Raw genomic sequence first — 57,369 nt, forward strand, 5'->3', positions numbered from 1 at the left:
CATGCCGACTACCCTCTGATCGACGTCGGCGTGCTGGAGCTGAACCGCAATCCGGACAACTATTTCGCCGAGGTCGAGCAGGTGGCGATGAACCCGTCCAACATCGTGCCCGGCATCGGCTTCTCGCCGGACCGGATGCTGCAGGGCAGGCTGTTCTCGTACGGGGACACGCAGCGCTACCGGCTCGGCGTCAATCACCACCAGATTCCGGTCAACGCGCCGAAATGCCCGTTCCACAACAGCTTCCACCGCGACGGCGCGATGCGCGTGGACGGCAACCAGGGCAGCAAGCTGAACTACGAGCCGAACCGGCAGGGCGCCTTCGCGGCCGGCGAGCGCGCGGTCGAGCCGCCGCTGGCGGTCGGCGCGGTGGCGGACCGCTTCGACCATCGGGCGGACGACGACGATTACTACAGCCAGCCGCGCGCGCTGTTCCAGCTGTTCGACGAGGGCCAGCGCCAGCGCCTGTTCGGCAATATCGCGGCGGCGATGCAGGGCGTGCCGGCCGACATCGTGCAGGTCCAGCTCGCGCACTTCCGCAGGATCGACCCGGCCTATGCGGAAGGGGTGGAGCGGGCGCTGAACGTCCGCTGACGTACGCTGAACGCGCCGGCGCAGCGCGCCCGAACGGCCCGCGCGGGTTTGTCCGCGCCGCCGTTCGGATGCCATAATGCGATGCCGGGGCCGCTGGCGCAGAGCTGGCGGCCCCTGTCGCATTTTTTCCGCAGTTAGTCGTGGCCACATCAGAACGGAGCGTATCGATCATGGCGAAGAAGAACGAGATGAGCGTGAACATCGGGATTTCGGACAAGGACCGCAAGAAGATCGCCGAGGGCCTGTCCAAGCTGCTGGCGGACACCTACACGCTTTATCTGAAGACGCACAACTTCCACTGGAACGTCACCGGCCCGATGTTCAACACGCTGCATCTGATGTTCGAGACGCAGTACACCGAACTGGCGCTGGCGGTCGACTCGATCGCGGAACGCATCCGGGCGCTGGGCTATCCGGCACCGGGCACCTACAAGGAATACGCGCGGCTGTCGTCGATCCAGGAGGAAGAGGGCGTGCCCGAGGCCACCGAGATGATCCGCAAGCTGGTCGAGGGCCAGGAGGCCGTGGTGCGCACCGCGCGCTCGATCTTCCCGCTGGTCGAGGCCGCCGCCGACGAGCCGTCCGCCGACCTGCTGACCCAGCGCATGCAGACGCACGAGAAGACCGCGTGGATGCTGCGCTCGATGCTGGCCTGAGCGGGCTCGTGTCCTGACGATACCCCGCCGCCACTCCGGCGGCGTATCGTTCCAGGTGGCGGCAGGGGCCTCGCCAGGGGCGATCGATCTGCCCGCGACCGCCGGGCCACGATGCCGATCCTGATCCGATCCTCGTCCGCTCCAACCCGGTCCCTCGCCGGTCCTTCCGATCCCTCGCCGCTCCCGATCCCTCCGCCAATCCCGTGCCGCTGTCCCCGTCCCACCACCCGACCCCGATGTTCGAACGTCTCGCCCTGTACGCGCGCCTGGTGCGCATCGACAAGCCGATCGGCACGCTGCTGCTGCTGTGGCCGACCTTGTGGGCGCTGTGGATGGCCGCCGGCGGGCCGCCGCCCTGGCCGATCTTCTGGATCTTCGTGGTCGGTACGTTCCTGATGCGTTCGGCCGGCTGCGCGATGAACGACTGGGCCGACCGCGACTTCGACAAGCACGTGAAGCGCACCCGCGAGCGGCCGTTGACGGCCGGGCGCATCCAGCCCTGGGAGGCGCTGGCGGTGGCCGGCACGCTGGCCGTGCTGGCCTTCCTGCTGATCCTGCCGCTCAATGCGCTGACCAAGTGGCTGTCGGTGGTGGCGGTGATCGTCGCGGCGACCTATCCCTTCTTCAAGCGCTTCTTCGCGATTCCGCAGGCGTACCTGGGCATCGCCTTCGGCTTCGGCATCCCGATGGCCTTCGCCGCGGTGCAGGAGCAGGTGCCGCCAGTGGCCTGGCTGATGCTGCTGGCCAATGTGTTCTGGTCGGTCGCCTACGACACCGCGTATGCGATGGTCGATCGCGACGACGATCTGCTGATCGGCATGAAGACTTCGGCCATCACGTTCGGCCGCTTCGATGTCGCGGCGATCATGATCTGCTACGCCGGCTTCCTGGCGCTGATGGCGCTGGCCGGTGGCATGCTCGGACTGGGTTGGCCGTACTGGCTCGGCCTGGCGGCGGCCGCGGCGACCGCCGTGTACCACTACACGCTGATCCGCGGGCGCGACCGCATGCAGTGCTTTGCGGCGTTCCGCCACAACAACTGGCTCGGCGCCTGGGTGTTTGCCGGCACCGCGCTGGCGTACGCGCTGCGGTAGTCCTGTCGTTGTCGCATAGGGGGACCAGCGACCTCGGGAACGAGCGGTGCCGGAAAGTCACGGTCTCCCCGCCTGCGCGGGGACGACCGTCCTGCAATCCCGCCTCAACCCTCCCGGCCGAATTCCTCGCCCATTTCCGCGCCGCGCGCCGCCGCGGCGTGCACGGCCTTGACGAAGGCCTCGCCCACGCCCGACTGCTCCAGTACCGTCAGCGCGGCGTAGGTGGTGCCGCCCTTGGACGTCACCCGCTCGCGCAGCGTCGCGACCGGCTCGCTCGATTGCGCCGCCAGCGCGGCCGCGCCGCGGAAGGTCTCGATCGCCAGCTGGCGGCCCTGTGCCGCGCTCAGGCCCAGCTCGGTGGCGGCGCGCTCCATCGCCTCGATCACGTAGAACACATAGGCCGGGCCGCTGCCCGAGACCGCGGTGACCGCGTCCATCTGCGCATCGTTGTCCAGCCACACGCATTGGCCGACCGCCTCGGCCAGCGCGGTGGCGACGGCGCGGTCCTCGGCCGACAGGGCGGCCGGCGCGCTCAGCCCCGTCATGCCCTTGCCGGCCAGCGCCGGCGTATTCGGCATCGAGCGCACCACGCGCGCATGGCCGCCGAGCCAGCGCTGGATGTCCTGCAGGCGAATGCCGGCGGCCACGCTGATCACCAGGCCGCGGCTGCCGGCGGTGCGCAGATGCGGCAGCAGCTGCTCGGCCGCCTCCCGGAACTGCTGCGGCTTGGTCGCCATCACGATCACGTCGCTGCCGGCCAGTTCGACGTCGGGCGTCTCGACGGTATGCACGCGCTGCTCGCGCGCCAGCCGTTCGCGCGCGGGCGCGTAGGGGTCGGCGACGCGGATCGACGAAGGCGGCACGCCGCGGGCGATCAGGCCGCCGATCAGGGCGGTGGCGAGGTTGCCGCCGCCGACGAAGCCGAAGGTCAGAGTGGTGAGCATGGGTGGTCTCGCTGTGAGTCGGGGAATCGGGGAATCGGAGAATCGGAACGTGGGCAGCCGGTCCCGGGACGGTCCGGGCCAGTCCGGGCAGAGTCAGGGCCGCGTCAGGGCGCGCCGGCCGGGTTCATGCCGCTTCCGGCCGGCCGCGCGCGGGCGCCGAAGATCGCGGTGCCGACCCGCACGATGGTTGCGCCTTCGGCCACCGCCGCTTCGAGGTCGCCGGACATGCCCATCGACAGCGTGTCGACCGCCAGGCCGTCCTCGCGCAGCGTGGCCAGCAACGCGCGCAGCGCGGCGAAGGGGCGGCGCTGCGCCGCGATATCGTCCGCCGGCTCGGGAATGGCCATCAGCCCGCGCAGATGCAGATTGGGCAGCGGGGCGATGGCGCGCGCGAGGGGCAGCACGTCGGCCGGTACGACGCCGCTCTTGCTGGCCTCGCCGCTGATATTGACCTGGATGCAGACCTGCAGCGGTCCCATCGAGGCCGGGCGCTGCGCCGACAGCCGCTCGGCGATGCGCAGCCGGTCGACCGAATGGACCCAGTCGAAGTGCTCGGCCACCGCGCGGGTCTTGTTGCTTTGCAGGGGGCCGATGAAGTGCCACGACAGCTGCTCGCGCAGCGATGCGAGCGCGGCGATCTTGTCCAGGCCTTCCTGCACGTAGTTCTCGCCGAAGGCCCGCTGGCCGGCCTCGAAGGCCTCGCGCACCGCGCCGGGCGGGAAGGTCTTGGACACCGCCAGCAGCAAGACGTCGCCGGCCGCTCGGCCCGCCTCGAGTTCGGCGGCGGCAAGGCGCCGCCGCACGGTTTGGAGATTCGCGGCTATGACCGACATGGTTCGGCAAACATCGAAAGAAACGGTTGGCAACAAGGGGTAGGCCATTATAGTGTTTGCTCCCAACCCATTCGCCGACAGGAACACGCCATGGACAACGTCTACCAGTTCAGCGCCGAATCGCTGGCCGGCCAGCCGGTCTCGCTATCGCAGTTCGAGGGCAAGGTGCTGCTGATCGTCAATACCGCCAGCGAATGCGGCTTCACGCCGCAGTACGCCGGCCTGCAGCGGCTGCACGAGCGCCATGCGGCGCGCGGTTTCGCGGTACTCGGCTTTCCGTGCAACCAGTTCGGCAAGCAGGAACCCGGCGACGCGCAGCAGATCGGCCAGTTCTGCGAAGCGCGCTTCCAGGTCAGCTTTCCGATGTTCGCCAAGATCGACGTCAACGGCGCCAATGCGCATCCGCTGTACCGCTGGCTGACCGGGCAGAAGCCCGGCCTGCTCGGCATCGAGGCGATCAAGTGGAACTTCACCAAGTTCCTGCTGCGCCGCGACGGCACGGTGTACAAGCGCTATGCGCCGACCACCAAGCCCGAGGACATCGAGGCCGACATCGAGACGCTGCTGGCCGAGCCGGCGCGCTGAGGCCAAAGGCAAAGCCGAAGCCGAGGCAGCAGCGCCAGAACCGCGCCGAAACCGCGCCCTAAACGCGCCCCAAACCGCGCCCCAAACCGCGCCCCAACCGCGCCCCAACCGCGCCCCCAACCGCGCCCCAGCCGCGCCCCAACCGCGCCCCAACCGCGCCCCAACCGCGCCCCAGCCGCGCCCCAACCGCGCCCCAACCGCGCCCCAACCGCGCCGGCCGCCGGGCGGCGCTCAGTCCTGCGGCGGCCCGGCCGGCGGCTGCGTTTCGCGGTCGCGCAGCAGCCGCTCCAGCAGCCGGTCGCGCGCGCGGTGCCGCCGCTCCAGCCGGGTCGACTCCTCGTCGAGCGCGCGGAACAGGCTGACGCACATCGCCGCCATCACCATCGCGAAGGGCAGCGCCGCCAGGATCGACATCGACTGCAGGCCCTTCAGCCCGCCGGACACCAGCAGCACGCCGGCGATCAGCGCGATCAGCACGCCCCAGATCAGCTTGAGCCGCGCCGGCGGACGCGGATTGCCGTGGTCGGACATCATGCCGAGCACGAAGGTGGCCGAGTCGGCCGAGGTCACGAAGAACACCGCGACCAGCACGATCGCCAGGATCGAGGTCAGCGTCGCCGCCGGATAGGCCTCCAGCAGCGCGAACAGCGCCAGCGAGGGGTCCTGCTGCACCGCCTGCACCACCGGCACGTTGTCGAACATCGAGGCGTACAGGCCCGCGCCGCCGAACACGCCGAACCACAGGAAGCTGATCAGCGTCGGCGCCAGCAGCACGCCGACGACGAACTCGCGGATGGTGCGGCCCTTCGAGATGCGCGCGATGAAGGTGCCGACGAAGGGCGCCCACGCGATCCACCAGGCCCAGTAGAACAGCGTCCAGTCGGCCACCCAGGTGCCCTTGCTGAACGGCGTCATGCGCATGCTCATGCCGACCAGGTTGTCGAGGTAGGCGCCGACCGTGGTGGTCAGCGCGTCCAGGATGAACGAGGTCGGTCCCAGCACGAACACCGTCAACAGCAGCAGCACGGCCAGCACCATGTTCAGGTTGCTGAGCCACTGGATGCCGCGCGTCAGGCCGCTCAGCGACGACAGGATGTACAGCGCGCCGGCCACCGCGATGATGATCAGCTCGACCGCGATATCGTTGGGCACGCCGAACACCCGGTACAGGCCCGCGTTGATCTGCAGCGCGCCCAGCCCGAGCGAGGTGGCCACGCCGAAGGCCGTGGCGATCAGCGCCAGCACGTCGATCCACTTGCCGAGCGGCCCGTTGGCGCGCGCGCCGATCAGCGGCTCGAAGGTGGTGCTGATCAGCATCGGCCGGTCGCGGTTGAACTGGAAGAAGGCCAGCGCCAGCGCGACGATCGAGTAGGCCGCCCAGGGATGCAGCCCCCAATGGAAGAAGGCGTAGCGCAGCCCGGTGCCGGCCGCCTGCGGGGTCAGCGGTTCGAGGCCGAGCGGGGGCGTGCTCAGGTGGGAGACCGGCTCGGCCACGCCCCAGAAGACGAGGCCGATGCCCATGCCGGCGGCGAACAGCATCGAGAACCAGCTGAGCCGGTGGAACTGCGGTTCGGCGTCCTCGCCGCCGAGCCGGATGTTGCCGAAGCGGCTGAACGCCAGGTACAGCGCGAACACCAGGAAGCCGAACATCGACAGCAGGTAGAACCAGCCGAAGCGCGCGATCACGCCCGTCAGCAGCCATTGCATGGTCGCGCCGAGCTGGTCGGGCGCCAGCGCGCCCCACAGCACGAACAGCGAGACGAGCGCCAGAGCGAGCTTCAGTACCATCGCGTTCTCCCTTCGGTTGTCGTTCGGTCCTGCGGCGCCGGGCGCGAGCGTGTTTGGATGCGTTCGGCTGCGTTCGGGGAAGCTCAGCCAGGCTCAGGCGTGCCCGGGCCCGCGCCCAGGCCCGCGCCCGGGCACGCCCAGGCGCATGCCTGCGTGTAGCAGCCGCGAAAACCGGTTCAGCGCGGCATCCACGTCGCCAGCAAGGGCACCAGCACCGCGGTCAGCACGCCGTTCAGGCCCATGCCGAGCGCGGCGAAGGCGCCGGCCTCCTGATTGACCTGGAAGGCCCGTGCGGTACCGATGCCGTGCGCCGCCAGCCCGGTGGCGAAGCCGCGCACGCTGTAGTCGCGCATGCCGAGCAGGTTCAGGATCTTGGTCGCGCTGATCGCGCCGATGATGCCGGTGCCCATCACCAGCACCGCGGTCAGCGACGGCAGGCCGCCGATCTTCTCGGCCACGCCCATCGCGATCGGAATGGTCACCGACTTGGGCGCCAGCGAGCGCACCACCTCGGGCGAGGCGCCCAGCAGCCACGCGATGCCGACCGCCGACACCACCGCGACCAGCGAGCCGGCCAGCAGTCCGCCCAGCAGCGGCAGCACGTGCGCGCGCAGCTTCGGCAGCTGCTGGTAGAGCGGCACCGCCAGCGCCACCGTCGCCGGGCCGAGCAGGAAGTGCACAAACTGCGCGCCGTCGAAGTAGGTCTGGTACGGCGTGCCGGTCACCGTCAGCACCGCGACCAGCAGCGCGACCGAGATCATCACCGGATTGGCCAGCGGCGAGAAACGCGCGCGTTCGTAGATGCGGAAGGCGAACACATAGGCCAGCAGCGTCGCGGTCAGCCCGAGCAGCGGGCTGGCCGCCAGATAGACCCAGATCTCGTTCAGGCGTGGGGTCATTGGCGCTCTCCCGCATCGGTGGCGGCATCGTCCGCGGAGGACGCCGGGGAGGCCGGAGAGGCCGGAGGTTTGCGCATCAGCGCGCGCGTGACCAGCGCCGTGGTGGCGATCGCCAGCCAGGTGGACAACACCAGCGCGACGATGATCGGCATCCATTCGCCGCCGATGCGGCTGCCGTGCACCATGATGCCGACGCCGGCCGGCACGAACAGCAGCGACAGATGCTTGAGCAGCTCGGCGGTGGTGCCCTGGATGATCGCCAGCAGGCGATCGTCGATCGCGAGCCAACAGAACAGCAGGATCATGCCGATCACGGGACCGGGCACGGGCAGGCGCAGCGCGTAGCTGAACACCTCGCCCACGGATTGGAATACCAGCAGGATGGCAAGCGTCTGGAGCATGCGAGGGGCAGGTTGGTCGGCCAGGCGGAATCACCGCGATTCCACCGGCGGCAGCCTCCCGCGCACCGTCAACCGAGCATGCGATCCACCAGTTCGATCCAGTGCAGCACCGGCGTCTGCGTGCCGCTTTGCAGATGGGTGATGCAGCCGATATTGGCGGACACGATGGTGTCCGGCTGCGTGGCCTGCAGTTTGGCGAGCTTGTCGTCGCGCAGGCGATAGGCCAGGTCCGGCTGCAACACCGAGTAGGTACCCGCCGATCCGCAGCACAGGTGGCTGTCAGCGCAGAGTTTGACCTCCACGCCGAGTGCGGTCAAGAGCGCCTCCACCTTGCCGCGAATCTGCTGGCCGTGCTGCAGCGTGCAGGGCGGGTGCCATGCGACACGCTGCGCGGGCGGCGGCGCGGCCTCGGCCAGGCGTTGCAGCGGCTCGGCAAACGCGGGCAGCAGTTCGGACACGTCGCGCGTCAGCGCCGAGATGCGCGCCGCGCGTTCGGCGTACTTCGGGTCATGGCGCAGCAGATGGCCGTACTCCTTGACCATCACGCCGCAGCCCGAGGCGTTCATCACGATGGCTTCGGCGCCGGCCTCGACGTGCGGCCACCATGCATCGATATTGCGGCGCATATTGTCGAGCCCGCCCGGATGGTCGCCATTGTGGTAACGGATTGCCCCGCAACAACCTGCCTCGGGCGCGACCACCATCTGCACGCCGAGACGATCGAACACGCGCGCGGTCGCGGCATTGATGTCGGGCGACATCGACGGCTGCACGCAGCCGGCCAGCAGCAGCATCTTGCGGGCGTGCTCGCGTTGCGGCCACGCGCCGGCCGGCGCGGCCACCGGTACCTTGTTGCGCAGCACCTCGGGCAGCAGCGGACGCACCAGCTGTCCCATGCGCATCGCCGCGCCGAACAGGCGCGGGCGCGTCAGGCCTTCGCGCAGCACCCAGCGCGCGATGCGCTGGCGGGCCGGACGATGCAGGCCCTGCTCGGCCAGCCGCTCGTCGACGACCTGGCGGCCGATGTCGACCAGCCGGCCGTAGGTCACGCCCGATGGGCAGGTCGATTCGCAGTTGCGGCAGGTCAGGCAGCGGTCCAGATGCAGGCGCGTGCTTTCGGTGACGGGGTTGCCCTCGAGCACCTGCTTCATCAGGTAGATGCGCCCGCGCGGGCCGTCGAGCTCGTCACCGAGCAGCTGGTAGGTCGGGCAGGTCGCGGTACAGAAGCCGCAGTGCACGCACTTGCCGACGATGGACTTGGCTTCTTCGCCATCGGGCGTGTCGCGGAGGAAATCGGCCAGGGTCGTTTGCATGATAGGGACCAGAGTGGTTGTCGCGCCGGCTTGTCGATTGGCTTGTCGTCTGGCTTGTCGCCTGTGTTTGTCGTGGGGACTTGCCGGGGCGTTTGTCTAGCGGATCGGGGCCGGGCGCGGAATGGAGCGCGGAATCGATCGGGGGATTCAAATGTCCGGGTACAGCCGCCCCGGATTGAAGATGCCGGCTGGATCGAAGGTCGCCTTCAGCCGCGCGTGGATCGCCATCAGCGGCGCGGACTGCGGCGTGAACACGCCCTCCGACTTGTCGCCGTGGCGGAACAGCGTCGCGTGCCCGCCCGCGGCCTGCGCGATGGCGCGCACCTGCGCGGCCGGTACCGGCTGCGCGGGAATCCACCAGCGCTGGCCGCCGCCCCATTCGATCAGCTGCGTGCCGCCCGCCGACGGCAGGGACAGCGGCGCGGCCGTGGTCGGCAGCGCCAGGCGCCACAGCGGCGCACCGGCATGGGACGGCGCGAAGAACGGATGAGTCTGCTCGCGCAGCGCCCGCCACAGCGCCTGCGCCTCGCCTAGCTCGATCGCCTCGCCGCCGAGACGCTCGCGCGCGGCGCGCAACGCCGCCGCCGCGCCGGACAGCCGCACGTGCAGCACGCCGTCGTGCCAGACCGAGGCCGCGATCGGCAGCGGCTGGCCGCCCCACTGGTTCAGGCGTTGCAGCGCGTCGGCCTCGCCCAGTTCGAAGCGCAGCGTGGCGTCGTCGAACGGCACAGGCAGCACCTTCAGCGAGACTTCGAGAATCAGGCCCAGCGTGCCGAGCGAGCCGGCGATCAGCCGCGACACATCGTAGCCCGCGACGTTCTTCATCACCTGGCCGCCGAACTGCAGCGTGTCGCCGCGGCCGTCCATCATCTGCACGCCGAGCACGAAGTCGCGCAGCGCGCCGACCGACTGCCGGCGCGGACCCGAGAGGCCGGCCGCGACCGCGCCGCCCAGCGTCGCGCGGCTGACGCCGTCGGCGCCGGCGAAGTGCGGCGGCTCGAAGGCCAGCATCTGGCGCCGTTCGGCCAGCGTCGCCTCGATCTCGGCCAGCGGCGTGCCGCAGCGCGCGGTGATCACCAGCTCGGCCGGGTCGTAGTCGACGATGCCGGCATGGCCGCGCGTGTCCAGCAGCTCGCCCTGGGGCGGCTGGCCGTAGAAATCCTTGCTGCCGCCGCCGGTGAAGCGCAGCGGCGTGCGGCTGGCGGCGGCGTGCCGGATGGCATCGCGGAAGGCGTCGAGCTTGTCTTGCATGGCGTGGGCAGGGGATGGCTAGGGTTCTGGTTGTCTTCGGTTCAGGCGCTTGGGGGCGGCACATGGCCGCGCCCGGCGGGCGCTTCTGTTCTGTCGTTCTGTCGTTCTGTTGTCCTGGCGTTCCGTCGTTCGTCGCCGCGGGACGTCAGGTCTGGTCGCCGACCTCGACCTGATAGGGCGGCAGCTTCTTGCCGCAGTGCTTGCAATAGGAGGCGTCGGGGTCGTGCCCCTCGGTCAGGCAATGCACGCAGGTGCGCGTCGTCAGCGGGCGCCGGATGATGCTGGCGGCCAGTTCCGCGCCGACGATGCCGGTCGGGAAGGCGATGATGCCGTAGCCGAGCAGGATGGTCAGCGAGGTGATGAACTGCCCCACGGCGGTCTTCGGCACCATGTCGCCGTAGCCGGTGGTGGTCAGCGTCACGACCGCCCAGTACATGCTGCGCGGGATGCTGACGAAGCCGTTCTCGGGCCCCTCGACCACGTACATCACGGTGCCGAGGATCACGGTGATGATGAACACCGTGCCGAGAAACACGGCGATCTTGCGGCGGCTGTTGGCCAGCGCGCGATAGAGGATCTGCGCCTCCTCGAAGTAGACCGTCAGCTTCAGGATCCGGAACACGCGCAGCAGCCGCAGCAGGCGCACGTCGATCAGGAAGGCCAGCTCCGGCATGAAGAAGGCCAGCCAGGTCGGCATGATCGAGATGAAGTCGATGATGCCGAAGAAGCTGAACACATAGCGCAGCCGCCGCCGCACCACCAGGATGCGCATCACGTATTCGGCGGTGAACAGCAGCGTGAACATCCACTCGAGCACCGTGAAGCCCACGCCCAGCCGCGCGTGGATCGCCGGCACGCTGTCGAGCATCACCACCATCACGCTGGCGACGATGGCCAGCAGCAACGCGACGTCGAACTGCCGGCCCTCGCGGGTATCCGCCTCGAAGATGATCGTGTACCAGCGCTGGCGCCAGCCGGTCTCCGGCTTGCCCAGGTACTGGCGCACGAACGCTTCCTGGCGCCGGCGCGGATCGTCGCGCTGGGGCTGGCGTGGCGCCTGGCGAGGGGCCTTGCCGGAATCCTGGTGGGAGGCTTGGCGGTAGTCGGCCATCGGCGTCGGGCCTCGCTCAGAAGCGCGGCAGGTCCGGATGTGGCAGCAGGCCGCGGCGCACGTGCATCTTGCCGTATTCGGCGCAGCGCGCCAGCGTCGGAATGGCCTTGTCCGGATTGAGCAGCCGCGCCGGATCGAAGGCCGCCTTCACGCGCAGGAAGGCCTCGCGCTCCTCGGGCGCGAATTGCACGCACATCGAATTGAGCTTCTCGACGCCGACGCCGTGCTCGCCGGTGACGGTGCCGCCGAGTTCGACGCAGGTCTCCAGGATGTCGGCGCCGAACAGCTCGGCGCGCTGCCACTCGTCATGGTCCGCGCCATCGAACAGGATCAGCGGGTGCATGTTGCCGTCGCCGGCATGGAAGACGTTGATGCAGCGCAGGCCGTACTTGTGCTCCATCTGCTCGATGCGCTTGAGCAGCGTGCCGATGTGCTTGCGCGGGATGGTGCCGTCCATGCAGTAGTAGTCGGGCGAGATCCGGCCCGCGGCGGGGGAAGGCGTTCTTGCGGCCGCTCCAGAAGCGCAGCCGCTCGGGCTCGCTTTGCGACACCGCGATGCGGGTCGCGCCGGACGCGCGCAGCACCTCGCTCATGCGCTCGATTTCCTCGGCCACTTCCTCCGGCGTGCCATCGGACTCGCACAGCAGGATCGCGGCGGCATCGAGGTCGTAGCCGGCATGGACGAATTCCTCGACCGCGGCGGTGGCCGGCTTGTCCATCATCTCCAGCCCGGCCGGGATGATGCCGGCGGCGATCACGTCGGCGACCGCGTTGCCGCCTTTCTCGACGTCGTCGAAGCTGGCCATGATGACCTGCGCCAGCTGGGGCCGCGGCACCAGCTTGACGGTGACCTCGGTGGTGACCGCCAGCATGCCCTCCGAGCCGATCAGGACCGCCAGCAGGTCCAGGCCCGGCGCGTCGGGCGCGGCGCTGCCGAACTCGACCACGTCGCCTTCCATCGTGATCGCGCGCACGCGCAGCACGTTATGGACGGTCAGGCCGTACTTCAGGCAATGCACGCCGCCGGAATTCTCGGCGACGTTGCCGCCGATGGTGCAGGCGATCTGCGACGACGGATCGGGCGCGTAGTACAGGCCGTACGGCGCGGCGGCTTCGGAGATCGCCAGATTGCGCACGCCGGGCTGGACGATCGCGGTGCGCGACAGCGGATCGATCGACACGATGCGCTTGAACTTGGCGAGCGACAGCACCACGCCGCTGGCGATCGGCATCGCGCCGCCGGACAGGCTGGTGCCGGCGCCGCGCGGCACCACGGGCACGCGCAGCCGGTGGCACAGCCGCAGGATCGCGATCACCTGTTCCTCGGTATCGGGCAGCACCACCGCGAGCGGCACCTGGCGATAGGCCGCCAGGCCGTCGCATTCATAGGGCACGGTGTCTTCGGGGCGCGTCAGCAGCGCGGGCTCGGGGAGGATGCGCGCGAGTTCGCGCAGCAGCTCGGCGCTCTGCTCGGGCGAGAGCGCGGCGGCCAGCGCGGCGGAGGAGGCCGCGGGGGAGGGCAGCGTCTTGCGGGGCGTTCATGGCGACTCCTGTATGGCCTCGCGGCCCTGGCGGCGCGGGCGAGGCGGGGGACGGCAGACTATAGCGTAGGCGACGGCCGCGCAGCCGCCGCCGCACGTGAATTCGGCGCGCCGCGCCGATCAAAATCGCTCATGCCGCGGCGGCATGGCGGTCCTGCCGGCCGTGCGGCGCCGCCGGTTGGCCCCGCACCGAGGCCGGGCCGGACCGGGCGGCGGCCGGTCGCGCGCCAGGGGGCCGCCGGGCCGCAGCCGGGCCTTACCACTCCAGGCTGAGCAGCCAGTCGACGAAGTAGCGGGCCTCGGGTTTGAGCGGCGCCTGTTCGCGCTCGACGATGTAGTAGCCATGCGGCGACTCCGATTCGATATCGAGCAGCCGCACCATCTGGCCCAGCGACAGCCAGTGCCGCGCCATGCGCTGGCGCACCAGCGCCACGCCCTGGTTCGAGGCGACCGCCTCCAGCATGAAGCCGATGTCGTTGAACTGCGGGCCGCTCTGCGGCTCGGGCCAGTCCAGCCCGGCGGTCTCGAACCACGGCTTCCACGGCTCCAGCGGACTGCGCAGCAGCACCAGATTGGCCAGGTGCTCGGGCCGCGTGATCGCGCGTCCGTCGATCCGTTCATAGTACTCGCGCCCGCAGGCCGGAAACACCGGCTCCACCAGCAGCCGCGTGGTCTTCAGGTCCGGGTAGCGGCCGGTGCCATAGCGGATCTCGACGTCGGTGTCCTCGGCCTTCACGTCGAGGAAGGGGATCGCCAGCTGCAGTTCCAGGTCGATATGCGGATAGAGCGCCCCGAACTCGGGCAGCCGCGGCACCAGGTGCTGGCGGCCGAAGGTCGGCGGCGTGGCGACCCGCAGCCGCGTGCGCATCTTGTTGTACTCGGGCCGGGCCAGCTCGTTCAGCGACTTGAGGGCGTCCTGCACATTGCGCAGATAGCGCGTGCCCGCCGCGGTCAGCCGCAGCGCGGTGTTGGCGCGCACGAACAGGTCCTCGCCCCAGAGCTCCTCGAGATTCTTGATCCGGTGCGACACCGCGCTGGGCGTCACCGACAGCTCCTCGGCCGCGCGGGCGAAGCTGCCCAGCCGTGACGCCGCCTCGAAGGCGATCAGCAGATGGAGCGGCGGGATGCGGTTGAACAGCGCGGCCATGGGCGGTTTCGGGTGGGCTTGAGGGGGGCAGCTCAGCGGTTCAGTGATTTAGCGCTTCAGCGGCTCGGACGGAAGATCTTGCCCGGGTTCAGGATGCCGTTCGGGTCCAGCGCTCGCTTGATCGCGCGCATCACGTCGAGCGCGTCCTCGCCATGCTCGCTGACCAGGAAGTCCATCTTGTGCAGGCCGACGCCGTGCTCGCCGGTGCAGGTGCCGCCCATCGCCAGCGCGCGCGAGACGATCGCCGCGTTCAGCGCCTCGGCCTGTTCCAGCTCCTCGGGCTTGTCCGGGTCGGTCAGGATCGCCACGTGGAAATTGCCGTCGCCGACGTGGCCGACGATCGGGCAGGGCAGGCCGGACGCGATCAGGTCGCGCTCGGTTTCGACCACGCAGTCGGCCAGCCGCGAGATCGGCACGCAGACGTCGGTCGTCACCGCGCGGCAGCCCGGCTTGAGCTGCAGCATCGCGAAGTAGGCGGTATGGCGGGCGTTCCACAGCCGGCTGCGGTCTTCCGGCCGCGTCGCCCATTCGAAGCCCTGGCCGCCATGCTCGGCGGTGATCTGCTGCACGGTCTCGGCCTGCTCGCGCACGCCGGCCTCGGTGCCGTGGAATTCGAAGAACAGGTGCGGGCTTTCCGGCAGCGTCAGGCGGTCGTGGCGGTTGATCGCGCGGATCGCCAGCGCGTCGACGAACTCGACGCGCGCCACCGGCACGCCCAGCTGGATGGTGTCGATCACGGCCCGCACCGCGCTGCCCATGTCGGGGGAAGGCGCAGACCGCGGCCGAGATCGCCTCGGGCTGCGGATACAGCCGCACCGTGATCTCGGTGATGATGCCCAGCGTGCCTTCGCTGCCGACGAACAGCCGGGTCAGGTCGTAGCCGGCGGAGGACTTGCGGGCGTGGGTGCCGGTCCGGATCACGCGGCCGTCGGCGGTCACCACGGTCAGCGCCAGCACGTTCTCGCGCATGGTGCCGTAGCGCACGGCGTTGGTGCCCGACGCCCGCGTCGCGCACATGCCGCCCAGCGAGGCGTCGGCGCCCGGGTCGATCGGGAAGAACAGGCCGGTGTCCTTGATTTCCTGGTTCAGCTGCTTGCGGGTGACGCCGGGCTGCACCGTGACGGTCAGGTCCTCGGGCTGGACCGCCAGCACCTGGTTCATCTGCGACAGGTCCAGGCTGATGCCGCCGGCCACGGCCAGCAGATGGCCTTCCAGCGATGAACCGGCGCCGTAGGGAATCAGCGGCACGCCATGGGCGTTGCACAGCCGGGCGACCTCGGCCACCTCCCCTCGGTGCTGTGGGCGAACACCACGGCATCGGGCGGGGCCGGCGGAAACGGCGATTCGTCGCGGCCATGGTGCTCGCGCACGCCCGCCGAGGTGGTGAAACGCTCGCCGAAGCGCGCCTGCAGGGCGTCGGCCACCTCCGGCGGCAACGGACGGCGAGTCAGATCGGCGTGGGGCGTGGGATGGTTCATGCTGGTCTCCGGCGGGGCTGGGCGGGCCAGGCAGGCTGCTTGGCCTTGTCTGGCTGCGGTCGGCATGGACGGTCGTCGTTCATTGCGACCGGGCGAGCCGCCGCCCGTGTCAGGATGCGGCCGCACGGGGCGGCCCGGTGTTGCGGATCCCGTTATTCTACGCCGCGTGCATGGCGCGCCATAATGCGGCATCGAGACGGAGGACTTCCATGGGCAATCGATTGAGCCGGATCGCCACCCGCACCGGCGATGCGGGCACCACCGGGCTGGGCGACGGCAGCCGTACCGGCAAGGACAGCCTGCGCATCGCCGCCATCGGCGAGGTGGACGAACTGAACGCGCAGCTCGGCGTGCTGCTGACCGAGGCGCTGCCCGACGACATCCGCGCGGCGCTGCTGCATATCCAGCACGACCTGTTCGACCTGGGCGGGGAGCTGTCGATCCCCGGCTACACCCTGGTCAAGCCGGAGCAGGTCGCTCAGCTCGACGACTGGCTCGCGCACTACAACGCCGACCTGCCGCGGCTGGCCGAATTCATCCTGCCCGGCGGCACCCGCGCGGCGGCGCTGGCCCATGTCTGCCGCACCGTCTGCCGGCGCGCGGAACGGGCGCTGGTCGCCCTCGGCGCGGTCGAAGCGGTCAACGAGGCGCCTCGCCAGTATCTGAACCGGCTGTCGGACCTGCTGTTCGTGCTGGCGCGCGTCGCCAACCGGGCCGGCGGGCAGACCGACGTGCAATGGCAACGCGGCCGCAAGAATTGATTTGACATAAGTGACGATTCGGGCGGATTCTCGCCCCCGGCGGCGCCGGCGCCCGGCGCCCTAAAAACCAACAAAATTACTCGGATTTGCCGGTTCCGCCCTTGAAAAGGTGCCGGCCGGCCACACTTCGGCCTCAGGTTGAGTTGAGGCCGCGCGGATAGCGATGGCTCAAGAGGAGAGAATAAATGGGTAAGATCATCGGTATCGACCTCGGTACCACCAACAGCTGCGTCGCGATCATGGAGGGCAACACGCCCAAGGTGATCGAGAACTCGGAAGGGGCGCGTACCACCCCCTCGGTCATCGCCTACATGGAAGACGGCGAGATCCTGGTCGGCGCCCCCGCCAAGCGCCAGGCAGTGACCAATCCCCGCAACACCCTGTACGCCGTCAAACGGCTGATCGGCCGCAAGTTCGAAGAGAAGGAAGTCCAGAAGGACATCGGCCTGATGCCGTACTCGATCGTCAAGGCCGACAACGGCGACGCCTGGGTGTCGGTGCGCGACCAGAAGCTGGCCCCGCCGCAAGTCTCGGCCGAAGTGCTGCGCAAGATGAAGAAGACCGCCGAGGACTACCTCGGCGAGCCGGTGACCGAAGCGGTCATCACCGTGCCGGCGTACTTCAACGACGCCCAGCGCCAGGCCACCAAGGACGCGGGCCGCATCGCCGGCCTGGAGGTCAAGCGCATCATCAACGAGCCGACCGCGGCCGCGCTGGCCTTCGGCATGGACAAGAACGAGAAGGGCGACCGCAAGATCGCGGTGTACGACCTCGGCGGCGGTACCTTCGACATCTCGATCATCGAGATCGCGGACGTCGACGGCGAGAAGCAGTTCGAAGTGCTGTCGACCAATGGCGACACCTTCCTCGGTGGCGAGGACTTCGACCAGCGCCTGATCGACTACATCATTGGCGAGTTCAAGAAGGAGCAGGGCGTCGACCTGTCCAAGGACGTGCTCGCGCTGCAGCGCCTGAAGGAAGCCGCCGAGAAGGCCAAGATCGAACTGTCGAGCTCGCAGCAGACCGAAATCAATCTGCCGTACATCACGGCCGATGCCTCGGGTCCGAAGCACTTGAACCTGAAGATCACGCGCGCCAAGTTCGAAGCGCTGGTCGAGGAACTGATCACGCGCACCATCGAACCGTGCCGCATCGCGATCAAGGACGCCGGCGTCAAGGTCAGCGACATCGACGACGTGATCCTGGTCGGCGGCATGACGCGCATGCCGAAGGTGCAGGAGCAGGTGCGCGAGTTCTTCGGCCGCGACGCCCGCAAGGACGTGAACCCGGATGAAGCCGTTGCCGTCGGCGCGGCGATCCAGGGCTCGGTGCTGTCCGGCGATCGCAAGGACGTGCTGCTGCTGGACGTGACTCCGCTGTCGCTGGGCATCGAGACGCTGGGCGGCGTGATGACCAAGATGATCAGCAAGAACACCACGATCCCGACCAAGCATGCGCAGGTGTTCTCGACGGCCGACGACAACCAGCCGGCGGTGACCATCAAGGTCTACCAGGGCGAGCGCGAGATGGCCAGCGGCAACAAGCTGCTGGGCGAGTTCAACCTGGAAGGCATCGCTCCGGCGCCGCGCGGCATGCCGCAGATCGAGGTGTCGTTCGACATCGACGCCAACGGCATCCTGCACGTCGGTGCCAAGGACAAGGCGACCGGCAAGGAAAACCGGATCACCATCAAGGCGAATTCGGGCCTGTCGGAAGAAGAGATCCAGCGCATGGTCAAGGACGCCGAGGCCAACGCCGAGGAAGACCGCAAGGCCCGCGAACTGGCCGACGCGCGCAACCAGGCCGACGCGCTGGTGCACTCGACCCGCAAGGCGCTGACCGAGTACGGCGACAAGCTGGAATCGGGCGAGAAGGAAAAGATCGAGGCTGCGATCAAGGAACTGGAAGACGCCGCACGCGGCGGCGACAAGACCGAGATCGACGCCAAGGTCGCGGCGCTGTCCGAAGTCAGCCAGAAGCTGGGTGAGAAGGTCTACGCCGACATGCAGGCCAAGGCGGGCGAAACCGGCGCCGCGGGGGCTGGTGCCGGCGCCGGCGCGGCCGGCGGCGCGCACGAAGCGCAGCCGCAGGACGACAACGTCGTGGATGCCGAGTTCAAGGAAGTCAACGACAAGAAGTAATGCGACGGACATGGGATGGCGCGGGCCTTGCGCCGGCGCCATGCCTGTCCCGACGCCGGGCGGCGGATATCGGACCAAGCGCGGACCTGCGGGCCGGCGCCGTCGGATTTCCCCGCTCGGCTTTTTGCTATTCGTCGACCGGCGCGCATGTGCGCACGGGTCGGCCAATCAGGGTTTGAGCCACCATGGCAAAACGTGACTACTACGAAGTGCTCGGGGTGGGCAAGAACGCGAGCGACGACGACATCAAGAAGGCGTATCGCAAGCTCGCGATGAAGTACCACCCGGACCGCAATCCGGACAGCAAGGATGCGGAGGAGAAATTCAAGGAGGCCAAGGAGGCCTACGAGATGCTCTCCGATCCCGAGAAGAAGGCGGCCTACGATCAGTACGGCCACGCGGGCGTGGACCCGAACATGGCGGGCGGCTTCGGCGGTGCCCAGGGCTACGGCGGCTTCGCCGAGGCCTTCGGCGATATCTTCGGCGACATCTTCGGCCAGGCGGCCGGCGGCCGGCAACGCGGCGGTCCGCAGGTCTATCGCGGCGCCGACCTGCGCTACAGCATGGAGATCACGCTCGAGCAGGCCGCGCACGGCCACGAAGCGCAGATCCGCGTGCCGCACTGGGACGACTGCGACCACTGCCACGGCAACGGCGCCGAGCCGGGTTCGCACGTCGAAACCTGCCCCACCTGCAAGGGCATCGGCCAGGTCCGCGTGTCGCAGGGCTTCTTCACGATGCAGCAGACTTGCCCGAAGTGCCACGGCACCGGCAAGTACATCCCCAAGCCGTGTGTCAAATGCCACGGCCAGGGCAAGATCAAGACGCAGAAGACCCTCGAGGTCAAGATCCCGGCCGGCATCGACGAAGGCATGCGGATCCGCTCGACCGGCAACGGCGAACCCGGCATCAACGGCGGGCCGCCGGGCGACCTTTATGTCGAGGTCCATATCAAGCCGCACCCGGTGTTCGAGCGCGACGGCGACGACCTGCATTGCCAGATGCCGATCTCGTACGCCACCGCCGCGCTGGGCGGCGACCTCGAAGTGCCGACGCTGAACGGCAAGGCCAGCTTCCCGGTCCCCGAAGGCACCCAGACCGGCCGCACCTTCCGCCTGCGCGGCAAGGGCATCAAGGGCGTCCGCTCCGGCACGCCGGGCGACCTCTACGTGCACGTCAACGTCGAGACGCCGGTCAAGCTGACCGAGGCCCAGAAGGAACTGCTGCGCCAGTTCGACCGCTCGGTCCACGAAGGCGGCTCGCGGCACAGCCCGCAGGAGCAGTCCTGGCTGGATAAGGTGAAGAGCTTTTTTAGCTGAGCCATGTTCTCCCGCGGTCCGCGGGAAACAACAAAAAGCCGCGCCCTTGGTTGGGCGCGGCTTTTTTTGTTGGTGCGGGGATCGTTGTGTGCCGGCTATGCCGGCTGGACCGTCATACGACGTTGCATAGAAGCTGCGAGCATCTGCGGTCGGGCTTGGAACGTTCAGCGCCCGTTTCCATCGTCTTCGGCTGCTGGGGTACCCAGTCGATCCTCTTCGGCTCCACGAAGCGGAAGGTTTTGACGTCCTGACGCCAGGTGCCATTGGGTTCGTAGTCAGGCGCCACGACGTGGAAGATGTCGGCGAAGGCTCGGTTCATCAATTCCTCGTTGTCGAAGGGGCCGAGGACGTTCAGTGGCACTCCCTTCCTTTCGGCGGCCAGCAGGCGGAGCTTGTAGTGGTTGGTCGAAGTGTAGAAGTCGGGGGCCTTTTTTCCATCCGAGCACAGATTAGCGGGATGTTGTTCTTTAACTCTTCGCGACGGTAACTTGTATCCTTTATCAGCACGTCATAGGGGTAGCAGTAGAAGTGATCGGCCAAGGGCGCGGCCGGCGGCAAAACCGGCACGCCAGGAAAATGGCGTTGCAAGAACCGCCCCTTGGGGCCGGGACCGTATAGCAACTCAAAATCCTCCATGTCGATTACGCCGTTCAAAAGGCCCGCCACTAGCACGATGTCGTGCCGGGAATCATGCAACGGCAATTTTTGAGCATCGGTTGCCGAAATTCCTAAACGCGTGAGGTGATGCGGCTTGATTCCATCGGGATGTTCCGAGTCTCTCCGAACGTGTTGGACAAACAGCTCGAGGGTGTCAAAAAAACACTTTGCGCGTTATCTTGTCCGCGGCATACGCGGAAGCCACCAGCAAGATGGCGGGGGATGCCTAAAAAATATATATGCGCGCCGTGAACAGTCAGGTTGCGCGCCTTTAGCGTCTTCAGCATGTCGCTCTTGCCCACAGGCGCTGGGTTCGCTGACCTACATGCATTCGCCACGCCATCTGCTGAATGATCGCTTGGCGCGATAGCAAATTGTCCCAAGCGCTTCGTATCTGAAGGCGATGACTCGATGCAGGTACGCGCTATGAAGGCCGAGGCCCGACGCGCGTGATCCATGGGGTTTAACGTGTTCAACGGTGACGAGCGGCTAGTGGAGGAGTGGAGCATGGTCTAGTTCCTGGGATGGGATTGGGGAGCCGACTTGCGCCTGGACCTCGGAATGGGACGGGTTACGCAACTCGGGGGGAATATGACGCACGGGCTGGCTTTTCTCGCGGCTCCACAAGCAACGTGGGGATGGTTCCTTCAGGTCCCGATGCGTCTGTCTCCTCCAAAGACTTCGGTGCGCGTGGAGAGATTCGAGCGTTGAACCACAGCAGCTCCGTCGAAACCGATACCGTTCTGGTCTCCGTGAGCGTCAGGCCACCGTGGAGGCCGATCTCTTCTTCGCGAAAGTCGCCCGTGTAGGCGCCGAATCCGCCAAGCTTGTAGTGCTCGTTCTTGGTCAGCAAACTCAAGCAGCGCTGCGTCACCGCGTAGCGATTACACAGATCGCCGAACGGAAAGTTGTCGCCGCTCAGTCCTTCTGCCAATGCCGTCCATGCGTTGAGCTCGGTGAGCTTGTCGTCCACCAGATATCGCCGGACCATGAAGGTCTGCCTGGAGTCGCGAGTGTGCAATCGCAGGTACTGCATGCACTTGCCGAGCTCCAGTTTCATCGCGTCAGGCGTCAGCGATTCGTTGTACGCACTCCATTGTTCGTGCACTTCCGGAATGTTCGAGTGTGCGATCAAGTCATCGACATTGCGAAAAACGATGTCCCACGCGAAAGAAGGCTGGGTGAGGCCATCCCTTGTTTCTCGCCGAATAAAATGTTGAGCGCCTCGCTCCCTGAAAGTTACAGTGGTACCCACCAGCTCGCCTGATGACAGGCCGCTCTTGAGATGGCTTGTGAGTTCACTTGGCAGCACGGTAGCGAGCACGCGCACTGCCGCACTGCAGCGGGAGCCCGCCCCAATGCCGTGAACCGCCACCCGCGTGGATCCTGTCCGATCGACCCGCGTCTGGCGAGTCAACAGATCGGTCTCCTTGCCGAGACGGGCATTGAGAGAGCCCTGAAGAAGCCCTTCTTTTACCTTGAGCCCAACGCCGGCAGAAATGCCAGCATTGACGGATTCCGATGAGGTCTTGTTGTCAAAGACATTCAGGGCGAGTGCCCCCTTCAACAGGGGCTGAAAGCACTGGTAGCACAGCTCTCGAAGCGCGCGGTCACCTTTCGATGCATACGGCGCAGCAGCCAGGTCTTTCTCAATCTTGTTCGCCAATTTCTTGCCGAATACCACGTTGACGGCGTCCTGGCTCGTCTTTACCCAGCCTCTTGAGCCGGGGGTGGCCGGGGGAACGTATGGCGATGCCGATCTCGGTACCATCTCGATCGACGTAGCTTGCGTCCACACCGACGTCCAGGGCGGTCGTCGTGGAGACGCTGATGCCGGCCCCGACCTGGCCGGTATCTCCCGTGGTCTCGCTGACGGTCATCGTTTGCCCACCGACGGAACTACTCAAGATGCCGAAGCTTCCCGTACGGGTGGTGGTACTCGCCTGCGAGAACGAGACGCTTATCGTGGGGGGCAGGGCCGGCGAGGATTGCGGCCGCGCCGGCACCGATGCTGACGCTCGCCCCTGCACCCGCCGTCCTCGAAACGCTGCCCTTGGCACCGTTACCGAGATTGGTGTCGATTCGATGACTTGCGATCTGTCGGAAATCTTCCCTAGTGCGCGGCGTCTGGGGGAAGTACCACCCCGGCATCGGCCTTGTCGCGGCCGGCTCGCAGCATCTCGACGACCTGCCGGTATTCCCGGAAGCGGCGAGATATCTCGGGCACCTCTGTAGACACTTCTGGCCTCGCCGGGGGTCGGCTGCGGGGCCGTTGCACTCAGCATGCCGGCCTCCGCGGCCCATTCGTCAATCACGTCTAGATCGATTCGTGTAATGCCGCTCAATTCCGCTTCAATTTCTGGTCGATGCGGACGGTTGGCTGGAACATCGATCAGGTCGCTGATGACGGCGTTCTTGAATGCATCCGTAACGGTATACGCGTGCAGACGCATGCCGAATTCGGTGGAACAGAGCCATTGTGTTAGAAGACCGCCTCGGACGAGGAAGGCGATCTGCGGTGTGGTCGCATTGTTCTGCGCCACCACGTCGAATGGGCGCTCTGACTGGAGCGCTAAATCGGCTTTCAGATACCAGGCTCGTATGGCAGTCAGATGCTCGCGAAGCTCTGCCAGACATGTCCTGGTATCGCCTTGACTGTGGAAGTGGTGTTGCGACCGTCGAAGATCATTCTCTGAGTAGTGCTGAACTGCACCATCGACCCCAATCGTGCGTATCACGTTGTCGAGTCGATTCAATATCTGCTCGAGTTCCAGCTCCACCTTCCCAGTGGCTTCTACCGATAAACCAAGCTTCCGTACTTCATCCCCGAATCCCAAAACATCCCGCAACAATGCCTCATGCGGAAGCAACGGAGCCCCCCGCCGCCATCTTGAAATGCAACACCAGCAACCGTGTCATGCGGCCCATTGCCGTCTGGTAGTCCTGGCTCTGCTGCGTGACGGTCCTCCGGGTGGCGGCCTGCGTCATGGGATCACCCAGCGCCAAGGCAACGGGTGAATCGTCGGGCATCATCTCTCTCTCGACACCCGTCAGCAGATCGACGCGCCTGCGCGGCAGCCACTCCAACACCAGCTTGTTGAGCAGGTGCTGAAATTGTGCGAGCAGGCCATCATCCAGGTCGTCGCGGAAGCCGTTACGCCACAAGGCGAGCGCCACGACTTCGTCTTTCGACAACGGTGCCGCCAAGGATGGCACCGAACCTGCCCCCTCCATTGCTTGGCGCTGCGCCTTCATCCATGCAGGATCGGCCAACGCGCGGATCTGCATCAGCTTGACGGCGCCGAGCAACGCGCGATACGCCAGCCGGTTTTCCTGTGGGTGGTTTGCATCGGCCAACATGGCCGCGGCATATTCGGCGGCGCCGATTGGATGTCCGGTCCAGGCCCGCATGGCATCAAGGTCGCTCGCGATGTTGCCGTCGGCGTTTGCCGATCCACGGCGCGCGTCCTCGTGGCGGGCGGCATCGCTACGGGCGATCAAGTAGTCGCACGATTGAAGATAGATCCGCAATGCCGCTTGCCACTGCTCCACGACAGGCTCCGGCAAATCCGCGGGCCGGCCGATCAGCTCCAGAAGCATTTGAAGGCCGAACTCGCAACGGGATAGCCGACGAGCAACCTGCCAGCATTGAATCGCTGCCTCGCTGTGGTCGCTCAACTGATGCCACGAAGAGCCCAGCATGCCGAGCACCTCGGCTGCTTCCTGCGGTGACCGTCTCCGTGGCGTTTGTTCGGCAGAGACCTGGGTCGAGATCGCGCATCCAAGCAGCAGCAGCTTTGCGCGCGTCACGAGCGGCACGTTGGCACTGCCAGCATTGGCAACCACGGACCCCTGGACGCCCACCATGGCAAGCATCTCGCCATATAGCCGTGCGAACGCCTGCTGTGCGTCTTCGCCGGCGAGGTCGAAGGCTGCCGTGAGTTCCGTTCGGCAAGCCTCGTCATCCAATTCTGGCGCTTCAACAGGCTGCAATTTCGTTGCTGGCCCAAAGAGCCGGCAGAGCAAACCATTTCGCCACGCGTAATCGCGTTCGCTCAGGGGGCTTGCATGCTGTCGAGATCTTGATCTTGCCGGCCGGCCGCGTACCATGGTTTGCCAAATGCACGGCGGCGTAGTTCGATTGGCCTTCCGTCGTTTTTTTCCCGGGCGTCTGGATACTGACTGTTGGCGCCAGTACGCTCGGCGGCCCCTCCGCCTTCTCCTGTCCATCCGCAAATCCCGTCCAGCTTTCGACTGCCTTGCCGATCCGATAGGACCGGCTGCCTACACCGCGGAGCTGAAAAAATCGGCAACTCGGTGAGTAAAAAACTCCTTGATGGCCTGGAAGAATCGCGTGGCGAGCGGGAGATCTTCGATATCGAGTCGGCAGACCTGAACGCCAAACTGGCCGGTTCTGGTGACCAGGTATTCGTGGCCCTCCACTTGCACGTTCAGATAGCCGATGTCGCCTTCACGAACGCGGAGCAGCGGTTCCTTCTCTGACCTTGGGATGGTGGCCAAATCCTCGAGGCGCGCACACTTGATGGTGGATGTCCTGTCTCCCATCTCTCCCCCGTAGCGGTTTCAGTCCCGTGCGTCATGCACGGGGTGACGGTCCCGTTTTTTTGCGCCATCACTGCGGACGGCATGGCGGCAACGATCCGCGCATTGGGCAGACCTCGCTATAAAAAACGGCGGAGAGTTGTTTTTGCTGGCAACGACGAACACGGTGCGCTTGTGGGAAGGCGAGCGGACGGCGACGTGGGGTGATGCTTGTCGCCCAAGCGAATTGCGAAGGCGTGTTCGTCGCGGGCGATAATGTCGCCTCTCGTTTGTCTGCCGGCCCGATGCCGCGCCCGACGCGTTCCCTCACCCTGTTGCCCGATGTCCACGTTGTCCGCTAGCCCAGGCGCTTCCGCTTTGTCCTTCCTGCCTCGGATCGACCCCGGCGCCCCGTTCGTATTGCTCGACGAGGCCACGGGAGTGGGGGCGACGTGCCGGCTCTATACCGGCTTCATGCGCATGGACGTCGTGCCGGCGGGTGCACTGGATGGCTTGGAGCCGAGCTTGAGAGAGGGATGGAAGGCCGGATGGCATGCCTGCCTGTTCGCTCCCTACGAATTCGGCGCGCCGCTCGTTCGGGTGCCGACGCTGGCGCAGCCCAGTGCCGACAATCCGTTCGCCGATGGCGGGATGCGCGTCCTGTGGTTCGCGTCCCAAACGGTGTGCGATGCGGCGGAGATCGGACACTGGCTCGATGAACACCGCGACACCGCCGCGCCCGCCGGCGCGATGCAGGTCCGCTCGGACACCGACGAAGCGCGCTTCCACGCGGCCATCGCCCGCATCCACGCATGGATCGAGGCCGGCGACACCTACCAGGTCAATTTCACGCAGCGGCTGCGCTTCGATGCCTTTGGCGATCCCATCGCCTTCTATCGGGACTTGCGGCGGGCGCAGCCGGTGCCGTATGGCGCGCTGGCCCGGCTGCCCGGCGATCACTGGGTGCTGTCGCTGTCGCCCGAGCTGTTCTTCCGTCACGACGGCGGCGGCAAGCTGGTGACCCGGCCGATGAAGGGCACCGCGTTGCGCAGCGGCGATGCAAAGCGCGATGCCGAAGCCGCCGCCGCGCTGGCGGCCGACGACAAGAACCGGGCCGAGAACGTGATGATCGTCGACCTGCTGCGCAACGATCTCGGCAGGGTCGCGCAACCGGGCACGGTGCAGGTGCCGGAACGCTTCGCCGTGCAGCCGTTCGGCCAGGTCCTGCAGATGACCTCGACCGTCACGGCGATCGCGCGCCCCGGGACCACGCTGGCCGGCCTGCTGGCCGCGCTGTTTCCGTGCGGCTCGATCACCGGTGCGCCAAAGCGCCGGACCATGGAGATCATCGCCGAGCTCGAACGTGCCCCGCGCGGTCTCTATACCGGCGGGATCGGCTGGGTCGATGCGCCCGAGGCGGGCGAGACCCTGGGGCGTGCGGCCCTGTCCGTGGCGATCCGCACGCTGGTGCTGGGTCCGCGCCGCGACGACGGCCTGAGGGCAGGGGAAATGGGCGTGGGCAGCGGCATCGTGCACGACAGCGTTGCCGCCGACGAATACGCCGAATGCGGCTGGAAGGCACGCTTCCTGACCGGGCACGATCCGGGCTTCACGCTGATCGAGACGATGCGGGTAGAGCAGGGCCGCTGCCTGCGGCTCGATGCGCATCTGTCCAGGCTGCGCGCGTCGGCGGCGTGTTTCGGTTTTCGCTTCGATGAGGAAGCGGCGCGCGAGGTCATTGCGGGGGAGGCGGCGGCCCTCGCACAAGGCCCCGCGCGGCTGCGGCTGACGCTGGACAAGGCCGGAACGCTGCTATGCACCTCCGATGCGCTGACCCCGTTGCGGCAAGGACCGGTGAGCCTGATCGTCGCCGACGCCGCCTTGCCGGTCGCCGATCCCTTGCGCCGGCACAAGACCAGCGCGCGCGGCACCTTCGACGCCGGCTGGCGTGAGGCCGAGCGCATCGGCGCCTTCGACAGCCTGTTCTTCGACACGCGCGGCGAACTGCTGGAAGGGGGGCGCAGCTCGGTCTTCGTGCGCGTCGACGGGCGCTGGCTGACACCGCCGCTGACGGCGGACATCCTGCCGGGCGTGATGCGTAACGAGGTACTGCGCGATGGCGAGGGCTATCTTGGCGGAACGGTCGCCGAGAGCCCGATCACGCGCGAGATGCTGCTGCGCGCCGACGGACTGGCGATCGCCAACGCGCTGCGCGGCGTGCTTCCTGCGACCTTGCGATTGCCTTGAAGCAGGCCTAGCGGTGATGGGTGTCGAGCCGTCCGTCGGTCAGCTTCCAGCGTACCACGCCGGGCAGATTGATCAGGTCGCGGTCGTGGCAGATCATCACCACCGTGCGTCCTTCGGCGGCGAGTTCGCGCACCAGCGCGATCACCTGTTCGCGCGCGTGGCCATCCAGATTCGAGGTCGGCTCGTCGAGCAGCAGCAGGTCCGGCTCGAGCACCTTGGCGCGGGCCAGCGCCACGCGCTGGATTTCGCCGCCGGACAGGCGGTCGGGCGCGGTGTCCTGGACGTGCGTGATCCCGGCCCAGCCCAGCGCGGCGCCGACGCGGCGTGCGACCTCGTCGGCCGGCAGTCCGCGCGCGTGCAGCCCGTAGGCGATGTTCTCCCGCACCGAGGTGCGGAACAGGTACGGATGCTGATGCATGTAGGCGATGCGCTGGCGCAGCGCAAGCGGCAGCGGATCCAGCGCGGCGCTGCACGGCCGGCCGTCGGCGCCGGTCCAGTCGACGGTGGCGCCCGGCGCGCGTTCGAGGCCGGCGATCATCCGCAGCAGCGTGGTCTTGCCGGCGCCGTTGACGCCGGTCAGCACCACCGCGGTGGCGCGCGGAAAGGCCAGCGCGTCGATATCGAACAGCGCACGGGCGCCGATCCGGCGGCGCAGCCCGCGCACCACGAGCAGTGGCGGCGCCAGCGCATCCGCGGCGGGGCGGTTCCGATCCGGCTCCGGTGCGTTCATCGGCGAAATCCTCCGGCGCCCTGCAACCACGCCAGCAGCACGTTGACCAGCAGGGCCAGGGCGACCAGCACGATGCCTAGCGCGATGCCCTGGGCGAATTCACCCTTGCTGGTCTCCAGGGCGATTGCCGTGGTAATGGTGCGGGTCGAGCCTTCGATATTGCCACCGATCATCAGCGCCGAGCCGACTTCCGCGATCACGCGGCCGAAGCCGGCGACCACGGCCGCCATCAGGCCGAAGCGCAGTTCGCGCAGCACGGTGAAGAAGGTGCGCCAGGCGCCGGCGCCCAGCACCCAGGCGGTCTCGCGCAGCCGCGCGTCGGCGCCCTGCAGCGTCGACAGCGCGAACGCCAGCACCACCGGAAAGCCGATCACGGCCTGGCCGATCACCATGCCGGTCGGCGTGAACAGCAGCCCGAGGCTGCCCAGCGGGCCCTGGCGCGTCAGCAGCAGATAGAGGGATCAGCCCGACCAGCACGGTCGGAAACGACAGGAAGGCCTGCGCCAGCACCACCACCAGCCGCCGGCCGGGGAAGTCATGGGTGGCGATCAGGTAGGCGGCGCCGATCGCCGGGGCGGTGGCGATGGCCAGCCCCGCGAAGGCCACCTTCAGCGAGGTCCAGACGATCTCCCACAGCGCGGGATCGCCGTCGGCGAGCAGCGCGAAGGCGGCCGCGGTGGCGGCGCCGATCTCCATCGGGCGCCGTCAGGCCGAGAAGGTGTGTTCGGGCGCGGGGGAAGCTGCCGTCCTTGACCGCGGCGACATAGGCGCGGATCGCGCCCTCGATCGAGGTCTGGCCTTCCATGAAGTTGCGCACGAACTTGGCTTTGCGGCCGGGATAGATGTTCAGCATGTCCTGCAGCACCAGTACCTGGCCCGAGCAATCCACGCCGGCGCCGATGCCGATGGTCGGAATCTCCAGCTGGCTGGTCACGGTGGCGGCCAGCGCGGCCGGCACCGCCTCCATCACGATCAGCTGGGCGCCGGCGCTCTGCAGCGCCTCTGCGTCGCGGCGCAGCTGGGCCGCGCTCGCGTCGGTCTTGCCCTGTACCTTGAAGCCGCCGAAGGCATGCACCGACTGCGGCGTCAGCCCGATATGCGCGCACACCGGAATGCTGCGCTCGACCAGGAAGCGGACGGTCGGCGCGAGCCATTCGCCGCCTTCGAGCTTGACCATCTGCGCGCCGGCGCGCATCAGCGTCGCGGCGCTGGCAAAGGCCTGCTCGGGCGTGCCGTAGGTGCCGAAGGGCAGGTCGCTGACGACCAGGGCGGTCTGGTTGCCGCGCGCCACGCATTCGGTGTGGTACGCCATCTGTTCCAGCGTGACCGGCAGCGTGGTCTGCTGGCCCTGCATCACGTTGCCCAGCGAATCGCCGATCAGGATCACCTCGACGCCGCAGTGGTCGAGCAGCGCGGCAAAGCTCGAGTCGTAGGCGGTCAGCATCACGATCTTTTCGCCGGCGGCGCGCATCGCCTGCAGCTTGGGGATCGTGATGGACTTGCGGGAGGGTTCCAGGAGATAGCTCATCGATGTGCCTCGGAGGTCCGCTGGCCGGCGCCCGGAACGGGCGGCGCTGTCAGCTGCGGAAGATGAAATAGACGGCACCGACCATGCACAGCGCCGCCCACACGTAGTCCCACTTGAAACTTTGCTGCATGTACAGCAGCGAGAACGGCACGAACACCGTCAGCGTGATCGCTTCCTGCAGGATCTTCAGTTGCGCCAGCGAGATGCCATGCTGGAAACCGATCCGGTTGGCCGGCACCTGCAGCAGGTACTCGAACAGCGCGATGCCCCAGCTGACGATCGCCGCGATATACCAGGGGCGGCTGCCCAGGTCCTTCAGGTGGCCGTACCACGCGAAGGTCATGAACACATTGGACAGCGTCAGCAGGCCGGCAGTCAGGAAGAACGGGGAGATTCCGCTTGGCGCGTACATTGGCAGAAGGAAACTTTGTCGATGCGCTGGCCCGCGACCGCGGGCAAATGGTCGGCCGCACGGCCGAGGCCCGGGATCACCAGCTCGGGTTCGAGCTCGAGCAGCGGCACCAGCGTGAACGCGCGCGCCGCGACGCGCGGATGCGGCACGGTCAGTTGCGCGCCGTCATGCATTTCGTCGCCGAACACCAGCAGGTCCAGGTCCAGCGTGCGCGGTGCATTGCGAAAGGGCCGCTCCCGGCCGAACTGGTCTTCGATATGGTGGCAGATGACCAGCAGCTGGGCGGCCGTGAAGCTGGTCTCCAGCTTGACCACCGCGTTGTAGTAATCGTCGCCGCCGGCATCGACCGGCGCGCTGCGGTACAGCGAGGATCGCGCCACGATCCGGATGCCGACCTGCTGCGCCAGGCAGACGATGGCATCCTTGACGGCTTGTCTTGCGTCGCCCAGGTTGGCGCCGATGCCGATGAAGGCCAGTGTCATTCGGTTTCCTCCGGCTGGCCGCGGGCGCCGCCATGCTGGTCGGCTGCCGCGTCCGTCTCATCCCGGGGGAAACTTTATCCGATTTCCGCGACGGCCGCCGACGGCGCTTCTTGCGCGCCGGGCCCTCGCTGCCGGCGGTGCCGGAGGCGCGTGCCGCTTCGATCAGATTCTCGCGGCCTTCGGAGTCGGCGTTCTGGAAGTCCTGCCACCAGGTCGCCAGTTCGGCCGGCATCTCGCCGGCCTCGCAGCGCAGCTGCAGGAAATCGAAGCCGGCGCGGAAGCGCGGCGATTCGAGCAGGCGGAACGGCATGCGGCCGACGCGCTTCTCGAAGCGCGGCTGCATGCCCCAGATGTCGCGCATGTCGGTGACGAAGCGGCGCTGGATCGCCAGCTGGCCGGTCTGCCGCTCGAGCACGTCGTCCATCGCCGCATTGAGCGCCGCGATCGGATGCTCGCCGCCCTCGCGCAGCGACTTCCAGCGCTGCAGCACGTGGTGCCACAGCAGCGCGGCGAACAGGAAGCCGGGCGAAACCGGCTTGCCGGCCTGCACGCGGCGGTCGGTGTTGTCCAGCGCCAGCTGCACGAAGCGCTGGCCCAGCGGCTGTTCGATCGCGACGTCGAGCAGCGGCAGCAGGCCCTTGTGCAGGCCGGCCTTGCGCAGCTCCTGCAGCGAGGCCCAGGCGTGGCCCGACATCAGCAGCTTGAGCATCTCGTCGAACAGGCGCGCGCTGGGCACGTTGTGGATCAGCGAGGCCAGGTCGGCGATCGGCTGGCGCGTGGCCTCGTCGATGTCGAAGCCGGTCTTGGCGGCGAACCGCACCACGCGCAGCATCCGCACCGGGTCCTCGCGATAGCGGGTGACCGGATCGCCGATCATCCGCAGCGTGCGCGCCCGCATGTCTTCCATGCCGTGGTGGTAGTCGTGCACCGTCTGCTCGGCCGGGTCGTAGTACATCGCATTGATGGTGAAGTCGCGCCGTTCGGCGTCCTCCGCCTGCGAGCCCCAGACGTTGTCGCGCAGCACCCGGCCGGAGGCGTCGATCGCGTGGGTCTTGTTGTCCAGTTCGGCGCGCTTGAGCCGGCGGCCTTCGGGCAGCGTTTCGCTGGCCACCGCGTCGACCAGCGCGCGGAAGGTCGACACCTCGATGATTTCCTGCTCGCGGCCGCCGTAGAAGGTCACGTGCACGATCTGGAAGCGCCGGCCGATGATGCGCGAGCGGCGGAACAGCGCCTGCACCTGGTCGGGCGTGGCGTTGGTCGCCACGTCGAAGTCCTTTGGCTTGATGCCGAGCAGCAGGTCGCGCACCGCGCCGCCGACGATGAAGGCCTGGTAGCCGGCCTGCTGCAGCGTGCTGGTGACCTTGACCGCGTTGCGCGACAGCAGCGTGGGATCGATCTGGTGCTCGTCGGCGGTGATAATGCGCGGCGTGTGGGCGCGGCCGAGGCGCCGCTGCTTGGGCCCGGGCTTGCCCAGCAGCCGGTTGATAAGCTTCTTGATCACGTCAGAACAGGTCCATGATGCGCCAGCCGGCCGCGGCGGCATGATGGCGGAGGCGCTCGTCCGGGTTGGTGGCGATCGGCTCGGTGACCTTGGCCAGCAGCGGCAGGTCGTTCATCGAATCGCTGTAGAAAGTGGTGGTGGCGAAGTCCTGCCAGCGCGCGCCCTGTTCCTTCAGCCAGGCCTCGACGCGGGCGATCTTGCCTTCGCGGAAACTCGGAATGCCGAACACCTCGCCGGTGTAGGCGCTTTCCGCCAGGCCGTCGGCGGTGGCCGGTTCGGTGGCGATCAGGTGCTTGATGCCGAAGGCGGCGGCGATCGGCGCGGTGACGAAGCTGTTGGTCGCCGTGACGATGGCGCACAGGTCGCCGGCGTCCAGGTGCTTGTAGACCAGCGCGCGTGCCTGCGGCGTGATGGCCGGCTCGATCACTTCATGCATGAATTGCTGGCGCCAGGCGTTCAGGCGCTCGCGCGGATGGGCCGCCAGCGGGGCCAGCGCGAACTTCAGGAAGGCTTGGATATCGAGGGTGCCGGCCTTGTAGTGGCCGTAGAACTCGTCGTTCTTGCGACGATAGGTTTCCTCGTCGACCACGCCAAGACGGACCAGAAAGCGGCCCCATTCGTGGTCGCTGTCGGTCGGGATCAGGGTGTGGTCGAGGTCGAACAATGCCAGATTCATGGGCGGCGATTTTACCTTAAGGGGGATGGCGGCCGGCTTGGCGGCCGATTGCAGGGAGCGTGCCAGGGGGCGGGCCGCGTGCGAGCCGGTGTTTGGGGCCGCTGCGCGGGCCGGCGTGTGGGTCGGTGTGTAGGGCTTCCGGCCGGCCCGCGCGCTATTCACGCAATTCGGCGAACATTTCGCGCAGCAGCGGCAGCGTCACTGCCCGCTTGCGTTCGAGCGAATAGGTATCGAGCGCGTCCAGCAGCGCCATCAGGCTGGGCATGTCGCGATAGTGGCGCGTCACCAGCCAGTGCGGGATTTCGGGGGACAGCTGCAGCCCGCGTTCGCGCGCGGCCTGCACCAGCGCGGCCATCTTGTCGTCGTCCGACAGCGGCGCGAGCTGGTAGACCAGGCCCCAGCCGAGCCGCGTGCGCAGGTCCTCGCGCACCGGCATGGTGACCGGGGCCAGGCTGCCGGCCACCACCAGCGCGGTGCGTACGTGCGCGCGCACCTCGTTATACAGGGAAAACACCGCGATCTGGCGGGCCTCGTCGAGCAGGTCGACATCGTCGACCGTGTACAGCTGGCAGCTCGGATCGAAGATGAAATCAGCCAGCGCGTGGTGCGGACTCAGATAGCGGCAGCGCAGGCCGGCATGCGCGCCGGCGTCGCACAGCGCGTGCAGCAGATGGGTGCGGCCCGAGCCGGTCTCGCCCCACAGATAGATCAGCCGGTCGGCGGCGCGCTCCTGCGCCACCGCGCCCGGCAGCTCGCGCAGCCGCTGCACCGGCTCGCGGTTGGCCGAGACGAAGAAGTTCTCGAAGGTCGACGGCGGCGGGCTGCCCAGTTCGAGCGACAGTTGCTTGGGGCGCGGAGACATGGCGTATCGATTACTTCCGGTAGAGGTCGCTCGTCACATACAGCCGCCGCAGCTGGCGGGCACCGACCAGCAGCACCGCGCAGGTCGGCAGCGCCAGCAGCACGCCGAAGAAGCCGAACAACTGGCCGAAGGCGAGCAGCGCGAAAATCACCACCAGCGGATGCAGCCCGATCCGGTCGCCCACCAGCCGCGGCGTCAGGTAGAAGCTCTCGACGAACTGGCCGATGCCGTAGACCAGGGCGACCGCGCCCAGCCCGTACAGATTGCCGAACTGCAGCAGCGCCGCGACGATGGCCAGCGCCAGGCCGAAGCCGAAGCCGATATAGGGAATGAAGACCGCCAGGCCGGTGAACACGCCGATCGGAATCGCGATCTCGAAGCCGGCGATGGTCAGGCCGATCGAATACAGCGCGGCGAGGATCAGCATCACCAGGATCTGCCCGCGCAGGTACTGCGACAGCAGCGCGTCGGTTTCCGCCGTCAGCTCGCGCACCTTGGGCACCCAGCGGCGCGGCACCAGGCCCTCGATCCGGCGCATCACCATGTGCCAGTCCATCAGCAGATAGAACATGACGATCGGCACCAGCAGCGCCAGCCCGCCGTAGGTGACCAGCGCGGTGCCGGAGACGCGCACATAGGTCAGCAGCACCGCCAGCAGGTCCTCGGGGCTGGCGGCGAAGCGCTCCGACATCATGCGGCGCAGGCCGGGGAAGTCGAAGCGCACGCGCACGCCGAGCTCCGACAGCCGCGGGGCGACTACCGAGTTGAGCTTCTTCAGCAGTTCGGGCAGCTGCTCGCGCAACTGCGGAATCTCGCGCTGGAGCACCGCGATGACCAGCAGCACCAGCAGCACCACGACGACGATCAGCAGCAGGATCATCAGCGAGACGGCGATCATCCGCGGCACCTTGTGCCGCTGCAGCCAATCGACGCCGGGGTTCAGGATATAGGCGAAGATGAACGCGAACAGGAAGGGCGACAGCACCGGCGCCAGCGCCAGCAGCGTGGCGAACAGCACGACGCCGAGCGCGACCCAGAGCAGAATGCGCTTGGCCTCGTGGGACAGCAGGGGGGCGTTCATCGGGACAGTGGGGGAAAGACCGGTAAAAAGAGACCAGCTGAAAGCGAGCAGAAAAAGGAAAGGCGAGGGCCGCGCGGCCAGCGCGGGTCGTCGCCCGGCGGCGGCGGGTTTGCACGGCACAAGCCGATGCAACTGGAAGCCGACACCCGGTATCCGTTAAAATCGCGATTCTACTGGACTCGCGACCCGTCAACCGGCGCCGCGAGGGCCGCATTCCTCACTTGTGCGTGGTCCGACGCTTGATCCGACTCGCCCGAGTGTCGTCATTTCCACCATCCAGGACCCGCAGAACTCCATGAGCGCAGCCCCCCACTTCCGGCCAGGCAGGCCTTTCGTACCGCGATGCCGGCGTTGACATCGATGCGGGCGACGCGCTCGTCGACCGTATCAAGCCCTTCGCCAAGCGCACCATGCGCGAGGGCGTGATGGCCGGCATCGGGGGGCTTCGGCGCGCTGTTCGAGCTGTCGCGCAAGTTCAAGGAGCCAGTGCTGGTGTCCGGCACGGACGGCGTCGGCACCAAGCTGAAGCTGGCCTTCCAGCTGAACCGCCACGATACCGTGGGCCAGGATCTGGTCGCGATGAGCGTCAACGACATCCTGGTGCAGGGCGCCGAGCCGCTGTTCTTCCTCGACTATTTCGCCTGCGGCAAGCTGGACGTCGATACCGCCGCCACCGTGATCCAGGGCATCGCCCACGGCTGCGAACTGGCCGGTTGCGCGCTGATCGGCGGCGAGACCGCGGAAATGCCGAGCATGTACCCGGACGGGGAATACGATCTGGCCGGCTTCGCGGTCGGCGCGGTCGAGAAGAGCCGCATCATCGACGGCACCACCATCGTGCCGGGCGACGTGGTGCTGGGCCTGGCTTCGTCGGGCGCGCATTCGAACGGCTACTCGCTGGTGCGCAAGATCATCGAGGTCGCCAAGCCGGACCTGGAGGCCGATTTCCACGGCCAGCGCCTGCAGGACGCCATCATGGCGCCGACGCGCATCTACGTGAAGCCGCTGCTGTCGCTGATCGAGACGCTGCCGGTCAAGGGCATGGCCCACATCACCGGTGGCGGCCTGACCGAGAACGTGCCGCGCGTGCTGCCCAAGGAAGTCACCGCGGTGCTGCAGCGCGATGCGTGGACGCTGCCGCCGCTGTTCCAGTGGCTCCAGGCCCAGGGCCGCGTCGCCGACGACGAGATGCACCGCGTGTTCAACTGCGGCATCGGCATGGTGGTGATCGTCGCCAAGGAAGACGCCGAACGCGCGATCCGGCATCTGCAGGCCGCCGGCGAGGCGGTGTGGCAGATCGGCGAGATCCGCGAGCGCGAGGAAGGGCAGGCGCCGACCGTGGTGGTTTGACCGTGGTGGTCTGATCTCCCCGCGTTGGGATAAAAAAACAGGCGGATGCTTCGGCATCCGCCTGTTTTCGTTTGGGCGCGTCGCTGCCCGTGTCGAGGGCAGGCCCGCTTGTCCAGGCTCGCTTGTCCAGGCCTGTTTGTTCAAGCCCGCTTGTTCACGCGCGCTTCGTCAGGCCGACTTCCCCGCCATCGCCGTCAACGCCTCGCCGGTGACCCGGCAGATGCGCCAGTCCGGCAGCACGCTGGCGCCCATCGCGCGATAGAAGTCGATCGACGGCGTGTTCCAGTCCAGCACGGTCCATTCGAAACGGCCGCAGCCGCGCTCGACCGCCAGTCCCGCCAGATGGATCAGCAGGGCCTTGCCGATGCCGTGGCCACGCCAGGCGGGCTCGACATACAGGTCCTCGAGATAGAGGCCGGGCTTGGCGAGGAACGTCGAGTAGTTATGGAAGAACAGCGCGAAGCCGATCGCGCGCGGGCCATCGGGCGTGGGCACCTCGGCCAGCACGGCCTCGGCCAGCGGCCGCGCGCCGAACAGCGTGCGACGCAGTTTCTCGGGCGTGGCCTCGACCAGATGGGTCAGCTTCTCGTACTCGGCGAGTTCGGCGATCAGGCGCAGCAGCGTGTCGCAGTCCTCGGCGGTGGCGGGGCGCAGCGTGAAGGCGGTGGCGGTCATGGCGGCGGAATTCGAAGGTAGGAGTCCGGACAGGACGAAGCCGCGATTATCGCGCGCTCGCCGTGCCGCCGGCTACGGGCCGAGTTGCGCCAGCCGCGCGACCTGCTCGACATAGTCCGGCGCCAGGCAATCGACCACCAGCCGCTCGGGCGTCGAGCGCAGCCACGTCAGCTGCCGCTTGCACAGCTGCCGGGTCGCGGCGATGCCGCGCTCGCGCATGGTGGCGAAGTCGCAGAGGCCGTCCAGATATTCCCAGACCTGCCGGTAGCCGACGCAGCGGATCGACGGCAGCCCCGGATGCAGGTCGCCGCGCGCGCGCAGGCGTTCGACCTCGTCCAGCAGCCCGCCGGCGAGCATCGCGTCGAAGCGGGCCTCGATGCGCGCGTGCAGCACCGCGCGCTCCGACGGCTCCAGCGCGATCGCGCGAAAGCGCGCGCCGGCCGCGCCGTCGAAGGTCCGCGCATCGGCCTGGCGCGCCAGCAGCGCCGACATCGGACGGCCGGTCAGCCGGTGGATCTCCAGCGCGCGCTGGATGCGCTGCGCGTCGTTGGGCGCCAGCCGCGCCGCCGTGACCGGATCGACTTCAGCCAGCATCGCATGCAGCGCCGGCCAGCCGCGCTGCTCGGCCAGGCGGTCGAGTTCGGCGCGTACCTGCGGGTCGGCCTGCGGCAGATCGTTCAGGCCCTGGGTCAGCGCCTTGTAATAGAGCATGGTGCCGCCGACGATCAGCGGCGCGCGGCCGCGCGCGCGGATCGATTCGATCAGCGCGTTGGTGTCGGCGACGAATTGCGCGGCCGAATAGCTGTCGGCCGGGTCGATGATGTCGATCAGATGGTGCGGCACCGCGGCCAGTTCGGCGGCAGAGGGCTTGGCGGTGCCGATGTCCATCTCGCGATAGACCAGCGCCGAATCCATGCTGATGATCTCGACCGGCGCGTGGGCGGCCAGCGCCAGTGCGGCCGCGGTCTTGCCCGAGGCGGTGGGCCCGAGCAGGCAGACGATGGGAGCGGGCGACGCGGAGGCCATGGAATAGGCGGACAACGACGAGGCGGACAACGACAGCGGGCGGCCTTACTGGCCGCGCAGGAACAGCCGGTCCAGCTCGGCCACGGTGAGCTGGACCCAGGTCGGCCGGCCATGGTTGCACTGATCGGCGCGCTCGGTCTGCTCCATCTGGCGCAGCAGCGCGTTCATTTCCTCGACGGTCAGCTTGCGGTTGGCGCGCACGGCGCTGTGGCAGGCCAGCGTCGCCAGCAGTTCGTTCTGGCGCTCGGCCAGCACGCGCGAACCGCCATAGGCATGCAGGTCGCGCAGCACGTCGCGCGCCAGCGCCTCGGCGTCGGCCTGCTTGAGCAGTGCGGGAATCGCGCGCACCGCCAGCGTGGTCGGCGAGACCGGCGCGATGTCGAAGCCCAGCAGCGCCAGCGTGTCCTGGTGTTCCTCGGCGGCGCCGATCTCGACCGGGCTGGCCGGCAGCGTGACCGGAATCAGCAGCGGCTGCACCGTCATCTGGCGCGCATCGAGCGCGGTCTTGATCTGCTCGTACAGGATGCGCTCGTGCGCGGCATGCATGTCGACCAGCACCAGGCCGCGCGCGTTCTGCGCCAGCACGTAGATGCCGTGCAGCTGGGCGATCGCATAGCCGAGCGGGTGGTCGTCGGCGTTGTCCAGCTGGCCGTCGCCGGCGCCCGCGCCCTGCATCGGCGCACGGTCGAGCAGCGACGGCGGTTCGTCCTCGCGGGCGGCGCGCGCATCGGCGAGCCATGCGGGCGGCTGACTCGATGGCGTGAAGCGCTGGCCGGCCGGCGACAGCGCATCGCGGACCATGCCCAGATACGCCTTGCCGCGGCTGCGCGATACCGAGCTCGGTCTGGCGCGCGGCCGCGGTGTAATCGACCCAGGGGCGACCGCCCGGCTGCACGGGGCTGGTGGCGGCGAGGCGCAGCGCCGGGGCCTGGCCGCCATGACCGATGCCCTCGTCGCCGGTATGCAGGCTGTCGCCATTTTCGCCCGCCTGGCGCGCCAGGCAGCGCTGCACCGCGTGGTAGACGAACTGATGGACCGCGCGCGATTCGCGGAAGCGCACCTCGATCTTGGACGGGTGCACGTTGACGTCGACCAGCTCGGGCGGCAGGTCCAGGCACAGCACGTACGAAGGGAAACGGTCGCCGTGCAGCACGTCCTGATAGGCGCTGCGCACCGCGTGCGTCAGCAGCTTGTCGCGGACGAAGCGGCCATTGACGAAGAAGAACTGCTGGTCGGGGCGGCCGCGCGAGGCGGTCGGCAATCCGGCGAAGCCGTACAGCGCGAGCTCGCCGGCCTGTTCTTCCAGCGGCAGCCGCGCCCGCGCGAATTCGTTGCCGAGCACCTGCGCGGTACGCGTGGCGACATCGCCCGCGTTCCAGTGCTCCATCGGCTTGCCGTTGTGATGGACCGACAGCGTGACGTCGGGCCGGGCCAGCGCGATGCGCCGGATCACCTCGAGGCAATGGCCGAGCTCGGTCTGTTCGCTCTTCAGGAACTTGCGGCGGGCCGGCGTATTGAAATACAGGTGCTGCACATCGACGGTGGTGCCGACCCCGCCCGAGGCGGGCTGCAGCGCGCCGGTGTCCGCATGGATCTGGCTGGCGTGGGGGGCAGTTCGCCGTGCGGCTGGTCAGCACCAGCTGCGAGACGGAGGCGATCGATGCCAGCGCCTCGCCGCGAAAGCCCAGCGTCAGCACCGATTCGAGTTCATCGAGCGAGGCGATCTTGCTGGTGGCGTGGCGCATCAGCGCGACCGCCAGTTCCTCGGCCGGGATGCCGCAGCCGTTGTCGCTGATCACGATGCGGCGTACGCCGCCTTCCTCGAGCCGCACCGACAGCTGCGTCGCGCCGGCGTCGAGCGCGTTCTCCAGCAACTCCTTGACCACCGAGGCGGGTCGTTCGACCACCTCACCGGCCGCGATCTGGCTGACCAGCTGATCGGGCAGCGGGCGGATCGGGCGTGAGGGGGCCAGGCGGCGCTGCGGGCGGTCTGCACGCGGGTCGGCACCCGGGGTCGTGCCCGATGCGGGAAATGCGGCGGCGGAGGCAGGAGAGGAGGGTGGCGCGGACATGGCAGCGATTATACGTGTCGGCCTCGTTGCGGCATGGGAGCGGAACGGGGCGGCGACGCGTTGGGGACGGGGCCGGGATGGCGCGGGAGCGATGTGCCCGATTGCGTGCGGAAGCTCGCACCCCTGCCGCAGATGGGGGGCTTTACGCCACCGGTGCGGCCACGTTCGTCTTGTATGATGTCGGGCTGGACAAGGATGGGGAACGTCTTGGAAATCGTATTGCAGTTCATCGACATGCTGCTGCACGTCGACAAGTATCTCGGCACCGTGATTCAGCAATATGGCGCCTGGGTCTATGCCATTCTGTTCGCGATCGTCTTTGCCGAGACCGGCCTGGTGGTGGTGCCCTTCCTGCCGGGCGATTCGCTGCTCTTTATCGCCGGCGCGTTCTGCGCCACCGGGGCGATGAACGAGTGGGTGCTGATCGGGCTGCTGCTCGCCGCGGCGATCGGCGGTAATACCGTCAACTACTGGATCGGCAGCTGGATCGGGCCGAAGGTGTTCGACCATCAATGGCGCTTCCTTGACCAGCAGGCGCTGCGCAAGACGCACGACTTCTACGAGCGCCACGGCGGCAAGACGCTGGTGATCGCGCGTTTCGTGCCGATCGTGCGGACCTTCGCGCCCTTCGTCGCCGGGGTGTCGCAGATGACGTTCGCGCGCTTCCAGTTCTTCAATGTGCTCGGCGCGGTCATCTGGGTGTTCGGCCTGGTGTTCGCCGGCTATTTCTTCGGCAACCTGCCATTCATCAAGCAGTACCTGAACCTGATCGTGCTGGCCGGCATCAGCGCGGCGATCGTGCCGCTGATCCTGGGCGGCCTGTGGCGGCTGCTGCGGCGCGGGGACAAGCGCCGCCGCGTGTCGTAAGACGTGTCGTAGGGGCGCGGCTTGCGGCGGGGCCGGCATCGTCGCGATGCCGGCCTGTCTCGTCCTCTGTCTCTTCCTTCTTCCTTGCCGGGTGGCGTGCGGCCGCTCAGTTCAGCGACCGGCTCATCATCCGCAGCGCCGGCATGCGGTCGCGGATCTGGGTCGAATCGGCCGCATCGGGCCGCGCGCTGACATAGGCCTCCAGATCTTCCAGCGCGGGCCGGAAGCATTCCAGATTCGCGTAGGCCAAGCCCCGGTCGCGCACTTCCTCGATCGAATCGGGCAGCAGGATCACCAGCCGGTTCTGCACCGCCAGCAGCCGCTGCCAGCGCGACTCCTGCAGATAGATCGCCTTCAGGTTGCGCAGCATCCGCGCGATGATCTCGCGATGGCTGGCGGTCTGCAGGAACAGGCCGAGCGGCACCGCGTTCGGATCGGCGATGCCCTCGCGCTCCAGGTACGGGTCCAGCATGTCCTGCAGCTGCTCCTTGGACAGCGTCTCGCCGGTCAGCGGATCGAGCACGACCTCGCCCGCTGGAATCGACATCCGCAGCAGGAAGTGGTTGGGGGAAGGAAACGCCCTTGAGCGGCAGGCCGATCTGCTGGCCGAGCTCCATGTACAGCACCGCCAGCGAAATCGGAATGCCGCGCCGCTGCCGCAGCACCACGTTCAGATACGAATTGTCGGGGTCGTAGTAGTCGTTCGTGTTGGGCCCGAAGCCCAGGTCGCGGTAGAAGAAATGGTTCAGCAGGCGCAGGCGCTGGATGGCCGGGGTGCCGTCGGCGATCCGCCGTTTCAGCCGCAGGGCCAATACGTCGATGGCGGCCAGTTCGGCCTGCAGATCCAGGTCAGGGTAGGCATCCTGTGCGATCGACAGGGCCGTTTCGGTCAGCGGGATACCGCTGTCGTCCGCCACCAGCGCGGCAAAATAGTCCAGGACTTTGGTCGAGGTCATAGCGGTTCCTGGTTGCGGCCGGCGCCATGTCTTCAGGCTGCTTTGCGCTTGAAGGCAGCATAGCGCAGGCCCGTGAGCCACAGTGTACCGAAGTAGACGACCGCCGCAAGCACCAGGCACGAGGCCATCAGCGCGATCCGCAGCAGCGGGGTGGTACCCAGGGCGACCCAGTCGAAGGTGCGCGCGAACCACAGCAGCACGCCCGCAAGCAGCGTCGCCGCGGCCGACAGCTGTGCGAGGAACAGCCACCAGCCCGGCGCGGGCCGGTAGACGCCGACGCGGCGCAGGCCGATGAACAGCAGCACGGCATTGAGCGTCGCGCTGACGCTGATCGACAGCGCCAGCCCCGCGTGCCCGAGCCAAGGCACGAAGGCGAGGTTGGCGAGCTGCGTCATCACCAGCATCGCGATCGCGATCTTGACCGGCGTGCGGATGTCCTGCCGCGCGTAGAAGCCGGGCGCGAGGATCTTGACCAGGATCTGGCCGACCAGGCCGACGCCGTAGGCCATCACCGCGAGCCTGGTCATCTCGACCGCATGGGCGTCGAACTTGCCGTAGTGGAACAGCACCGCGGTCAGCGGCCGGCCAAAGACATAGAGGCCGATCGCGCTCGGGATCGCCAGCAGGAAGGTCAGCCGCAGGCCCCAGTCAAGCAGCGCGGAATACTCGACGCTGTCCTCGCGCGCGCTGGCCTTCGACAGGCTCGGCAGCAGGATCGTGCCGATCGCCACGCCGAGCAGCGCGGTCGGAAACTCCATCAGGCGGTCGGCATAGGTCAGGAAGGACACGCTGCCGGTGGCCAGGCGCGAGGCGATATTGGTATTGATGATCAGGCTGATCTGCGCCACCGATACGCCCAGCAGCGCCGGGCCCATCTGCCGCAGGATGCGGCGCACGCCGGGATCGCGCCACGCGGCGCGCAGGTTCACGCCGATGCGCGGCAGCATGCCGATGCGCTTGAGCGCCGGCACCTGGATCGCCAGCTGCAGCACGCCGCCGACCAGCACGCCCCACGCCTGCGCGTAGATCGGCTCCTGCAAATGGGGCGCGACGAACAGCGCGGCACCGATCAGCGACAGGTTCAGCAGCACCGGCGTGAAGGCGGGCACCGCGAAGTTGCGCCAGGTGTTCAGCACGCCCGAGGCCAGCGCCACCATCGAGATCAGGCCGATGTAGGGGAACATCACGCGGGTCATGAAGACGGCCGCGTCGTAGGTCTGGTTGTCGCCGCGAAAGCCGGTCGCGACGATGGTCATGATCACCGGGGCGGCCAGCACGCCGATCAGCGACACCGCGGCCAGCGCCCACGCCATCACGGTGGCGACCGCATCGACCAGCAGCCGGGTCGGCTCGTCGCCGCGCTTGCCGTGGTATTCGCCGAGGATCGGCACGAAGGCCTGCTGGAAGGCGCCCTCGCCGAAGATCCGGCGCAGCATGTTGGGGATGCGGAAGGCGACATTGAACGCGTCGGTCATGTCCGAGGCGCCGAACGCGCGGGCGATCAGGATCTCGCGGATCAGGCCGGTGATGCGCGACAGCATCGTCAGGCCGCTGATGGTGGCGAGCGATTTGAGCAGGTTCAAGGTCGGGGGAGGAGAGGGGGAACGTTGTGGCGCCGCCGGGGCGCGTCGCCGGGGCGGCGGATCGCACTCAGACGGCCGCCAAGGGCTGAAAGTTGCAATGCCACCACACCGGGCGAGCCTGGGCCCGCCAATTGTGGCGCCAATTATACGGATTGGTGTGCGCGGCCCGCCGCCTTCGCCGAGGGGCAGGATCTTCCTTGCGGCGGTTTCGCTCTTGTGTGTATAATCGCCGATTCGAGAAGATAGTTGCGTTCCGGATTCGTGTGTCAGTGCATCCCGGGTCGCTCTTGTGCAATCCACGCACGCATCTGAATTCAGGATATTTACGAAATGGCAAATTCCGCACAAGCTCGCAAGCGCGCGCGTCAAGCCGTCGCCCAGAACGCGCACAACTCCAGCCTGCGCTCGCGTCTGCGCACGGCCGTCAAGGCAGTCCGCAAGGCGATCGACGCCGGCGACAAGGCCGCAGCTGCCGAGATCTTCAAGAACTCGCAAGCCGTGATCGACAGCATCGCCGACAAGAAGATCGTTCACAAGAACAAGGCAGCGCGCCACAAGTCGCGTCTGTCGGCTGCGATCAAGGCCATGGCCGCCTGATTGCCGCGTTCACCGGCCGCGCCTGGCGCGCGGTCGGCGCAGTAAAAAAGCCCGTCCGATGACGGGCTTTTTTGCATTCCGCTCGGCGCTTCGGCATTGCGCTTCCGATTTGCGGCATTGCGCTTCGTTCTTGCCCTTCGCCCTCGGCGCGCTCCCGCGCTTATTCGTCGATGCACTCAATCCAGCGAGCAGGCCTCGACCAGCTGCAGGTGGTTGTCGCGCGCGAAGTTCAGCACGAAGTCCAGCGCCTTGGGCTCGATCTCGCGCAGCCGCGCATCGACCACCACGCACTTGACGCCGCCGGACATCACCGGGCGCACGTAGGGGGGAGTAGGTCAGGCGGGGATCGCCGGTATCGCCAGGCGGGCGGAATTGCGCCATCACGCCGCACAGCCGTTCAGCCCAATCGCTCGGACGGAAGGTCTTGCCTTCCTTGGTGATGCCCTGGATGAAGTACTGGCGAACGGTGGAATTCATGGACTGCGGTGAGGCTGGTGACTCGACGGGAAACCCGCAACGGGCGCCCGTTTGACGCGGCGAGCGGCGATGGGTTCGCGCGAATCTGGCCGGAAGGCGGGGCGTCGGTCGTGGCGGGGGCACTTTTGATGCCGGCGGCGGGCGGCGGCAAGGGTATGCCGGGCCCCGCGTGAATCAGCGAGTATTATATCTTATATAAGACTGCCGCATAAGCCGGGAGGGGTCCCCGGCGGCCTGGCCGTGCGCCCGCCCAGGCTCGCCAAAGCAGGAATAATCCCTTATGATTCCTGAACTCACATTGCGCAAGCGACGCGAAAGGCGGCTCCGCGACAGCGTGGTTCCATGACCGTTCATGGCCTCGCGTGTCCCCATCGAGCCGCCTTCTTTGTTTTATGAGCCCAACGCCGATCAAGCACTACCTCCAATTCAGCGACCTCGATGCGAAGGAGTACGAGTACCTGCTCGACCGCGCCCGGATTCTGAAGACCAAGTTCAAGAACTACGAGACCTGGCATCCGCTGCACGACCGTACGCTGGCGATGATCTTCGAGAAGAACTCGACCCGCACGCGACTGTCGTTCGAGGCCGGCATCCACCAGCTGGGCGGCCACGCGGTGTTCCTGAACACGCGCGACTCGCAGCTGGGCCGCGGCGAGCCGATCGAGGACGCCGCGCAGGTGATCTCCCGCATGGTGGACATCATCATGATCCGCACCTTCGGGCAGGAGATCATCGACCGTTTCGCCGCCCATTCGCGCGTGCCGGTGATCAACGGGCTGACCAACGAATACCATCCGTGCCAGGTACTGGCCGACGTCTTCACCTATATCGAGCACCGCGGCAGCATCCGCGGCAAGGTGGTGGCGTGGATCGGCGATGCCAACAACATGGCCTACACCTGGATCCAGGCCGCCGAACGCCTGGGCTTCACCTTCCATTTCTCGGCGCCGCCGGGATACCAGCTGGATCCGGCGATGGTGCCCGCCAGCGCCGCGAGCCTGGTCAAGGTCTTCGACAACCCGCTGGCCGCGTGCCAGGGCGCCGATCTGGTGACCACCGACGTCTGGACCAGCATGGGCTTCGAGGCCGAGAACGAGGTGCGCAAGCGTGCCTTCCAGGACTGGATGGTGACCACAGCGATGATGGACCGCGCCAATCCCGACGCGCTGTTCATGCACTGCCTGCCGGCGCACCGCGGCGAGGAAGTCGAGGCCGCCGTGATCGACGGCCCGAAGAGCGTGGTCTGGGACGAAGCCGAGAACCGGCTGCACGTGCAGAAGGCGCTGATGGAGTACCTGCTGTGCGGGCGCTATTGAGCGACGCGCCGGATCGATGATCCGGTCGATCGCCTGGCGCCCGAGCCGCGCCGTCCGGCGATGTGGCGCCCAAGCCCGGGCGGTCATGTCAAAATAGCGGCTTTCCGTTTTTCCATATCCGATGCGCGGGCTGTCTTACCTGCCGGTCCGCGCCTCTTTTGCGCATCGAGTCGAACATGAGCGATATCAAGAAAGTCGTGCTCGCCTACTCCGGCGGGCTGGACACTTCGGTGATCCTGAAGTGGCTGCAAGACACCTACCAATGCGAGGTGGTCACCTTCACGGCCGACATCGGCCAGGGTGAGGAACTGGAGCCGGCTCGCCAGAAGGCGCTCAAGTTCGGCATCAAGCCCGAAAACATCTTCATCGACGACCTGCGCGAAGAATTCGTGCGCGACTTCGTCTTCCCGATGTTCCGCGCCAATGCGGTCTACGAAGGCGAATACCTGCTGGGCACGTCGATCGCCCGTCCGCTGATCGCCAAGCGCCAGATCGAGATCCTGCGCAGCACCGGCGCCGACGCCGTGTCGCACGGCGCCACCGGCAAGGGCAACGACCAGGTGCGCTTCGAGCTCGGCTATTACGGCCTGGAGCCGGGCGTCAAGGTCATCGCCCCGTGGCGCGAGTGGGACCTGCTGTCGCGCGAGAAGCTGCTGGCCTACGCCGAGAAGGCCGGCATCGAAATCGACATGAAGCACAAGAAGGGCGGCGCGCCGTACTCGATGGACGCCAACCTGCTGCACATCTCGTTCGAAGGCCGCCATCTGGAAGACCCGAAGGCCGAGGCCGAGGAAGACATGTGGCGCTGGACGGTGTCGCCGGAGCAGGCGCCGGACGCGCCCGAGTTCCTCGACATCGAATTCGAGCAGGGCGACATCGTCGCGCTGAACGGCAAGCGCATGACGCCGGCCGAAGTGCTGACCGAACTGAACCGCCTGGGCGGCAAGCATGGCATCGGCCGTCTGGATCTGGTCGAGAACCGCTACGTCGGCATGAAGAGCCGCGGCTGCTATGAAACGCCGGGAGGCACGATCCTGCTGCGCGCCCACCGCGCGATCGAATCGATCACGCTGGACCGCGAAGTCGCCCACCTGAAGGACGACCTGATGCCGCGCTACGCCAGCCTGATCTACAACGGCTACTGGTGGAGCCCGGAGCGCCGCGCGCTGCAGGTGCTGATCGACCATACGCAGCAGAACGTCAACGGCTGGGTGCGCGTCAAGCTGTACAAGGGCAACGTCATCGTGCTGGCCCGCGATTCGAAGGACACGCTGTTCGACAAGACCATCGCTACCTTCGACGACGACTTCGGCGCCTACAACCAGGCCGACGCCGGCGGCTTCATCAAGCTGAACGCGCTGCGCATGCGCATCGCCGAGAATGCGCGCCGCCAGCGCGGCAAGTAAGTCGTCAGCGAGCGGCTGCCACGCGCATCGGTAAGGAAGGAGAGGGGCCCAGGCGGCCCCTCTTTTCATGTCCGCGCAGGTCGGCACATGTCCGCGCAGCTCCTTTCAGGCCCACGTAGGTCCATGTGGGTCCGCACCCAACTTCCATCGTTCATCAGGAGAATCACCATGAGCCAGTTCGACAATGTTTCCGTCGTCAAGCAAGCCAATCTGTATTTCGACGGCAAATGCGTCAGCCACACCGTGCTGTTTCCGGACGGCACCCGCAAGACCCTGGGCGTGATCTTCCCCGCCTCGCTGACCTTCAAGACCGGCGCGCCCGAAATCATGGAGATCAACGCCGGCGTCTGCCGCGTGCGGCTGGCGGGCTCCGACGAATGGCAGACCTACGGCGCGGGCCAGCAGTTCAACGTTCCCGGCGACAGCAGCTTCGATATCGAGGTGCAGCAGACGCTCGACTACGTCTGCCACTTCGGCTGATCGCTCCTCGCGCGTCGGCGGCCGCGCGCATGCGGCGGCCGTCTCTCCTCTCCCCTCCCGATCCTCCCCCTTGATCGTCCCGCTTCACGGAGTTCCGCATGGCCAATCGACACAAGCCGATCAATCTCGCCCTGCAGGGCGGCGGCGCGCACGGCGCCTTCGGCTGGGGCGTGCTCGACGCGCTGCTGGAGGATGGCCGCCTGCGTTTCGACGGCATCAGCGGCACCAGCGCCGGCTCGATGAACGCGGTGATGATGATCGACGGCCTGCTCGAAGGCGGTACAGAGCGCGCGCGAGAGAAGCTGCACGACTTCTGGTTCGGCGTGTCGCGCGCCGGCTCGCCGTTCTCGACGCTGGGCCAGCAGACGGTCGACTGGCTGTCCGGCCAGCCCGGCAACAGCTGGCCGCTGCAGGACTGGATGCGGATGTGGTCCGGCTGGTGGAGCGCAACCGCGCAGGGCAGCACGTTCAACCCCTTGCGCTCGCTGCTCGAGGATCAGGTCGACTTCGAGCGCGTGCGGGCCTGCCCGGAAACGAAGCTGTTCATCGCCGCCACCGACGTCAACAGCGGCAACGTGCGGGTGTTCCAGACGGCCGATCTCACCGTCGACGCGGTGCTGGCCTCGGCCTGCCTGCCGTACCTGTATCCGGCGATCGAGATCGGCGAGCGGTACTACTGGGACGGCGGCTACATGGGCAATCCGGTGCTGTTCCCGTTCTTCTACCAGACCGCGACGCGCGACATCCTGGTCGTCCATATCAATCCGATCTCGCGCCCGGACGTGCCCACGCAGCCGCAGGAAGTGATGGAGCGGCTCAACGAAATCACCTTCAACGCCTCGCTGCTGCGCGAGATGCGCGCGATCGCCTTTGTGCAGAAGCTGCTCGATGAGGAGTGGCTCAAGCCGGAATACCGCGACAAGCTCAAATACATCCTGCTGCATTCGATCCGCGCCGACGAGGCGCTGGCGGACCTGTCGTCGTCGACCAAGCTGGTGACCGACTGGAATTTCCTGCTGATGCTGCGCGAGCGCGGACGTACCGCCGCGCAGGCATGGCTCGAGCAGCATTACGATGCCGTCGGCAAGCGCGGCACCGTCGATATCCGCAAGGAGTTCCTGCAGGATCTGCCGTTGTAACCGGTCAGCGCGCAACACTCGGCGGGCAACCTCGGCGGGCAACCTCGGCGGACAACCATCGAGCCGCTGTGGGCATGCTCCTCTCTCCCGCGAGCGGGAGACGGGCCGGGGGAGCGGGAAAGGGCGCTCGCAGTACCGCCGAAACTACCGCCCGAACTACCGCCCGAACTACAGCACCACCGGCTCGGGCTCGATCCCGACGCCAAAGCGCTCCCGCACCGTATCGGCGATGCGCCCCGCCAGCGCCAGCAGCGCACGGCCGTCGCCGCCGCCATGGTGCACCAGCACCAGCGCCTGCCGCTCGTGCACGCCGACCGGGCCTTCGCGCAGGCCCTTGAATCCGCAGCGATCGATCAGCCAGCCCGCGGCAAGCTTGTAGCTGCCGTCCGGCTGCAGATGGCTGACCAGGTCCGGATGCGCGGCCACCAGCGCGTCGCGCTGGGCGGCGCTGACCACCGGATTCTTGAAGAAGCTGCCGGCATTGCCCAGCACGGCGGGGGTCGGGCAGCTTGCGCCGGCGGATCGCGATGACCGCGTCGCGAATCGCGGCCGCATCCGGTGCCGGATGATCGTGCAGCTCACGGGCGAGTTCGGCATAGCCCAGCGCCGGCTGCCAGCGCCGCGGCAGCCGCAGCGTGACCGCGGTGATCACGTAGCGATCCCGGCCGGCCTGCTTGAACAGGCTGTCCCGATAGCCGAAGGCGCAATCGCTCAGGCTCAGCGTGACGAAGTCGCGGGTTTGCCGGTCCCAAGCGCGCAGGCTGTGGAAGCGTTCGCGCAGCTCGACGCCGTAGGCGCCGATGTTCTGAATGGGCGCCGCGCCCACGCTGCCGGGGATCAGCGCCAGGTTTTCGAGGCCGGGCATGCCGTCGGCGATGGTCCGATTGACGGTCGCGTGCCAGTTCTCGCCGGCACCCACCGTCACCAGCCAGGCGTCGTCGGCGGCGGCGACGGTGTAGCCCGGAACCTGCATCAGCAGCACCACCGCATCGAGATCGCCGGTCAGCACCACGTTGCTGCCGCCGCCCAGCACGACCACCGGCCGCTGCGCGGCGCGGGGGTCGGCGAGTGCCTCGACGAGGTCGCTTTCGCTGCGCACCGCCATCGCGTAGCGTGCGCGTACGTCGAAACCCAATGTGTTGTGCTGGCGCAGCGGATAAAATTCGTGGAAATCTGCCATGCGGAAAAAGTTGCCGGACGAGGATGCCCGAACAGCGGGATGGAGCGGAACGGCCTGGACTGCAGGGTTGGCTGGATTATACGGAACCACCGGCGAGGGCCGGCCAGGTTCAGGGATCGAACAGGGTACCGAGGTCCGAGGTACCGGAATACAGAAGGAGTAGGCGATGCCGTCGTTTGACGTGGTATGCGAAGCGAATATGGTCGAGGTCAAGAATGCGGTCGAGCAGGCCAACAAGGAAATCTCGACGCGCTTCGACTTCAAGGGCTCCGATTCCCGTGTCGAGCAAAAGGAAGGCGAACTGACCGCGTTTGCCGATGACGACTTCAAGCTCGGCCAGGTCAAGGACGTGCTGCTCAGCAAGATGGCCAAGCGCAATGTCGACGTGCGCTTCCTCGACTACGGAAAGACCGAGAAGATCAGCGGCGACAAGGTCAAGCAGGTCATCACGATCAAGAAGGGCGTTACCGGAGATCTGGCCAAGAAGATCGTGCGCATGATCAAGGACAGCAAGATCAAGGTGCAGGCCAGCATCCAGGGCGATGCGGTGCGCGTGTCGGGCGCCAAGCGCGACGATCTGCAAAGTGTGATCGCGATGCTGCGCAAGGACGTGCCCGAGGCGCCGCTGGACTTCAACAACTTCCGGGACTGAAGTCCGGACCGGGCCATTGCGGGGCCATGCGGGCCCTTGCGATGCCGGCGCGGCTTGTTTGACGGGCCGCGTCTTTCTTCCTGGCCCGTTTTCCTGAAGCCCTTTATAGGGCCGTATTCTTGGGCTCTATAGTGCGGCCCTTTACTGCGCGGGCAGGCCGCCGATCTTCGCGCCGGCCTTGATGCCCTTCTGCGCGAACCACCCCTGGTTCATCTCCAGCGCATAGCGGATCGCCGCCTTCGGGCAGTGGTTCTGCTCGCTCGCGCGGCTGCATGTCCTCGATGTTGACGATGGTGCCGTCGTCCGCCAGGAAGGCGATCGACAGCGGCAGCTCGGTGTTCTTCATCCAGAAGCAGTGGCCGGCCTTCTGCTCGAACACGAACAGCATGCCGGTATTGGCGGGCATCGACTTGCGGTACATCAGCCCTTGCTGACGGGACTGCGGATCGGCGGCGACCTCGGCGCGGATCACGTACATGCCGGCGCTCAGCGACACCACCGGCAGCCGCTGCTGCGTTTGGCTTTGCGCGTGCGCGAGCGGGGTCAGCATCGCCACGCCGCAGGCGAGAGCGGCGAGCCGGCGCGCCAGCGGGCGGCGGGACGAAGACGGCGCAGGGCAATCGAGCGGGGCGGCGGACGACGGACGGCGGACAGGCATGGCGGGAATGGCGAAGGTCATGTCGGCGGGGTCAGGAAAACGCGGCAGGAACGTGGCACGAACGTGACAGGAAGGCGGCGGGAACGCTCCGGAACGCAGCCGCAAGCATAGCGCAGCGCGGCTAGGCCGGCCGCCGGCGGCGGTTGGGGCCGCCTGTCCGATCCGAGTCGGTACGGCCGGCGTTGGTGCGGCCAGCGTTGGTGCGGCCGGTGTTGGTACGACCCGCGTCGGTACGGCGGGCCTTGGCAGGGTCGGCGTTGTCAGGGCCCGTGTCGGTGCGGTCCGGATTGGTGCGGCCGGCGTTCGTGCGACCCGGGTTCGTGCGACCCGGGCTGGTGCCGCCGGGATTCGACCGAGGCCGGACGGGCGTGGTGCCGCGGGCGGGGCCGCTCATGCCCAGGCTCTGCGGCGCGACCTCCTGCCATTGCCCCGGGGCGAGGCCCAGCTGGCGCAGGTCCAGCGCGCCGATGCCGACCCGGACCAGCCGCAGCGTCGGGTAGCCGACCGCCGCGGTCATGCGGCGCACCTGCCGGTTCTTGCCCTCGTGGATCACGATCTTCAGCCACTGCGTCGGTATCGCGGCGCGAAAGCGGATCGGCGGCGTGCGCGGCCACAGGAAATCCGGCTCGTCGATCAACGTGGCCTGCGCCGGTAAGGTTTGGAAGTCGCCAAGGTCGAGGCCGGCGCGCAGCCTGGCCAGCGCGGCCTCGTCCGGCACGCCTTCGACCTGCGCCAGATAGGTCTTGGCCAGCTTCTGGCGCGGGTCGGCGATGCGCGCCTGCAGCACGCCGTCGTCGGTCAGCAGCAGCAGCCCCTCGCTGTCGGCGTCGAGCCGGCCGGCGGGATAGACGCCCGGCATTGCGATCCAGTCGGCGAGTGTCTGCCGGCTCGGATGGGGCGAGAACTGGCTCATGGTGCCGAACGGCTTGTTCAGGGCGATCAAGGTCATGGGGAAACCGGTGCGGGAAAGGCGCCAGTATGCCGCAGCGCGCACGACGCAAGCGCCCGGCCGGGATGGCGGATGATGAAAAATTGCTGCATAATACGAAACCGGTCTTGTGTCTTATATAAGACCCAGATAGGACGCAGTCTCGCGATGCAGCAATGCCGGTGTCGCGAGGGCCGTTACAATGCCTCCCGCTAGGCCCGCATTTCGCCGTCTGGTCACGAACCCGCCGGCCGTTCGAAAACCCCCGTTCCGTACTGGAGACGTCATGTACCAACACATCAAGGTCCCGGCCGGTGAGAAGATCACGGTCAACCAGGATCTCTCGCTGAATGTTCCGGACAACCCGATCATCCCTTATATCGAAGGCGACGGTACCGGCTTCGATATCACCCCGGTGATGATCAAGGTGGTGGACGCGGCCGTGGCCAAGGCCTACGCCGGCAAGCGCAAGATCTCGTGGATGGAGATCTACGCCGGCGAGAAGTCGACCAAGGTCTATGGCCCCGATGTGTGGCTGCCCGACGAAACGCTGGACGTGCTGCGTGAATACGTGGTCTCGATCAAGGGCCCGCTGACCACGCCGGTCGGCGGCGGTATCCGCTCGCTGAATGTCGCGCTGCGCCAGCAGCTGGACCTGTATGTCTGCCTGCGCCCGGTGCGCTATTTCAAGGGCGTTCCCTCGCCGGTGCGCGAGCCCGAGAAGACCGACATGGTGATCTTCCGTGAGAACTCGGAAGACATCTACGCCGGTATCGAGTGGGAAGCCGAAAGCGAGCAGGCCAAGAAGGTCATCGCTTTCCTGCAGAACGAAATGGGCGTCAAGAAGATCCGCTTCCCGGAAACCTCGGGTATCGGCGTCAAGCCCGTGTCGAAGCAGGGCACCCAGCGCCTGGTCCGCAAGGCCATCCAGTACGCGATCGACAACGACAAGCCCTCGGTGACCCTGGTCCACAAGGGCAACATCATGAAGTTCACCGAAGGCGGATTCCGCGACTGGGGCTACGAACTGGCGCAGAAGGAATTCGGTGCCGAGCTGATCGATGGCGGCCCGTGGTGCAAGTTCAAGAACCCGAAGACCGGCAAGGACATCATCGTCAAGGACGCGATCGCTGACGCGTTCCTGCAGCAGATCCTGCTGCGTCCGGCCGAGTACTCGGTGATCGCCACGCTGAACCTGAACGGCGACTACGTGTCCGACGCGCTGGCCGCGCAGGTCGGCGGCATCGGCATCGCGCCGGGCGCCAACCTGTCGGATTCGGTGGCGATGTTCGAAGCCACCCACGGTACCGCGCCGAAGTACGCCGGCAAGGACTACGTGAACCCGGGTTCGGAAATCCTGTCGGCCGAAATGATGCTGCGCCATATGGGCTGGACCGAGGCGGCGGACCTGATTATCTCGTCGATGGAGAAGTCGATCCTGTCGAAGAAGGTCACGTACGACTTCGCCCGCCTGCTCGAAGGCGCGACCCAGGTCTCGTGCTCGGGCTTCGGTCAGGTGATGATCGACAACATGTAATCGCCGGCTTCGCTCGCGTCGCGCTGCCTCTCGGCTCCGCGGCGCACGGCGTTGGCGCGAACCCCCGTTGCCGTCAGGTAGCGGGGGTTTGTTTTTTTGAAGCCAGATTTGAAGCGTGGCGATGCGGGCGGCGGCTGCAGGTGGTAGATGCGGGTAGTCGATGCAGATGGCCGACATGGGTGGCCGATGTGAGTGGCCGCGGGAATGGGGAATGGGGAATGGAAAAGGCCCGGCATTGCCGGGCCTTTTCCCCAGGATTCAACGACCTGCGCCTCGGCAATCGATGAGCCGATTGCCCCCGCCGGACGTCCGCCGCCGAAGCCTGTAGCGACCGCCGCGCGCTCTGTCGGCCGGTGCGGTCGCGATGTCGCGCTCAGGCGGCGCTCTGGATGTTCGTGGCTTGCTTGCCCTTCGGACCTTGCACGATTTCGAACGAAACGCGCTGGCCCTCTTTCAGGGTCTTGAAGCCATTCATCTGGATAGCCGAAAAGTGCGCAAACAGTTCTTCGTTACCGTCGTCCGGGGTGATAAACCCGAAGCCCTTGGCATCATTGAACCATTTGACCGTACCGCTTGCCATAAACTCCCCCAACGAAAAAACAGATATCAAACAGGGGGGCACTCAGGCCAGCGGCTGGCGCAACGCGCGGGTTGCACCAAACACTGCAGCGCCTCGATCGAGGCGCCGCTGCCAGCTCCGTAGGCCTCCCTGCTCACGGAGCACTCGAGGTCCGGTCTGTTGCTTTGGCTCGCGGGACCGGACCTGAATGTCCGAACGATTCTTCTGGCAAACAATCAGACTGTCAACCCGGCACATTCCCGACCCTGACGCCAATGTGGCAGGAATGGGACGGCCGGCAACCGTGCTACTGTGACGGCTCGCGCAGGGTATTGGCACGCCAGCGGGCATGCCGTTGCCCGCTGCGCCGGGCGGCGCGGTTCGAGGGTCGAGGAATGGTCCGGAAATGGTAGCTGGCCCTTGAAACCGACAGCTTTTGCCCAAATTGCAGACTTGAGCGGAGGGGTTAGAATAAAGCCATGGCTACACGGCTGGCGAATGTCCCACAACGCGATGCAGGCACCGTACTGGAGCGGAAAGAGCAGGCGCTCAAACCGCCGGCCATGTACAAGGTCGTCCTGCTGAACGACGACTACACTCCGATGGAATTTGTCGTCATGATCCTGCAACAGTATTTCAGCAGGGACCGAGAAACGGCGACGCAAATCATGCTGACCGTCCATCGGGAAGGCAAGGGAGTCTGCGGTATCTATACCAGGGATATCGCCGCGACGAAGGTCGAGCTGGTGTCAACGCACGCGCGGCAGGCAGGGCATCCACTGCAGTGCGTGATGGAGGAAGCATGATTGCGCAAGAACTGGAAGTCAGCCTGCATATGGCCTTCGTCGAGGCCAGGCAGGCACGCCACGAATTCATCACCGTGGAGCACCTGCTGTTGGCGTTGCTGGACAACCCGACCGCAGCGGAAGTTCTGCGCGCCTGCGCGGCCAATATCGAGGACCTGCGCACCAGCCTGAAGAATTTCATCGTCGACAACACCCCCGTCGTGCCTGGTACCGACGAGGTGGACACGCAGCCGACGCTCGGCTTTCAGCGCGTGATTCAGCGCGCGATCATGCATGTCCAGTCGACCTCCAACGGCAAGAAGGAAGTCACCGGCGCCAACGTGCTGGTGGCCATCTTCGGCGAGAAGGATTCGCACGCGGTGTACTACCTGCAGCAGCAGGGCGTGACGCGCCTGGACGTCGTCAACTTCATCAGCCACGGCATCCGCAAGGATCAGTCCGAGCCCGCCAAGCATGGCGATGGCACGGCCGAGGGCGAAGGCGGCGACGGCAAGGAAAGCCCGCTGGAGCAGTACACCCAGAACATGAACGCGCTGGCCAAGGCCGGCAAGATCGATCCGCTGATCGGCCGCGAGAGCGAAGTCGAGCGCGTGGTGCAGGTCCTGTGCCGCCGGCGCAAGAACAATCCGCTGCTGGTCGGCGAGGCCGGCGTCGGCAAGACCGCGATCGCCGAGGGCCTGGCCTGGCGGATCACCAAGAACGAGGTGCCCGACATCCTCGAGAAGGCGGTCGTCTACTCGCTGGACATGGGCGCGCTGCTGGCCGGTACCAAGTACCGCGGCGACTTCGAGCAACGCCTCAAGGGCGTGCTGAAATCGCTGAAGGACAACCCCAACGCGATCCTGTTCATCGACGAGATCCACACGCTGATCGGCGCGGGCGCCGCGTCGGGCGGCACGCTGGACGCCAGCAACCTGCTGAAGCCGGCGCTGTCGTCGGGCCAGCTCAAGTGCATCGGCGCCACGACGTTCACCGAATATCGCGGCATCTTCGAGAAAGATGCGGCGCTTTCGCGCCGCTTCCAGAAGATCGACGTGGTCGAGCCCTCGGTCGACCAGACCGTGCAGATCCTGCGCGGCCTGAAGTCGCGCTTCGAGGAACACCACGGCGTCAAGTACGCCTCGGCGGCGCTGACCGCGGCGGCCGAGCTGTCGGCGCGCTTCATCACCGACCGTCATCTGCCCGACAAGGCGATCGATGTGATCGATGAGGCCGGCGCGGCGCAGCGAATCCTGCCGAAGTCCAAGCAGAAGAAGACCATCGGCAAGGGCGAGATCGAGGACATCGTCTCGCGCATCGCCCGCATCCCGCCGCAGAGCGTCAATCAGGACGACCGCAGCAAGCTGCAGACGCTGGACCGCGATCTGAAGTCGGTGGTGTTCGGTCAGGACCCGGCGATCGAGGCGCTAGCCTCGGCGATCAAGATGTCGCGCGCCGGCCTGGGCAAGACCGACAAGCCGATCGGCTCCTTCCTGTTCTCCGGCCCGACCGGCGTGGGCAAGACCGAAGTGGCGAAGCAGCTGGCCTTCATCATGGGCATCGAGCTGATCCGCTTCGACATGTCCGAGTACATGGAGCGCCACGCGGTCAGCCGCCTGATCGGCGCGCCTCCGGGCTACGTAGGCTTCGACCAGGGCGGCCTGCTGACCGAGGCGGTGACGAAGAAGCCGCACTGTGTGCTGCTGCTGGACGAGATCGAAAAGGCGCATCCGGATATCTTCAACATCCTGCTGCAGGTGATGGACCACGGTGCGCTGACCGACAACAACGGCCGGCGCGCGGACTTCCGCAACGTGATCATCATCATGACGACCAACGCCGGCGCCGAGACCATGAACCGGGCGACGATCGGCTTCACGTCGTCGCGCGAGCAGGGCGACGAGATGGCGGACATCAAGCGGATGTTCACGCCCGAGTTCCGCAACCGGCTCGACGCGATCATCAGCTTCCGCTCGCTGGACGAGGAAATCATCCTGCGCGTGGTCGACAAGTTCCTGATGCAGCTGGAAGAGCAACTGCACGAGAAAAAGGTCGAGGCCAGCTTCACCGAGAAGCTGCGCAAGTTCCTGGCGCGCAAGGGCTTCGATCCACTGATGGGCGCGCGTCCGATGCAACGGCTGATCCAGGACATGATCCGCAAGGCGCTGGCCGACGAACTGCTGTTCGGGCAGCTGGCGTCGGGCGGCAAGGTCGTGGTCGACCTGGACGAGAAGGACCAGATCAAGCTGGAGTTCGCCGAGATCGATACCGAGCCGCCGGAGGCGCCGGAGAGCGAGCAACGCGCGGAGGCCTGATCGCAGGAAAGGAAGCGGGTGGCGGGCCGGACAGGCCCGTCACCCGCGTTCCATGCTATCCTTCGGCAAAATAGTACGGGGCGGCAGCGATGCCGCCCCTATTCATTTGGCCGCGCACGGTGCGGGCCGCCGCCTGGCGCGGCGCCGATGCCTGCCGGCAAGCTGAACGAGCCACCGATGTTTCGCCTGCGTCGTCTGATGCTGAAGTCGCTGCCGCTGGCCGCGACGTCCCCGATT

At 67.1% G+C, this 57,369-nt stretch carries 42 protein-coding genes and 14 pseudogenes (2 of these 56 only partly in view); 21 read left to right on the forward strand and 35 right to left on the reverse strand.

The genetic code is table 11. From position 1 onward, the window contains the following. From OJJOAM_RS12140 to ubiA, 3 genes are all read left to right on the forward strand, one after another. Positions 1-594, forward strand: the final stretch of a protein-coding gene (locus OJJOAM_RS12140) for a catalase (protein WP_422648091.1). 855 nt of this gene lie to the left of the window's left edge; 594 of the gene's 1,449 nt are visible here — the last part of the coding sequence; the start codon falls outside the window, past its left edge; the stop codon is at positions 592-594. 170 nt (positions 595-764) lie between these two features. After that, positions 765-1,250, forward strand: coding sequence for a Dps family protein (locus tag OJJOAM_RS12145; RefSeq protein WP_149316666.1), 486 nt, complete (start codon positions 765-767; stop codon positions 1,248-1,250). A gap of 236 nt (positions 1,251-1,486) precedes the next feature. Continuing rightward, on the forward strand, positions 1,487-2,344 hold the full coding sequence (gene ubiA, locus OJJOAM_RS12150; RefSeq protein ID WP_150083385.1) for a 4-hydroxybenzoate octaprenyltransferase: 858 nt from the start codon (positions 1,487-1,489) through the stop codon (positions 2,342-2,344). A 104-nt stretch (positions 2,345-2,448) separates the two neighbouring features. On the opposite strand, the gene proC is transcribed toward ubiA, so the two are convergent. Together proC and OJJOAM_RS12160 are read right to left on the reverse strand one after the other, a co-directional pair. Beyond that, positions 2,449-3,288 (reverse strand): pyrroline-5-carboxylate reductase, encoded by an 840-nt coding sequence (proC, locus tag OJJOAM_RS12155; protein ID WP_422648092.1) that lies wholly within the window; start codon positions 3,286-3,288, stop codon positions 2,449-2,451. Between the two features lie 104 nt (positions 3,289-3,392). Continuing rightward, on the reverse strand, positions 3,393-4,121 hold the full coding sequence (locus OJJOAM_RS12160; protein WP_422648093.1) for a YggS family pyridoxal phosphate-dependent enzyme: 729 nt from the start codon (positions 4,119-4,121) through the stop codon (positions 3,393-3,395). 90 nt (positions 4,122-4,211) lie between these two features. On the opposite strand from OJJOAM_RS12160, the gene OJJOAM_RS12165 reads away from it, so the two are divergent. Next, the gene (locus tag OJJOAM_RS12165; RefSeq protein ID WP_422648094.1) at positions 4,212-4,706 is read left to right on the forward strand and encodes a glutathione peroxidase; all 495 of its coding nucleotides are present in this window, start codon (positions 4,212-4,214) and stop codon (positions 4,704-4,706) included. A gap of 231 nt (positions 4,707-4,937) precedes the next feature. On the opposite strand, the gene OJJOAM_RS12170 is transcribed toward OJJOAM_RS12165, so the two are convergent. From OJJOAM_RS12170 to OJJOAM_RS12210, 9 genes and pseudogenes are all read right to left on the reverse strand, one after another. After that, positions 4,938-6,494: a glycine betaine uptake BCCT transporter gene (locus OJJOAM_RS12170; protein ID WP_422648095.1), complete on the reverse strand. Its 1,557-nt coding sequence runs from the start codon at positions 6,492-6,494 to the stop codon at positions 4,938-4,940. Positions 6,495-6,670: 176 nt separating this feature from the next. After that, complete coding sequence (locus tag OJJOAM_RS12175; RefSeq protein ID WP_006578593.1) at positions 6,671-7,393, reverse strand: LrgB family protein; 723 nt, start codon at positions 7,391-7,393, stop codon at positions 6,671-6,673. Then, positions 7,390-7,794 (reverse strand): CidA/LrgA family protein, encoded by a 405-nt coding sequence (locus OJJOAM_RS12180; protein ID WP_422648096.1) that lies wholly within the window; start codon positions 7,792-7,794, stop codon positions 7,390-7,392. The genes OJJOAM_RS12175 and OJJOAM_RS12180 overlap by 4 nt, the downstream gene beginning before the upstream one ends. A gap of 68 nt (positions 7,795-7,862) precedes the next feature. Further along, positions 7,863-9,107, reverse strand: coding sequence for a glycolate oxidase subunit GlcF (gene glcF / locus OJJOAM_RS12185; protein WP_150083381.1), 1,245 nt, complete (start codon positions 9,105-9,107; stop codon positions 7,863-7,865). A 147-nt stretch (positions 9,108-9,254) separates the two neighbouring features. Next, positions 9,255-10,358, reverse strand: coding sequence for a glycolate oxidase subunit GlcE (gene glcE, locus OJJOAM_RS12190; RefSeq protein WP_422648097.1), 1,104 nt, complete (start codon positions 10,356-10,358; stop codon positions 9,255-9,257). 145 nt (positions 10,359-10,503) lie between these two features. After that, on the reverse strand, positions 10,504-11,469 hold the full coding sequence (locus OJJOAM_RS12195; RefSeq protein WP_422648098.1) for an ion transporter: 966 nt from the start codon (positions 11,467-11,469) through the stop codon (positions 10,504-10,506). Positions 11,470-11,485: 16 nt separating this feature from the next. Further along, positions 11,486-13,011, reverse strand: a pseudogene (locus tag OJJOAM_RS12200) (FAD-linked oxidase C-terminal domain-containing protein). Between the two features lie 255 nt (positions 13,012-13,266). Continuing rightward, positions 13,267-14,157, reverse strand: coding sequence for a LysR substrate-binding domain-containing protein (locus OJJOAM_RS12205; protein WP_149316676.1), 891 nt, complete (start codon positions 14,155-14,157; stop codon positions 13,267-13,269). 56 nt (positions 14,158-14,213) lie between these two features. Beyond that, positions 14,214-15,635 (reverse strand): annotated as a pseudogene (locus OJJOAM_RS12210) (FAD-binding oxidoreductase). Between the two features lie 209 nt (positions 15,636-15,844). Here OJJOAM_RS12210 and OJJOAM_RS12215 point away from each other — a divergent pair. The 3 genes from OJJOAM_RS12215 to dnaJ all read left to right on the forward strand — a co-directional run bounded on the left by OJJOAM_RS12215 (position 15,845) and on the right by dnaJ (position 19,856). Further along, positions 15,845-16,396, forward strand: a complete 552-nt coding sequence (locus OJJOAM_RS12215) for a cob(I)yrinic acid a,c-diamide adenosyltransferase (RefSeq protein ID WP_053822473.1) — start codon at positions 15,845-15,847, stop codon at positions 16,394-16,396. A gap of 185 nt (positions 16,397-16,581) precedes the next feature. Beyond that, the gene (gene dnaK / locus OJJOAM_RS12220; RefSeq protein WP_422648099.1) at positions 16,582-18,537 is read left to right on the forward strand and encodes a molecular chaperone DnaK; all 1,956 of its coding nucleotides are present in this window, start codon (positions 16,582-16,584) and stop codon (positions 18,535-18,537) included. A 185-nt stretch (positions 18,538-18,722) separates the two neighbouring features. Then, positions 18,723-19,856: a molecular chaperone DnaJ gene (dnaJ, locus tag OJJOAM_RS12225; protein WP_006575623.1), complete on the forward strand. Its 1,134-nt coding sequence runs from the start codon at positions 18,723-18,725 to the stop codon at positions 19,854-19,856. A 112-nt stretch (positions 19,857-19,968) separates the two neighbouring features. Here the strand turns inward: dnaJ and OJJOAM_RS12230 are convergent, their stop codons facing one another. From OJJOAM_RS12230 to OJJOAM_RS12245, 4 genes are all read right to left on the reverse strand, one after another. Then, positions 19,969-20,217: a hypothetical protein gene (locus OJJOAM_RS12230; protein ID WP_422648100.1), complete on the reverse strand. Its 249-nt coding sequence runs from the start codon at positions 20,215-20,217 to the stop codon at positions 19,969-19,971. An 867-nt stretch (positions 20,218-21,084) separates the two neighbouring features. Further along, positions 21,085-22,197, reverse strand: coding sequence for a hypothetical protein (locus OJJOAM_RS12235; protein ID WP_422648101.1), 1,113 nt, complete (start codon positions 22,195-22,197; stop codon positions 21,085-21,087). Further along, positions 22,163-23,293, reverse strand: a complete 1,131-nt coding sequence (locus OJJOAM_RS12240; RefSeq protein ID WP_422648102.1) for a hypothetical protein — start codon at positions 23,291-23,293, stop codon at positions 22,163-22,165. The genes OJJOAM_RS12235 and OJJOAM_RS12240 overlap by 35 nt, the downstream gene beginning before the upstream one ends. Positions 23,294-23,369: 76 nt before the next feature. After that, on the reverse strand, positions 23,370-24,539 hold the full coding sequence (locus OJJOAM_RS12245) for a hypothetical protein (protein WP_422648103.1): 1,170 nt from the start codon (positions 24,537-24,539) through the stop codon (positions 23,370-23,372). 291 nt (positions 24,540-24,830) lie between these two features. Between OJJOAM_RS12245 and OJJOAM_RS12250 the strand changes: the two genes are divergently transcribed. Both OJJOAM_RS12250 and OJJOAM_RS12255 read left to right on the forward strand, forming a co-directional pair. Next, positions 24,831-25,016, forward strand: coding sequence for a hypothetical protein (locus tag OJJOAM_RS12250; protein ID WP_422648104.1), 186 nt, complete (start codon positions 24,831-24,833; stop codon positions 25,014-25,016). Positions 25,017-25,397: 381 nt separating this feature from the next. Beyond that, positions 25,398-27,302: a chorismate-binding protein gene (locus tag OJJOAM_RS12255; protein WP_422649581.1), complete on the forward strand. Its 1,905-nt coding sequence runs from the start codon at positions 25,398-25,400 to the stop codon at positions 27,300-27,302. A gap of 7 nt (positions 27,303-27,309) precedes the next feature. On the opposite strand, the gene OJJOAM_RS12260 is transcribed toward OJJOAM_RS12255, so the two are convergent. From OJJOAM_RS12260 to OJJOAM_RS12300, 9 genes and pseudogenes are all read right to left on the reverse strand, one after another. After that, entirely contained in the window at positions 27,310-28,032 is a 723-nt protein-coding gene (locus tag OJJOAM_RS12260) for an ATP-binding cassette domain-containing protein (protein WP_422648105.1), read from the reverse strand. Next, positions 28,029-28,728: pseudogene (locus OJJOAM_RS12265) on the reverse strand (ABC transporter permease). The gene OJJOAM_RS12260 and the pseudogene OJJOAM_RS12265 overlap by 4 nt, the downstream one beginning before the upstream one ends. Positions 28,729-28,737: 9 nt before the next feature. Beyond that, positions 28,738-29,560: pseudogene (panB, locus tag OJJOAM_RS12270) on the reverse strand (3-methyl-2-oxobutanoate hydroxymethyltransferase). Positions 29,561-29,609: 49 nt separating this feature from the next. After that, positions 29,610-29,972, reverse strand: coding sequence for a DMT family protein (locus OJJOAM_RS12275; protein ID WP_149316684.1), 363 nt, complete (start codon positions 29,970-29,972; stop codon positions 29,610-29,612). Then, on the reverse strand, positions 29,936-30,454 hold the full coding sequence (gene folK / locus OJJOAM_RS12280) for a 2-amino-4-hydroxy-6-hydroxymethyldihydropteridine diphosphokinase (RefSeq protein ID WP_149316685.1): 519 nt from the start codon (positions 30,452-30,454) through the stop codon (positions 29,936-29,938). The genes OJJOAM_RS12275 and folK overlap by 37 nt, the downstream gene beginning before the upstream one ends. Further along, a pseudogene (gene pcnB / locus OJJOAM_RS12285) lies at positions 30,451-31,955 on the reverse strand (polynucleotide adenylyltransferase PcnB). The gene folK and the pseudogene pcnB overlap by 4 nt, the downstream one beginning before the upstream one ends. Position 31,956: 1 nt before the next feature. Then, on the reverse strand, positions 31,957-32,631 hold the full coding sequence (locus OJJOAM_RS12290) for an HAD family hydrolase (RefSeq protein WP_006578919.1): 675 nt from the start codon (positions 32,629-32,631) through the stop codon (positions 31,957-31,959). Between the two features lie 154 nt (positions 32,632-32,785). After that, complete coding sequence (gene hda / locus OJJOAM_RS12295) at positions 32,786-33,493, reverse strand: DnaA regulatory inactivator Hda (RefSeq protein ID WP_064576515.1); 708 nt, start codon at positions 33,491-33,493, stop codon at positions 32,786-32,788. A 10-nt stretch (positions 33,494-33,503) separates the two neighbouring features. Then, the gene (locus OJJOAM_RS12300; protein ID WP_053822464.1) at positions 33,504-34,574 is read right to left on the reverse strand and encodes an AI-2E family transporter; all 1,071 of its coding nucleotides are present in this window, start codon (positions 34,572-34,574) and stop codon (positions 33,504-33,506) included. A 356-nt stretch (positions 34,575-34,930) separates the two neighbouring features. On the opposite strand from OJJOAM_RS12300, the pseudogene purM reads away from it, so the two are divergent. Then, a pseudogene (purM, locus tag OJJOAM_RS12305) lies at positions 34,931-35,924 on the forward strand (phosphoribosylformylglycinamidine cyclo-ligase). Between the two features lie 168 nt (positions 35,925-36,092). Here the strand turns inward: purM and OJJOAM_RS12310 are convergent. From OJJOAM_RS12310 to OJJOAM_RS12325, 4 genes and pseudogenes are all read right to left on the reverse strand, one after another. Further along, positions 36,093-36,599, reverse strand: coding sequence for a GNAT family N-acetyltransferase (locus tag OJJOAM_RS12310; protein ID WP_422648106.1), 507 nt, complete (start codon positions 36,597-36,599; stop codon positions 36,093-36,095). A 72-nt stretch (positions 36,600-36,671) separates the two neighbouring features. Beyond that, positions 36,672-37,625: a tRNA (adenosine(37)-N6)-dimethylallyltransferase MiaA gene (miaA, locus tag OJJOAM_RS12315; protein WP_422648107.1), complete on the reverse strand. Its 954-nt coding sequence runs from the start codon at positions 37,623-37,625 to the stop codon at positions 36,672-36,674. Between the two features lie 45 nt (positions 37,626-37,670). Continuing rightward, positions 37,671-39,219, reverse strand: a pseudogene (mutL, locus tag OJJOAM_RS12320) (DNA mismatch repair endonuclease MutL). A 79-nt stretch (positions 39,220-39,298) separates the two neighbouring features. Beyond that, positions 39,299-39,697 (reverse strand): annotated as a pseudogene (locus tag OJJOAM_RS12325) (ATP-binding protein); the annotation flags it as partial. 219 nt (positions 39,698-39,916) lie between these two features. Here OJJOAM_RS12325 and OJJOAM_RS12330 point away from each other — a divergent pair. Then, the gene (locus OJJOAM_RS12330; protein ID WP_187829116.1) at positions 39,917-40,564 is read left to right on the forward strand and encodes a VTT domain-containing protein; all 648 of its coding nucleotides are present in this window, start codon (positions 39,917-39,919) and stop codon (positions 40,562-40,564) included. 106 nt (positions 40,565-40,670) lie between these two features. Here the strand turns inward: OJJOAM_RS12330 and OJJOAM_RS12335 are convergent. Next, positions 40,671-41,520 (reverse strand): annotated as a pseudogene (locus OJJOAM_RS12335) (SirB1 family protein). Positions 41,521-41,552: 32 nt separating this feature from the next. Further along, positions 41,553-43,103 (reverse strand): murein biosynthesis integral membrane protein MurJ, encoded by a 1,551-nt coding sequence (gene murJ / locus OJJOAM_RS12340; RefSeq protein WP_422648108.1) that lies wholly within the window; start codon positions 43,101-43,103, stop codon positions 41,553-41,555. A 330-nt stretch (positions 43,104-43,433) separates the two neighbouring features. Between murJ and rpsT the strand changes: the two genes are divergently transcribed. Next, positions 43,434-43,700: a 30S ribosomal protein S20 gene (gene rpsT, locus OJJOAM_RS12345; RefSeq protein ID WP_006579059.1), complete on the forward strand. Its 267-nt coding sequence runs from the start codon at positions 43,434-43,436 to the stop codon at positions 43,698-43,700. A 176-nt stretch (positions 43,701-43,876) separates the two neighbouring features. Here rpsT and OJJOAM_RS12350 read toward each other — a convergent pair. After that, positions 43,877-44,177, reverse strand: a pseudogene (locus OJJOAM_RS12350) (DUF3579 domain-containing protein). A gap of 392 nt (positions 44,178-44,569) precedes the next feature. Here OJJOAM_RS12350 and argF point away from each other — a divergent pair. From argF to OJJOAM_RS12370, 4 genes are all read left to right on the forward strand, one after another. Further along, the gene (gene argF / locus OJJOAM_RS12355) at positions 44,570-45,493 is read left to right on the forward strand and encodes an ornithine carbamoyltransferase (RefSeq protein WP_149316695.1); all 924 of its coding nucleotides are present in this window, start codon (positions 44,570-44,572) and stop codon (positions 45,491-45,493) included. A 176-nt stretch (positions 45,494-45,669) separates the two neighbouring features. After that, on the forward strand, positions 45,670-46,899 hold the full coding sequence (locus OJJOAM_RS12360; protein ID WP_422648109.1) for an argininosuccinate synthase: 1,230 nt from the start codon (positions 45,670-45,672) through the stop codon (positions 46,897-46,899). A 168-nt stretch (positions 46,900-47,067) separates the two neighbouring features. Next, a complete protein-coding gene (locus OJJOAM_RS12365) occupies positions 47,068-47,379 on the forward strand; it encodes a pyrimidine/purine nucleoside phosphorylase (protein ID WP_149316696.1) in 312 nt (103 codons plus the stop codon). A gap of 98 nt (positions 47,380-47,477) precedes the next feature. Beyond that, positions 47,478-48,518, forward strand: a complete 1,041-nt coding sequence (locus tag OJJOAM_RS12370; RefSeq protein WP_422648110.1) for a patatin-like phospholipase family protein — start codon at positions 47,478-47,480, stop codon at positions 48,516-48,518. A 168-nt stretch (positions 48,519-48,686) separates the two neighbouring features. Here OJJOAM_RS12370 and murB read toward each other — a convergent pair. Further along, a pseudogene (murB, locus tag OJJOAM_RS12375) lies at positions 48,687-49,698 on the reverse strand (UDP-N-acetylmuramate dehydrogenase). 166 nt (positions 49,699-49,864) lie between these two features. On the opposite strand from murB, the gene OJJOAM_RS12380 reads away from it, so the two are divergent. Next, positions 49,865-50,350 carry a YajQ family cyclic di-GMP-binding protein gene (locus OJJOAM_RS12380; RefSeq protein WP_006579066.1) on the forward strand — a complete coding sequence of 162 codons (486 nt, stop codon included), beginning with the start codon at positions 49,865-49,867 and terminating at the stop codon, positions 50,348-50,350. A gap of 141 nt (positions 50,351-50,491) precedes the next feature. Here the strand turns inward: OJJOAM_RS12380 and OJJOAM_RS12385 are convergent. Next, positions 50,492-50,900: pseudogene (locus OJJOAM_RS12385) on the reverse strand (DUF192 domain-containing protein). A gap of 519 nt (positions 50,901-51,419) precedes the next feature. Beyond that, a pseudogene (locus tag OJJOAM_RS12390) lies at positions 51,420-51,957 on the reverse strand (pseudouridine synthase); the annotation flags it as partial. A gap of 265 nt (positions 51,958-52,222) precedes the next feature. Between OJJOAM_RS12390 and icd the strand changes: the two are divergent. After that, positions 52,223-53,473, forward strand: coding sequence for an NADP-dependent isocitrate dehydrogenase (gene icd, locus OJJOAM_RS12395; RefSeq protein WP_023263378.1), 1,251 nt, complete (start codon positions 52,223-52,225; stop codon positions 53,471-53,473). Between the two features lie 373 nt (positions 53,474-53,846). Here icd and OJJOAM_RS12400 read toward each other — a convergent pair whose 3' ends face one another. Beyond that, on the reverse strand, positions 53,847-54,053 hold the full coding sequence (locus OJJOAM_RS12400) for a cold-shock protein (protein WP_006578050.1): 207 nt from the start codon (positions 54,051-54,053) through the stop codon (positions 53,847-53,849). A gap of 458 nt (positions 54,054-54,511) precedes the next feature. Here OJJOAM_RS12400 and clpS point away from each other — a divergent pair, with 458 nt between their 5' ends. The 3 genes and pseudogenes from clpS to OJJOAM_RS12415 form a co-directional block, all read left to right on the forward strand. After that, positions 54,512-54,838, forward strand: a complete 327-nt coding sequence (gene clpS, locus OJJOAM_RS12405; RefSeq protein WP_006578051.1) for an ATP-dependent Clp protease adapter ClpS — start codon at positions 54,512-54,514, stop codon at positions 54,836-54,838. Next, positions 54,835-57,132: an ATP-dependent Clp protease ATP-binding subunit ClpA gene (gene clpA / locus OJJOAM_RS12410; RefSeq protein ID WP_422648111.1), complete on the forward strand. Its 2,298-nt coding sequence runs from the start codon at positions 54,835-54,837 to the stop codon at positions 57,130-57,132. Before clpS ends, clpA begins: the two co-directional genes overlap by 4 nt. A gap of 147 nt (positions 57,133-57,279) precedes the next feature. Then, positions 57,280-57,369 (forward strand): annotated as a pseudogene (locus tag OJJOAM_RS12415) (tripartite tricarboxylate transporter substrate-binding protein); it runs 934 nt beyond the window's last position.

Origin of the sequence: Cupriavidus sp. H18C1 (genome assembly GCF_049311595.1) — a bacterium.
Classification (GTDB): domain Bacteria; phylum Pseudomonadota; class Gammaproteobacteria; order Burkholderiales; family Burkholderiaceae; genus Cupriavidus; species Cupriavidus cauae.

Excerpts from the sequence above, each read along its gene's own strand:
- OJJOAM_RS12145 (WP_149316666.1), top strand. The coding sequence starts at position 765 with ATGGCGAAGAAGAACGAGATGAGCGTGAACATCGGGATTTCGGACAAG.
- ubiA (WP_150083385.1), top strand. The coding sequence starts at position 1,487 with ATGTTCGAACGTCTCGCCCTGTACGCGCGCCTGGTGCGCATCGACAAG.
- proC (WP_422648092.1), bottom strand. The coding sequence starts at position 3,288 with ATGCTCACCACTCTGACCTTCGGCTTCGTCGGCGGCGGCAACCTCGCC.
- OJJOAM_RS12160 (WP_422648093.1), bottom strand. The coding sequence starts at position 4,121 with ATGTCGGTCATAGCCGCGAATCTCCAAACCGTGCGGCGGCGCCTTGCC.
- OJJOAM_RS12165 (WP_422648094.1), top strand. The coding sequence starts at position 4,212 with ATGGACAACGTCTACCAGTTCAGCGCCGAATCGCTGGCCGGCCAGCCG.
- OJJOAM_RS12170 (WP_422648095.1), bottom strand. The coding sequence starts at position 6,494 with ATGGTACTGAAGCTCGCTCTGGCGCTCGTCTCGCTGTTCGTGCTGTGG.
- OJJOAM_RS12175 (WP_006578593.1), bottom strand. The coding sequence starts at position 7,393 with ATGACCCCACGCCTGAACGAGATCTGGGTCTATCTGGCGGCCAGCCCG.
- OJJOAM_RS12180 (WP_422648096.1), bottom strand. The coding sequence starts at position 7,794 with ATGCTCCAGACGCTTGCCATCCTGCTGGTATTCCAATCCGTGGGCGAG.
- glcF (WP_150083381.1), bottom strand. The coding sequence starts at position 9,107 with ATGCAAACGACCCTGGCCGATTTCCTCCGCGACACGCCCGATGGCGAA.
- glcE (WP_422648097.1), bottom strand. The coding sequence starts at position 10,358 with ATGCAAGACAAGCTCGACGCCTTCCGCGATGCCATCCGGCACGCCGCC.
- OJJOAM_RS12195 (WP_422648098.1), bottom strand. The coding sequence starts at position 11,469 with ATGGCCGACTACCGCCAAGCCTCCCACCAGGATTCCGGCAAGGCCCCT.
- OJJOAM_RS12205 (WP_149316676.1), bottom strand. The coding sequence starts at position 14,157 with ATGGCCGCGCTGTTCAACCGCATCCCGCCGCTCCATCTGCTGATCGCC.
- OJJOAM_RS12215 (WP_053822473.1), top strand. The coding sequence starts at position 15,845 with ATGGGCAATCGATTGAGCCGGATCGCCACCCGCACCGGCGATGCGGGC.
- dnaK (WP_422648099.1), top strand. The coding sequence starts at position 16,582 with ATGGGTAAGATCATCGGTATCGACCTCGGTACCACCAACAGCTGCGTC.
- dnaJ (WP_006575623.1), top strand. The coding sequence starts at position 18,723 with ATGGCAAAACGTGACTACTACGAAGTGCTCGGGGTGGGCAAGAACGCG.
- OJJOAM_RS12255 (WP_422649581.1), top strand. The coding sequence starts at position 25,398 with ATGTCCACGTTGTCCGCTAGCCCAGGCGCTTCCGCTTTGTCCTTCCTG.
- OJJOAM_RS12260 (WP_422648105.1), bottom strand. The coding sequence starts at position 28,032 with ATGAACGCACCGGAGCCGGATCGGAACCGCCCCGCCGCGGATGCGCTG.
- OJJOAM_RS12275 (WP_149316684.1), bottom strand. The coding sequence starts at position 29,972 with ATGTACGCGCCAAGCGGAATCTCCCCGTTCTTCCTGACTGCCGGCCTG.
- folK (WP_149316685.1), bottom strand. The coding sequence starts at position 30,454 with ATGACACTGGCCTTCATCGGCATCGGCGCCAACCTGGGCGACGCAAGA.
- OJJOAM_RS12290 (WP_006578919.1), bottom strand. The coding sequence starts at position 32,631 with ATGAATCTGGCATTGTTCGACCTCGACCACACCCTGATCCCGACCGAC.
- hda (WP_064576515.1), bottom strand. The coding sequence starts at position 33,493 with ATGTCTCCGCGCCCCAAGCAACTGTCGCTCGAACTGGGCAGCCCGCCG.
- OJJOAM_RS12300 (WP_053822464.1), bottom strand. The coding sequence starts at position 34,574 with ATGAACGCCCCCCTGCTGTCCCACGAGGCCAAGCGCATTCTGCTCTGG.
- OJJOAM_RS12310 (WP_422648106.1), bottom strand. The coding sequence starts at position 36,599 with ATGACCGCCACCGCCTTCACGCTGCGCCCCGCCACCGCCGAGGACTGC.
- miaA (WP_422648107.1), bottom strand. The coding sequence starts at position 37,625 with ATGGCCTCCGCGTCGCCCGCTCCCATCGTCTGCCTGCTCGGGCCCACC.
- rpsT (WP_006579059.1), top strand. The coding sequence starts at position 43,434 with ATGGCAAATTCCGCACAAGCTCGCAAGCGCGCGCGTCAAGCCGTCGCC.
- argF (WP_149316695.1), top strand. The coding sequence starts at position 44,570 with ATGAGCCCAACGCCGATCAAGCACTACCTCCAATTCAGCGACCTCGAT.
- OJJOAM_RS12360 (WP_422648109.1), top strand. The coding sequence starts at position 45,670 with ATGAGCGATATCAAGAAAGTCGTGCTCGCCTACTCCGGCGGGCTGGAC.
- OJJOAM_RS12365 (WP_149316696.1), top strand. The coding sequence starts at position 47,068 with ATGAGCCAGTTCGACAATGTTTCCGTCGTCAAGCAAGCCAATCTGTAT.
- OJJOAM_RS12370 (WP_422648110.1), top strand. The coding sequence starts at position 47,478 with ATGGCCAATCGACACAAGCCGATCAATCTCGCCCTGCAGGGCGGCGGC.
- OJJOAM_RS12380 (WP_006579066.1), top strand. The coding sequence starts at position 49,865 with ATGCCGTCGTTTGACGTGGTATGCGAAGCGAATATGGTCGAGGTCAAG.
- icd (WP_023263378.1), top strand. The coding sequence starts at position 52,223 with ATGTACCAACACATCAAGGTCCCGGCCGGTGAGAAGATCACGGTCAAC.
- OJJOAM_RS12400 (WP_006578050.1), bottom strand. The coding sequence starts at position 54,053 with ATGGCAAGCGGTACGGTCAAATGGTTCAATGATGCCAAGGGCTTCGGG.
- clpS (WP_006578051.1), top strand. The coding sequence starts at position 54,512 with ATGGCTACACGGCTGGCGAATGTCCCACAACGCGATGCAGGCACCGTA.
- clpA (WP_422648111.1), top strand. The coding sequence starts at position 54,835 with ATGATTGCGCAAGAACTGGAAGTCAGCCTGCATATGGCCTTCGTCGAG.